This is a genomic window from Streptomyces sp. NPDC002623 (assembly GCF_053592635.1).
On sequence record NZ_JBSFWB010000003.1, the window covers coordinates 394,304 to 451,831 of the forward strand.

The 57,528-nt window shown below is 71.6% G+C and carries 46 protein-coding genes and 1 pseudogene (1 of these 47 running past the window's edge); 24 read left to right on the forward strand and 23 right to left on the reverse strand.

Annotation, left to right across the window (positions count from 1 at the left end; translation table 11 throughout):
- Positions 1-1,935, reverse strand: a 1,935-nt coding sequence (locus tag ACWD4O_RS07485; RefSeq protein WP_451278322.1) for an AfsR/SARP family transcriptional regulator, incomplete at its 3' end; no start/stop codon positions are given.
- A 206-nt stretch (positions 1,936-2,141) separates the two neighbouring features.
- On the opposite strand from ACWD4O_RS07485, the gene ACWD4O_RS07490 reads away from it, so the two are divergent.
- The gene (locus tag ACWD4O_RS07490; protein WP_451278324.1) at positions 2,142-2,939 is read left to right on the forward strand and encodes a site-2 protease family protein; all 798 of its coding nucleotides are present in this window, start codon (positions 2,142-2,144) and stop codon (positions 2,937-2,939) included.
- Here the strand turns inward: ACWD4O_RS07490 and ACWD4O_RS07495 are convergent.
- Both ACWD4O_RS07495 and npdG read right to left on the reverse strand, forming a co-directional pair.
- On the reverse strand, positions 2,929-3,129 hold the full coding sequence (locus tag ACWD4O_RS07495) for a hypothetical protein (RefSeq protein WP_351916653.1): 201 nt from the start codon (positions 3,127-3,129) through the stop codon (positions 2,929-2,931). The two genes, ACWD4O_RS07490 and ACWD4O_RS07495, sit on opposite strands and share 11 nt — an antisense overlap.
- Positions 3,130-3,192: 63 nt before the next feature.
- Positions 3,193-3,921 carry an NADPH-dependent F420 reductase gene (npdG, locus tag ACWD4O_RS07500; protein WP_451278326.1) on the reverse strand — a complete coding sequence of 243 codons (729 nt, stop codon included), beginning with the start codon at positions 3,919-3,921 and terminating at the stop codon, positions 3,193-3,195.
- A gap of 103 nt (positions 3,922-4,024) precedes the next feature.
- On the opposite strand from npdG, the gene ACWD4O_RS07505 reads away from it, so the two are divergent.
- Together ACWD4O_RS07505 and ACWD4O_RS07510 are read left to right on the forward strand one after the other, a co-directional pair.
- Positions 4,025-4,627 (forward strand): hypothetical protein, encoded by a 603-nt coding sequence (locus tag ACWD4O_RS07505; RefSeq protein ID WP_451278328.1) that lies wholly within the window; start codon positions 4,025-4,027, stop codon positions 4,625-4,627.
- A 53-nt stretch (positions 4,628-4,680) separates the two neighbouring features.
- On the forward strand, positions 4,681-6,039 hold the full coding sequence (locus ACWD4O_RS07510; protein ID WP_451278330.1) for an MFS transporter: 1,359 nt from the start codon (positions 4,681-4,683) through the stop codon (positions 6,037-6,039).
- On the opposite strand, the gene ACWD4O_RS07515 is transcribed toward ACWD4O_RS07510, so the two are convergent.
- From ACWD4O_RS07515 to ACWD4O_RS07525, 3 genes and pseudogenes are all read right to left on the reverse strand, one after another.
- A complete protein-coding gene (locus ACWD4O_RS07515) occupies positions 6,040-6,288 on the reverse strand; it encodes a hypothetical protein (RefSeq protein ID WP_451278332.1) in 249 nt (82 codons plus the stop codon).
- Positions 6,289-6,400: 112 nt separating this feature from the next.
- Positions 6,401-6,862, reverse strand: a complete 462-nt coding sequence (locus ACWD4O_RS07520) for an RNA-guided endonuclease InsQ/TnpB family protein (protein ID WP_451278334.1) — start codon at positions 6,860-6,862, stop codon at positions 6,401-6,403.
- Between the two features lie 77 nt (positions 6,863-6,939).
- Positions 6,940-7,743 (reverse strand): annotated as a pseudogene (locus tag ACWD4O_RS07525) (helix-turn-helix domain-containing protein); the annotation flags it as partial.
- An 89-nt stretch (positions 7,744-7,832) separates the two neighbouring features.
- Here ACWD4O_RS07525 and map point away from each other — a divergent pair.
- Entirely contained in the window at positions 7,833-8,690 is an 858-nt protein-coding gene (gene map / locus ACWD4O_RS07530; RefSeq protein WP_450946857.1) for a type I methionyl aminopeptidase, read from the forward strand.
- A gap of 122 nt (positions 8,691-8,812) precedes the next feature.
- Positions 8,813-9,460: a biliverdin-producing heme oxygenase gene (locus tag ACWD4O_RS07535; protein WP_451278336.1), complete on the forward strand. Its 648-nt coding sequence runs from the start codon at positions 8,813-8,815 to the stop codon at positions 9,458-9,460.
- Positions 9,461-9,530: 70 nt separating this feature from the next.
- Here ACWD4O_RS07535 and ACWD4O_RS07540 read toward each other — a convergent pair whose 3' ends face one another.
- Together ACWD4O_RS07540 and ACWD4O_RS07545 are read right to left on the reverse strand one after the other, a co-directional pair.
- A complete protein-coding gene (locus ACWD4O_RS07540; protein ID WP_451278338.1) occupies positions 9,531-9,734 on the reverse strand; it encodes a hypothetical protein in 204 nt (67 codons plus the stop codon).
- A gap of 106 nt (positions 9,735-9,840) precedes the next feature.
- Positions 9,841-10,485: a PhzF family phenazine biosynthesis protein gene (locus ACWD4O_RS07545; protein WP_451278340.1), complete on the reverse strand. Its 645-nt coding sequence runs from the start codon at positions 10,483-10,485 to the stop codon at positions 9,841-9,843.
- A gap of 71 nt (positions 10,486-10,556) precedes the next feature.
- Here ACWD4O_RS07545 and ACWD4O_RS07550 point away from each other — a divergent pair, with 71 nt between their 5' ends.
- From ACWD4O_RS07550 to ACWD4O_RS07575, 6 genes are all read left to right on the forward strand, one after another.
- On the forward strand, positions 10,557-11,663 hold the full coding sequence (locus ACWD4O_RS07550; protein WP_451278342.1) for a FecCD family ABC transporter permease: 1,107 nt from the start codon (positions 10,557-10,559) through the stop codon (positions 11,661-11,663).
- A 159-nt stretch (positions 11,664-11,822) separates the two neighbouring features.
- Complete coding sequence (locus tag ACWD4O_RS07555; RefSeq protein WP_451278344.1) at positions 11,823-12,641, forward strand: heme ABC transporter ATP-binding protein; 819 nt, start codon at positions 11,823-11,825, stop codon at positions 12,639-12,641.
- 189 nt (positions 12,642-12,830) lie between these two features.
- Entirely contained in the window at positions 12,831-13,970 is a 1,140-nt protein-coding gene (gene efeO, locus ACWD4O_RS07560) for an iron uptake system protein EfeO (RefSeq protein WP_451278346.1), read from the forward strand.
- Between the two features lie 10 nt (positions 13,971-13,980).
- Entirely contained in the window at positions 13,981-15,225 is a 1,245-nt protein-coding gene (gene efeB / locus ACWD4O_RS07565) for an iron uptake transporter deferrochelatase/peroxidase subunit (RefSeq protein ID WP_451278348.1), read from the forward strand.
- A gap of 2 nt (positions 15,226-15,227) precedes the next feature.
- Positions 15,228-16,121: an iron uptake transporter permease EfeU gene (efeU, locus tag ACWD4O_RS07570; RefSeq protein WP_451278350.1), complete on the forward strand. Its 894-nt coding sequence runs from the start codon at positions 15,228-15,230 to the stop codon at positions 16,119-16,121.
- Complete coding sequence (locus ACWD4O_RS07575; protein ID WP_451278352.1) at positions 16,060-17,082, forward strand: hypothetical protein; 1,023 nt, start codon at positions 16,060-16,062, stop codon at positions 17,080-17,082. The genes efeU and ACWD4O_RS07575 overlap by 62 nt, the downstream gene beginning before the upstream one ends.
- A gap of 25 nt (positions 17,083-17,107) precedes the next feature.
- Here the strand turns inward: ACWD4O_RS07575 and ACWD4O_RS07580 are convergent, their stop codons facing one another.
- The 3 genes from ACWD4O_RS07580 to ACWD4O_RS07590 form a co-directional block, all read right to left on the reverse strand.
- Positions 17,108-17,839, reverse strand: a complete 732-nt coding sequence (locus ACWD4O_RS07580; RefSeq protein ID WP_451278354.1) for a bifunctional DNA primase/polymerase — start codon at positions 17,837-17,839, stop codon at positions 17,108-17,110.
- A gap of 136 nt (positions 17,840-17,975) precedes the next feature.
- On the reverse strand, positions 17,976-18,608 hold the full coding sequence (locus ACWD4O_RS07585; RefSeq protein WP_451278356.1) for a TetR/AcrR family transcriptional regulator: 633 nt from the start codon (positions 18,606-18,608) through the stop codon (positions 17,976-17,978).
- A 77-nt stretch (positions 18,609-18,685) separates the two neighbouring features.
- Positions 18,686-19,687 (reverse strand): Gfo/Idh/MocA family protein, encoded by a 1,002-nt coding sequence (locus ACWD4O_RS07590; protein WP_451278358.1) that lies wholly within the window; start codon positions 19,685-19,687, stop codon positions 18,686-18,688.
- 85 nt (positions 19,688-19,772) lie between these two features.
- Between ACWD4O_RS07590 and ACWD4O_RS07595 the strand changes: the two genes are divergently transcribed.
- Genes ACWD4O_RS07595 through ACWD4O_RS07605 form a run of 3 tightly spaced genes read left to right on the forward strand, consistent with a single transcriptional unit; the run spans position 19,773 to position 23,234 of the window.
- Positions 19,773-21,065: a multidrug effflux MFS transporter gene (locus tag ACWD4O_RS07595; RefSeq protein ID WP_451278360.1), complete on the forward strand. Its 1,293-nt coding sequence runs from the start codon at positions 19,773-19,775 to the stop codon at positions 21,063-21,065.
- Positions 21,020-22,186 carry a serine hydrolase domain-containing protein gene (locus ACWD4O_RS07600; RefSeq protein WP_451278362.1) on the forward strand — a complete coding sequence of 389 codons (1,167 nt, stop codon included), beginning with the start codon at positions 21,020-21,022 and terminating at the stop codon, positions 22,184-22,186. Before ACWD4O_RS07595 ends, ACWD4O_RS07600 begins: the two co-directional genes overlap by 46 nt.
- Before the next feature lie 58 nt (positions 22,187-22,244).
- Positions 22,245-23,234, forward strand: coding sequence for a small ribosomal subunit Rsm22 family protein (locus ACWD4O_RS07605; protein WP_451278364.1), 990 nt, complete (start codon positions 22,245-22,247; stop codon positions 23,232-23,234).
- Positions 23,235-23,349: 115 nt separating this feature from the next.
- On the opposite strand, the gene ACWD4O_RS07610 is transcribed toward ACWD4O_RS07605, so the two are convergent.
- Positions 23,350-23,730, reverse strand: coding sequence for a hypothetical protein (locus ACWD4O_RS07610; RefSeq protein ID WP_451278366.1), 381 nt, complete (start codon positions 23,728-23,730; stop codon positions 23,350-23,352).
- A 1-nt stretch (position 23,731) separates the two neighbouring features.
- Positions 23,732-31,483, reverse strand: a complete 7,752-nt coding sequence (locus ACWD4O_RS07615) for a polymorphic toxin-type HINT domain-containing protein (protein ID WP_451278532.1) — start codon at positions 31,481-31,483, stop codon at positions 23,732-23,734.
- Positions 31,484-32,016: 533 nt separating this feature from the next.
- Between ACWD4O_RS07615 and ACWD4O_RS07620 the strand changes: the two genes are divergently transcribed.
- Positions 32,017-35,211, forward strand: coding sequence for a DNRLRE domain-containing protein (locus ACWD4O_RS07620; protein ID WP_451278368.1), 3,195 nt, complete (start codon positions 32,017-32,019; stop codon positions 35,209-35,211).
- Between the two features lie 82 nt (positions 35,212-35,293).
- Here the strand turns inward: ACWD4O_RS07620 and ACWD4O_RS07625 are convergent, their stop codons facing one another.
- The gene (locus ACWD4O_RS07625) at positions 35,294-36,943 is read right to left on the reverse strand and encodes an alkaline phosphatase D family protein (RefSeq protein WP_451278370.1); all 1,650 of its coding nucleotides are present in this window, start codon (positions 36,941-36,943) and stop codon (positions 35,294-35,296) included.
- 102 nt (positions 36,944-37,045) lie between these two features.
- Between ACWD4O_RS07625 and ACWD4O_RS07630 the strand changes: the two genes are divergently transcribed.
- Positions 37,046-37,816, forward strand: coding sequence for an SDR family oxidoreductase (locus tag ACWD4O_RS07630; RefSeq protein ID WP_451278372.1), 771 nt, complete (start codon positions 37,046-37,048; stop codon positions 37,814-37,816).
- 241 nt (positions 37,817-38,057) lie between these two features.
- Here the strand turns inward: ACWD4O_RS07630 and ACWD4O_RS07635 are convergent, their stop codons facing one another.
- Entirely contained in the window at positions 38,058-39,344 is a 1,287-nt protein-coding gene (locus tag ACWD4O_RS07635; protein WP_451278374.1) for a D-alanyl-D-alanine carboxypeptidase family protein, read from the reverse strand.
- Positions 39,345-39,593: 249 nt separating this feature from the next.
- Here ACWD4O_RS07635 and ACWD4O_RS07640 point away from each other — a divergent pair, with 249 nt between their 5' ends.
- Both ACWD4O_RS07640 and ACWD4O_RS07645 read left to right on the forward strand, forming a co-directional pair.
- Positions 39,594-41,081, forward strand: coding sequence for an ABC transporter permease (locus tag ACWD4O_RS07640; protein ID WP_451278376.1), 1,488 nt, complete (start codon positions 39,594-39,596; stop codon positions 41,079-41,081).
- A 45-nt stretch (positions 41,082-41,126) separates the two neighbouring features.
- Positions 41,127-41,822, forward strand: coding sequence for an ABC transporter ATP-binding protein (locus ACWD4O_RS07645; RefSeq protein WP_358807293.1), 696 nt, complete (start codon positions 41,127-41,129; stop codon positions 41,820-41,822).
- 80 nt (positions 41,823-41,902) lie between these two features.
- Here ACWD4O_RS07645 and ACWD4O_RS07650 read toward each other — a convergent pair whose 3' ends face one another.
- Positions 41,903-42,229 (reverse strand): nuclear transport factor 2 family protein, encoded by a 327-nt coding sequence (locus ACWD4O_RS07650; protein ID WP_351916696.1) that lies wholly within the window; start codon positions 42,227-42,229, stop codon positions 41,903-41,905.
- A gap of 141 nt (positions 42,230-42,370) precedes the next feature.
- On the opposite strand from ACWD4O_RS07650, the gene ACWD4O_RS07655 reads away from it, so the two are divergent.
- A complete protein-coding gene (locus ACWD4O_RS07655; protein ID WP_451278379.1) occupies positions 42,371-42,913 on the forward strand; it encodes a DoxX family membrane protein in 543 nt (180 codons plus the stop codon).
- A 218-nt stretch (positions 42,914-43,131) separates the two neighbouring features.
- Here the strand turns inward: ACWD4O_RS07655 and hisC are convergent, their stop codons facing one another.
- The 7 genes from hisC to ACWD4O_RS07690 all read right to left on the reverse strand — a co-directional run bounded on the left by hisC (position 43,132) and on the right by ACWD4O_RS07690 (position 51,222).
- Positions 43,132-44,187: a histidinol-phosphate transaminase gene (hisC, locus tag ACWD4O_RS07660; protein ID WP_451278381.1), complete on the reverse strand. Its 1,056-nt coding sequence runs from the start codon at positions 44,185-44,187 to the stop codon at positions 43,132-43,134.
- A 23-nt stretch (positions 44,188-44,210) separates the two neighbouring features.
- Entirely contained in the window at positions 44,211-45,449 is a 1,239-nt protein-coding gene (locus ACWD4O_RS07665; protein ID WP_451278383.1) for an ATP-grasp domain-containing protein, read from the reverse strand.
- The gene (locus tag ACWD4O_RS07670) at positions 45,446-46,708 is read right to left on the reverse strand and encodes an ATP-grasp domain-containing protein (protein WP_451278385.1); all 1,263 of its coding nucleotides are present in this window, start codon (positions 46,706-46,708) and stop codon (positions 45,446-45,448) included. The genes ACWD4O_RS07665 and ACWD4O_RS07670 overlap by 4 nt, the downstream gene beginning before the upstream one ends.
- On the reverse strand, positions 46,705-47,820 hold the full coding sequence (locus ACWD4O_RS07675) for a hypothetical protein (RefSeq protein ID WP_451278387.1): 1,116 nt from the start codon (positions 47,818-47,820) through the stop codon (positions 46,705-46,707). Before ACWD4O_RS07675 ends, ACWD4O_RS07670 begins: the two co-directional genes overlap by 4 nt.
- 55 nt (positions 47,821-47,875) lie before the next feature.
- Complete coding sequence (locus tag ACWD4O_RS07680; RefSeq protein ID WP_451278389.1) at positions 47,876-49,243, reverse strand: aldehyde dehydrogenase family protein; 1,368 nt, start codon at positions 49,241-49,243, stop codon at positions 47,876-47,878.
- Between the two features lies 1 nt (position 49,244).
- Positions 49,245-50,486 (reverse strand): DUF362 domain-containing protein, encoded by a 1,242-nt coding sequence (locus ACWD4O_RS07685; protein WP_451278391.1) that lies wholly within the window; start codon positions 50,484-50,486, stop codon positions 49,245-49,247.
- A 70-nt stretch (positions 50,487-50,556) separates the two neighbouring features.
- A complete protein-coding gene (locus ACWD4O_RS07690; protein ID WP_451278534.1) occupies positions 50,557-51,222 on the reverse strand; it encodes a cyclase family protein in 666 nt (221 codons plus the stop codon).
- 301 nt (positions 51,223-51,523) lie between these two features.
- Here ACWD4O_RS07690 and aroF point away from each other — a divergent pair, with 301 nt between their 5' ends.
- The 5 genes from aroF to larB form a co-directional block, all read left to right on the forward strand.
- Complete coding sequence (aroF, locus tag ACWD4O_RS07695; protein WP_451278536.1) at positions 51,524-52,573, forward strand: 3-deoxy-7-phosphoheptulonate synthase; 1,050 nt, start codon at positions 51,524-51,526, stop codon at positions 52,571-52,573.
- Positions 52,574-52,618: 45 nt separating this feature from the next.
- Positions 52,619-53,785, forward strand: coding sequence for a phenazine biosynthesis protein (locus ACWD4O_RS07700; protein WP_451278393.1), 1,167 nt, complete (start codon positions 52,619-52,621; stop codon positions 53,783-53,785).
- 2 nt (positions 53,786-53,787) lie between these two features.
- Positions 53,788-55,269, forward strand: a complete 1,482-nt coding sequence (locus ACWD4O_RS07705; protein WP_451278395.1) for an isochorismate synthase — start codon at positions 53,788-53,790, stop codon at positions 55,267-55,269.
- 731 nt (positions 55,270-56,000) lie between these two features.
- Entirely contained in the window at positions 56,001-56,924 is a 924-nt protein-coding gene (gene larE / locus ACWD4O_RS07710) for an ATP-dependent sacrificial sulfur transferase LarE (protein ID WP_451278397.1), read from the forward strand.
- Positions 56,914-57,528 carry the 5' portion of a nickel pincer cofactor biosynthesis protein LarB gene (gene larB / locus ACWD4O_RS07715; protein WP_451278399.1) on the forward strand. The gene runs 216 nt beyond the window's last position, so the window shows 615 of its 831 coding nt (coding positions 1-615); it begins with the start codon at positions 56,914-56,916; the stop codon falls past the right edge of the window. Before larE ends, larB begins: the two co-directional genes overlap by 11 nt.

The window sequence follows — 57,528 nt, forward strand, 5'->3', positions numbered from 1 at the left end:
GCCACTGCCGGTGTCCCAGCCACCGCGAGCGCCCCGGGAACTGCCGCCGTCCCGGCCAAGGCCGACGTCCCCGACACCGCCGACGTCCCCGACACTGCGAGCGTCCCCGCCACTGCCCGTGTCCCCGCCACCGCCGGCTTCCCGGTCCTGGCCGCTGTCCCCGCCATCGCGGGCGTCCCGGACGGCGGCGGGTTCGTGGGTGTCGGGGGTGTGCTGCACCGGTGGGGGGCCGCACACGGCCTCGACGGCGGCGAGGTCGCAGCCGCGGGCGAAGACCGACAGCCGGGCCAGGACGTCGCGTTCGTCCTCGTCGAGCAGGTCCCAGGACCAGTCGACGACGGCCCGCAGGGTCTGCTGGCGGGGCAGGACCGTGCGGCTGCCGTTGGTGAGGAGGCGGAAGCGGTCGTCGAGCCGGTCGGCGATCTGGCGGGGCGTCAGCATCCGCAGCCGGGCGGCGGCCAGCTCGATGGCGAGGGGCAGACCGTCCAGGCGGCTGCAGATCTCGGCGCAGGCCTCGGGGTCGTCCTCGGTGCGGAAGCCCGGGCGGGCGGCCGCGCCCCGGTCGGCGAGCAGGCGCAGCGCGACCGGCTCCGGCAGCGGATCCAGCGGGCGCAGCAACTCGCCGGGCACGCCGAGGGGCTCCCGGCTGGTGGCCAGCACCGTCACGTGCGGGCAGCGCGCCAGCAGTTCCTCGACGAGCCGGGCGGCGGCCTCGACGACGTGCTCGCAGTTGTCGAGGATGATCAGCATGCGGCGCCGGGCGCAGTGTTCGACCAGGCGTTCCACGGGGTCGTCGTTGCGGTCGGCGACCGCCCGCATCTCCTCGGCGCCGGCGCCGTACAGCACGGTCTCGCGGGCTCCGACGGCGGTGAGGACGGCCTGCGGCACGGCGTCCGGGTCGGCGACGGGCGCGAGTTCGGCCAGCCAGACGCCGTCCCGCGCGGTGTCGCTCGCGGTGTCCCGCACGGTCTCGGCGGCCTCCTGCGACAGCCGGGTCTTGCCCGCCCCGCCGGGCCCGAGCAGCGTGACGAGCCGCGCGCTCGCGAGGTCGCCGCGGATGGCCTCGATGTCGTCCTCCCGGCCGACGAAGGAGGTGAGGCGGGCCCGGAGGTTGCCGGGGGGCGGGGACTGCGAGGGCTGCGGGGGGTGCGGGGCCTGCGGCGCCCGCGGTGCGGAGGGCGTCTGCGCCGGGCCTGCCGGGTCGTCGTCCGGGCTGAGCAACTCCGCGTGCAGGGCACGCAGTTCGGGGCCGGGGTCGGTGCCGAGGCGGTCGGCCAGCAGTCGGCGTACGGCGTCGTACGCAACCAGCGCCTGCGCGGTGCGGCCCGCGTCGCGCAGGGCGCGCAGCCGCAGCGCCTGGAGGGGCTCGTCCAGGGGATGGGCGTCGCACAGGGCGGTGAGTTCGGGGAGCGCCTGCTCGGCCTGGCCCAGGGCGATCGCGGCGGTGTGCCGGGCGCGCAGCGCGTCGAGGCGGCGGGCCTCCCAGCGGGCCGCGTCGGCGGTGCGGTCGGGCAGGTCGGCGAGTGCGGGACCGTGCCACAGGGCGAGGGCGTCGTCGAGGAGGACGGCGGCCTTGGCGGGGTCGTCGTCGGCGAGGGCGCGGACGCCGTCGCCGGTCAGCCGCTCGAAGCGGTGCAGGTCGACGTCCTCGGGGGTGGCGGCCAGCCGGTAGCCGCCCTCGGCGGACTCGATCGCGCCCGCTCCGAGGGCCCGGCGCAGCCGCCCGACCAGCGCCTGGAGCGCGCCCGGCGCGTCGGCGGGCGGGTCTCCGGCCCACACCTCCTCGGTCAGCAGCCCCGCGGGGACGCTCCGCCCGGCGCGCAGCGCGAGCACGGTGAGCAGGGCGCGCAGCCGCGCCCCGCCGACGGCGACGGGGGTGCCGTCCGGACGGATCGCCTGGGTGGTGCCGAGGATGCGATAGCGCACGGGGTCCATTCTCTCCGGTCGGATCGGAAGCGGTCACGGGGTTTCGGCGGGGTGGCGCGAGCGGACGGCCCGGATCCGGCGGGATCCGGCGGCGGTCCGGCCGGGATCTGTGGCCGCGGAAGGAACCGATGTTCGTGTGATGGACGTTTTCCCGGTACGCCCGGGGCAGGTACGGTCGGGCAGTTCCACACGTGCGTACGAACTCAGGGGGCCCCATGACCACCGCCACCAGCCGCGGCGAGCGGAGTATCAGTCCCGTCTTCCTCGGGATCCTGGCCGTGACGGCGGTCACCGGCTGGGCGACGTGGACGGGGTTCGCGGAGCAGCCGGGCGTGGCGGTGTTCCTGTTCGTGACGGCGGCCTGGATCGTCTCCCTCTGTCTGCACGAGTACGCACACGCGCGTACCGCCCTGCACAGCGGTGACATCTCGATCGGGTCGAAGGGGTATCTGACGCTCAACCCGCTCAAGTACACGCACGCCCTGCTCAGCATCATTCTGCCGGTGCTGTTCGTGATCATGGGCGGGATCGGTCTGCCGGGCGGCGCCGTCTTCATCGAGCGCGACCGGATCCGGGGGCGGTGGCGGCACAGTCTGATCTCCGCGGCCGGTCCGCTGACGAACGTGCTGTTCGCGGTGGTGTGCACGGCGCCGTTCTGGCTGGACGCGCTGGACGGCGTGCCGGCCGACTTCCGGTTCGCGCTCGCGTTCCTCGCCCTGCTCCAGGTCTCGGCGGCGATCCTGAACTTCCTGCCGGTGCCGGGCCTCGACGGCTACGGGGTCATCGAGCCCTGGCTGTCGTACAACGTGAAGCGGCAGGTGGAGCCCTTCGCGCCGTTCGGGCTGCTGTTCGTGTTCGCGCTGCTGTGGGTGCCGTCGGTGAACGCCGTGTTCTTCGACGCGGTCGACGCGGTGCTGCGCGGTCTCGGGATCAACGATGTGGAGACGTACTGCGGGCAGTCGCTGTACCGCTTCTGGGAGGGCACGAACGAGTTCTGCGCGGTCAGCCCGTGACGTCGGCGGCCGCGGCCGCGGCCGCCTTGCGGAGCTTCTCCCGGCGCACGTAGTACCAGGTCATGTTGGACGACAGGCCCGCGAGCAGCACCCAGACGACTCCCAGGAAGCTGCCCTGGGCGAAGGAGACGACCGCCGCGGCCACGGCGAGCACGCAGACGACGAGGGTGTAGAGGGCGAGGCGGGGCATCGGTGGAGGTTCTCCTGTCGGGGGACACTGCTGGGCCGGCTCCGTCCAGTGTCCCCCATGCGCTCATACGTCGGTGACGCGCAGCCCCGCGTGGGCCTTGTAGCGGCGGTTGACCGAGATCAGGTTGGCGACCAGCGACTCCACCTGGTGCGCGTTGCGCAGCCGCCCGGAGAACACGCCGCGCATGCCGGGGATGCGGCCGGCCAGCGCCTGCACGATCTCGACGTCGGCCCGCGCCTCGCCCAGCACCATCACATCGGTGTCGATCTCGTCGATCTCCGGGTCCTGGAGGAGGACCGCCGAGAGGTGGTGGAAGGCGGCGGCGACCCGGGAGTCCGGGAGCAGGGCGGCGGCCTGCTCGGCGGCGCTGCCCTCCTCCGGCTTCAGCGCGTAGGCGCCCTGCTTGTCGAAGCCGAGCGGGTTGACGCAGTCGACGACGAGCTTTCCGGCCAGCTCCTCGCGCAGGGACTCCAGCGTCTTGCCATGGCCGTCCCACGGCACGGCGACGATCACGATGTCGCTGCGGCGCGCGGTCTCGGCGTTGTCGGCGCCCTCGACGCCGTAGCCGAGCTCGTCGGCCGCGGCCTGGGCGCGGTCCGCGGCGCGCGAGCCGATGATCACCTTCTGGCCGGCCTTGGCGAGCCGGTAGGCGAGGCCCTTGCCCTGCGGGCCGGTGCCGCCGAGCACGCCGACGACCAGTCCGGAGACGTCGGGGAGGTCCCAGGGGTCCTTGGCGGGGGCCTTCGCCGGGGCGCTCTCGGAGGCGTTCTGTGCACTGTCGGTAGAGGTCATGGGCCGACTTTACGCGGGCGTGCGGAGCGGCCTTTCGTCATGTCGGGTGAACGACGGGCGAACCCCGGGACGGCGGCGGCGGGTTGGTGCAGTATCCGGCCGCATGGACGCCGTACGGGTCGCGCTGCTGCGGGAAGTGCTCGCCGGGACCGAGTGGCTGGGGGCCACCCGGAGGTTCGCCGGGGTGCTGCGGGGGTCGGTCGTGTCGCACGGGGGCGGGCTGCTGCTGGTGGGCACCGCCCGCTACGAGCCCTGGCATCTCGCGGCGCATCTGGTGGACGAGGCCGCATGGTCGGGCACTCCGGAGCTGGCGCCGACGCTGGTACGGCATGACGCGCGCCCTTGCGACCCGGCGCATCTCGCGGTCGGCCTGGGCCGGATCGAGGCGGCGCGCCGGGGCGAGACGCTGCTGGTGGCGTCGCCGTCGGGGGACGCGCCGCTCCTGGACCGGGTGTCGGACGCCCGCCGCGCCGGCGTCACGATCCTGACCCTCGGCCCCGGCGAGGCAGACCCGGACCTGGCGTCCCTGGCGCACGAGACGCTCCCCGTGCCGGACGGCTCCGAGCTCGACCTCGACACCGTGCAGCACCTGGTGAGCGCGGCCGCCGGCGAGACGCTCCCGCCCCCGAGAGGGCGCCGCCGCTTCGCCGACCGCCTCTCCCACCTGGCCGAACGCCTGACGGCCCCGCCCCCGCCGCCCTGGTGACCGTCCCGAAAAACAGTTGCCGTGGGCATCGGGCCCGCCGAGCATGAGCCCTCGTGACCGACGGCAACGATGTCCCCGCCTCCTCGTCTCCCGCTCCCTCCGGTCTGCGGGCTCTGCTGCCCGATCTCGCGCCCTGGCGGGCGTCCCGGGACTTCCGGCGGCTGTGGGTCTCGGGGACCGTGTCCAACTTCGGCAGCTTTCTGACCTTCGTGGCCGTGCCCGTGCAGGTGAAGGAGCTGACCGGGTCGGCCGCGGCGGTGGGTGCGATCGGGGCCGTGGAGCTGGTCCCGCTCGTGCTGTTCGGGCTGTACGGCGGGGCACTCGCGGACGCCTGGGACAAGCGCAAGCTCATTGTGTGGACGGAGGCCGGGCAGGGTCTGCTCAGCGCGGTGCTGCTGGTCAACGCGCTGCTGCCGGGCCCCGCCCTCTGGCCGCTGTACGTCGTCGCCGCGCTCTCCTCCGCCCTGGGCTCCGTCCAGCGGCCCGCGCTCGACTCGCTGTGGCCGCGGATCGTGGCCCATGAGCACATGGCGGCGGCGACCTCGCTGAACTCGCTGCGCTGGACCGTGGGCGGGGTCGCGGGGCCCGCCCTGGCCGGCGTCGTCGTCGCGTACGCGGGCCTGGGCTGGGCCTATGCCGCCGACGTCCTCACCTTCGTCGTGTCGGTCGCCCTCGTCGTGCGCATCGCGGCCTCCCCCGCCGCCCACGAGGCGGCGAAGCCCTCCCTCAAGGCCATCGCCGAGGGCGCCCGGTACGCGTGGAGCCGCAAGGAGCTCCTGGGCACGTACGCCGTCGACCTGGCCGCGATGTTCCTGGCCATGCCGCTCGCCGTCCTGCCGTTCCTCGCCGACGAGCTGAACGCCGAGTGGTCACTGGGGCTGATGTATGCGGCGCTCCCCGCCGGGGCGCTGCTCGTGAGTCTCACCAGCGGCTGGACCTCGCGGGTGCACCGGCACGGGCGGATGGTGGTGCTGTCGGCCGCGTTGTGGGGCGCGGCGATCGGCGCCACCGCGCTCGCCGGGAACGTCTGGCTGGTGCTGCTGTGTCTGATGTTCGCGGGCGGGTTCGACATGGTCAGCGGCGTCTTCCGCGGGGTGATGTGGAACCAGACGATCCCGGACGAGCTGCGCGGGCGGCTCGCCGGGATCGAGTTGCTGTCCTACTCCGTGGGCCCGACGGTCGGCCAGCTGCGCAGCGGCGGCTTCGCGGCCTGGCTGGGGGTGCGGACGTCCGTCTGGTCGGGCGGGTTGCTGTGCGTGGGCGCGGTGGGGCTGCTGGCGCTCTGTCTGCCGGGGCTGATGACGTACGACGCCCGGACGAACGAGCACGCGGCGCGGCTGCGCGCACAACGCGCGGCCGCGGCCGCGTCAGCCGCGGCCGCCCCGCCCGCCGCGCCCGTCCTGGACGTGTGATCAGTCGTCGTTCGTGGTGTCGGCGTTCGTTGTGTCGGCCGTCGGGGCGTCGTGCCAGTTGGGGTCGTTCTCCCACTGGAGGTTGCGCTCGCGGGCGGTCTCCATCGCGTGCTCGGCCTCCGCGCGGGTCGGGTACGGGCCGAAGCGGTCCTTGCCCGGGCACTCGGGCCCCTCCTCGACCTTCTTGTGCTCCAGGCAGTAGTACCACTCGCCCGGTTTGCCGACGGTCCGCTTCTTGAACAGGGGCATGATGGCTCCTCTCTTCGTTCTCTTCTTCTTTCTCGCCATCGACATGTTCCCGTCACCGAGTCCGTATTCGGATCTCGGCTGTCCGAACGTTTCCGCCCGGCAGTCCGTCATGTCACCAAAGTGTGAGGGCTTCGGCTTGAGTACGGTCTCTCGTTTCCTTCCCGCGCGGTGCGGGGATTGCGCCACCTGCCCGCCCCGGCCCAGCCTTGCGGCCTGGCCGGGTGCTGCGGGTCTTGTGGTCGGCTCCACGAGGCTTCGACACCACGGGGATGTCCGGGTCTCCGGCCACTCCGGTACCCGTTGCTGCGGCCGCCGCGAGTGCGACGAGGTTGCGGGCCGCATTGTCGTCCCGGTCAATGACCAGGCCGCATGCGTCGCATTCGAAGGTCCGGACGTGCAGCGACAGCTTGGCTTTCACCGCGCCGCACCGGGAGCAGGTCTTTGAGGAGGGAAACCAACGGTCGGCGGCCAGAATGCGACAGCCGTTGCGCTTCGCCTTGTAGGTGAGCTGGCGCCGGATCTCCCCGAACCCGGCGTCAGCGATCTTCCGAGCAAGGCGCCGGTTCTTGAGCATTCCGGCGACGTTGAGGTCCTCAAGGCGCGGCGCACCAGCTTGAGCGCCGTGTCCAGGTGCTTCGGGTTGGGCACCTCGCGGATCCCGCCCGCGCTGTCGGCCATGACGGCGAGGGTCCTCACTCCGAGGTCGATTCCGACCGCCGCATCCGGGCGGGCGACCTTCACCAGGTCGCGCTTGACCTCGATCTGGAGGGAGACGAACCAGCGTCCGCGTTCGTGTCGGACGGCCGCGGACAGGATGCGTGCGGTCCCCGCCTGTAGGCGTGCGAGGAGCTTCGCGGTGGGTTCGTGGGTGCGAATCGCGCCGAGCCTCGGCAGTGTCACATGCCTGCCGCCGCTGTCGACGCGGATGGTGCCGGTGGTGAACCGGCAGGCAGGGCGCGCCTTCCGCTTCGATGTGAACCGCGGCATCCCCACCGCGCGACCCCGCCTCTTGCCCTGCTTCGACTTCGCGTAGTTGTCGAACGCGGCCGACGCGTTCGCGAGGCCGGTGGAGTACGCCTCCTTGGAGTTCTCCTCCCACCAGTCGGCGAACCTCGGGTGGTTGTGCTTGGCCGTGTTGAACGCCTTGCGCAGTGCGGGCAGCGACCAAGACCGCCACTCGGTCGTCTCCGCCTCGGAGATGCCGTACGACTCCTCAGCCTTGCGCTGCCACCACGACGCGGTCACCCAACCGACGGCCCAGTTGTAGGCGGCACGTACCGCACCGCAATGCGAGCGCAGGGAGGCCTCCTGGGCGGCGCTCGGGTCCAGGGCGAACCGGTACGCCTGCACCACGAAACCCGGCTGCGGCCTGAACTTCTTCACCCGGCACCTTCTCCCGCCCCGAGCCGTCTGGTGATTGACGCCTTGTCGGCGCACCCACCCAGAGTACTTCACGTTCCGAACATATTTGACTACAAGGAGCTATGGGCAACCAGCCTCGCGAAGCGAACGAGCCTCCATGGCCGCTCGTTAGACTCACAGGCATGTCTGGCCAGTCGCTGCTCGTCCCAGGGGAGCTGTCCCCCATCCGTTCCGTGCCCGGAAACATCCGTCGCCCGGAGTACGTCGGCAAGCCCGCGCCGACCCCCTACACCGGCCCGGAGGTGCAGACGCCCGAGACGATCGAGGCGATGCGCCGGGCCGGCCGGATCGCCGCGCAGGCGATGGCGGAGGCCGCCAAGCTGATCTCGCCGGGGGTCACCACCGACGAGCTGGACAAGGTCGCGCACGAGTACATGTGCGACCACGGCGCCTACCCGTCGACGCTCGGCTACCGCGGCTTCCCCAAGTCCCTGTGCACCAGCGTCAACGAGGTCATCTGCCACGGCATCCCGGACTCGACGGTCCTGCGCGACGGCGACATCGTCAACCTGGACGTGACCGCGTACATCGGCGGGGTGCACGGCGACAACAACGCCACGTACCTGGTCGGGGACGTCGACGAGGAGTCGCGGCTGCTGGTGGAGCGGACCCGGGAGTCGCTGGAGCGGGCGATCAAGGCGGTCCGGCCCGGCCGGCAGATCAACATCATCGGGCGGGTCATCGAGTCGTACGCGAAGCGGTTCGGGTACGGGGTGGTGCGGGACTTCACCGGGCACGGGATCAACTCGTCGTTCCACTCCGGGCTGATCATCCCGCACTACGACAGCCCGCACGCGACGACTCTCATCCAGCCCGGGATGACCTTCACGATCGAGCCGATGCTGACGCTCGGCACCCACGACTACGACATGTGGGACGACGGCTGGACCGTGGTGACCAAGGACCGCAGGCGGACCGCCCAGTTCGAGCACACGCTGGTGGTGACGGACACGGGGGCGGAGATCCTCACCCTGCCGTGACGGCCCGAGTCCCGTCCGGACCCGTCCCGCTGTCGGGGCGGGTCTTTTCTTGTACGCTTTTACCGACAAGGCGTCGGCAAAAGCATTGACTTAGGCAAGCCTTACCTTAGAGGATATGCCGCATGGACTCCTTCTCGACCGTCATCCGCACCGCCTCCCACGAGCAGCATGTGGAGGCCGAGACCTCGACGTTCATGAGCGACCTCCTCGGCGGCAGGCTCGGGGTCGACGCGTACGCCCGGTACACCGAACAGCTCTGGTTCGTGTACGAGGCGCTGGAGGCCGACGCCGGGCGACTGGCCTCGGACCCGGTGACCGGGCCGTTCATCCAGCCCGAGCTGTTCCGGCTCGCCGCGCTGGAGCGGGACCTCGCGCATCTGCGGGGCGCCGGCTGGCGGGCGGGACTGTCGGCCCTGCCGGCGACCGAGGCGTACGCGGCCCGGGTGCGGGAGTGCGCCGAGCGGTGGCCGGCCGGGTACCTCGCCCACCACTACACGCGCTACCTGGGCGACCTCTCCGGCGGGCAGATCATCCGCGACAAGGCGGAGCGCACCTGGGGCTTCGAGCGCAAGGGCGACGGCGTCCGCTTCTACGTCTTCGAGGAGATCGGCAACCCGGCGGCCTTCAAGCGGGGCTACCGGGAGCTGCTGGACGGCGTGCGCGCGGACGACCTGGAGAAACAGCGGATCGTGAGCGAGTGCAAGCGCGCCTTCTCGCTGAACACGGCCGTCTTCCAGGCATTGGGCGAGGAGTTCCGGCTCTCGGCGTGAGCAGCGTCGGCACGCAAACGGGCGGGGCCCCTTTTCCCGGTGAGAAATGGGGCCCCGCCCGTCTGCCGCGTCAGTGTCCGGAGCGGTGGCAGCGCGCGCCTTCCCAGAAGATGTCGCTGGAGACCGTGTCGATGAACCCGGCGTACGGGCTGCACACGGCGTCGTCCTTGTCGTAGTGGTGCCGGGGGCCCTCGTCGGCGGTGGCGGTCGCGGCGCCGGCGGCGGTCAGGGCGATACCCAGGACGGTTGCGGCCAGGACGGATCGGATGCGCATGGTGTTCCTCTCGCGGAGCTGAGCGATCACGCCCAGTGGTCCCCGCTCGCCCTCCCCCGCACACGCGAGACCACCCGTACGGCCCTCCCGCCCTCGCCCGGAGGGCTCAGCGCTCCAGGAACACCCGTCCGCCGATCTCCACCCAGCCGTACGGCTGCGGGGCCGTCAGGATCTGGGAGCCCGCGCCCTGGGTGATGTTCAGGGCACGGCCGAGCCGCTCGGTGAGCAGCAGCGCGGCGGCGCCCGTCGCCTCGTCCTCCTCTATGCCGTCGCCGCGGCCCGGGAAGCCGCGGGCCCGTATCCGGCCCGCGGACTCGTCCTCCCAGGCCCAGGCGTACAACCACTCGCCGGGCGGCGGCACGGACAGGTCGTCGACCTCGGCGGCGGTGGCGTACTGACGCAACGTGCGGGGCGGGGCCCACTCCGCGCGCGCCTCTATCCAGGTGAACTCCCCGTCCAGGCGGGTGCCCACGACGCCGGCCGGGGTGACGAGCTCGGGCACGTCGAGCAGCCAGGCGACGCCCACGCACGGGTAGCCCGCGAAGGGCAGCCGGACGGTGGGCGTGTAGATGTCGATGACCCCGCGCTCGGGGTCGTCGACGAACACCGTCTCGCTGAAGCCGAGTTTCGCCGCGAGGCCCTGTCGGTCCTCGCGGTCCGGCAGCACCGAGCCTTCGCGGACCACGCCAAGTTCGTTGCCGTAGCCGCCGTTCGGCGCACAGAAGACACGGAGCACGTCGTAATCAGTCACCGGGGAATTGAAGCACCGGTCAGGCGGAGCGCTATAGCGGGTGAAGGTAAGGCTAACCTAAGCTTTCGGCCATGACCGTCCTGGAGAAGCCCGCCGACACCGGTGGCACCGCCGGCCCTGCCGCCCCCGCTCCCCCGGCCGGCCCGAAGAAACGCGGTGCCGTGCCGCTGTTGACCGCCGGGCTGGTCCTGGCGCTCCTCGTGCTCGTACCGGTGGCCGGTGCGCTCGGCGCCTATCCCATCCCGGTCGGGGACGTGCTGTCCTCCGTGCAGCACCGGATCGGGCTCGGGGGCGGCGAGCCGGACCGGGTCGCGGAGTCGGTGCTGTGGAACGTGCGGTTCCCGCGCATCGTGCTCGCACTGCTCGTCGGCGCCTCGCTGGGGTGCGCCGGCGCGCTGATGCAGGGCGTGTTCGGCAACCCGCTCGCCGAGCCCGGCGTCATCGGGATCTCCGCGGGCGCGGCGGTCGGCGCGGTCGCCTCGATCGCGTTCGGCCTGAACTTCCTCGGCAACTGGACGGTGTCGGCGTTCGCGTTCGCCGCCGGGCTCGGCACGGTCCTGCTGGTGTACGTGATGTCGCGGTCCGGCGGCCGTACGGAGGTGGTCACGCTGATCCTCACCGGGATCGCCGTGAACGCGTTCGCGGGCGCGCTGATCGGGCTGTGTCTGTTCTTCGCCGACGCGGCGGCGATCCAGCAGATCACCTTCTGGCAGCTCGGCTCGCTGTCCCAGGCGACCTGGCCGAAGGTGCTGGCCGTGCTGCCCTGTGCGGCGATCGGGCTGGCGCTGGCGCCGCTGTACTCGCGCCGGCTCGACCTGCTGGCACTCGGCGAGCGGCCGGCCCGGCATCTGGGGGTGGAGGTGGAACGGCTGCGGATCGTGCTGATCCTGGTGGTGGCGCTGCTCACGGCGGCGGCGGTGAGCGTCTCCGGGATCATCAGCTTCGTCGGACTGGTCGTCCCCCATCTGCTGCGGATGGCCGCCGGGCCGGGGCATCGGTTCCTGGTGCCGGGGAGTGCGCTGCTGGGGGCGCTGGTGCTGTTGGCCGCGGATCTCGCGGCGCGGACGGTCGCCGTTCCGGCGGAGTTGCCGCTGGGTGTGCTCACCGCGCTTCTCGGGAGCCCGTTCTTCTTCTGGTTGCTGCGTCGGACGCGGCGGCGGCAGGGGGGATGGGCGTGAGGTTCGTCGCCGACCGTTGCCGACTGCGGGTGCGCTGTGGCTTGTCGCGCCCACGCGGCGGAGCCGCAGATCGATACAGCCCCGCGCCCCTGGAGGGCGGGGCTTCGCCCCTGCCCTCCAGCCCTCGCCCCTCCCCCTCCCTCTTCAAGGAGCCCCCGTATGAGACTCCTCCGTTCCCGGCCCACGCCTCCCCTCGCCACCGCCCCCGGCGACCTTCTCGCCGAGACTGACGAGCTGTATGTGCGTCTCGGCGGCCGGGATGTCCTGCGGGGTGTGGACATCGGCGTCCGGGCCGGTGAGGTGCTTGCGCTCGTCGGGCCCAACGGGGCCGGGAAGTCGACGTTGCTCGGGGCGCTCGCCGCCGATCTGCCGGCCTCCGAAGGGGTCGTACGGATCCAGGGGCGGGCCGCCGGTGAGTGGAGTGCGCCGGAGCTGGCCCTGCGGCGGGCCGTGCTGCCGCAGGCGGCGGTGCTGTCGTTCCCGTTCGTCGTGGAAGAGGTCGTGCGGATGGGTCGGGCGCCGCACGCCTCCTCGCCCGCCGAGGACGACCTCGTGGCGCGGGAGGCGATGGCCGTCACCGAGGTGAGCGCGTTCGCCGGGCGGCCGTTCTCCGCGTTGAGCGGCGGCGAGCGGGCCCGTGTCGCACTGGCGCGGGTGCTCGCGCAGCGCACCCCGCTGCTGCTGCTGGACGAGCCGACCGCCGCCCTGGACCTGAAGCATCAGGAGCTGGTGCTGCGGCTGTGCCGGGAGCGGGCGGGCGCGGGGGACGCCGTGGTCGTCGTGCTGCACGATCTGGGGCTTGCGGCCGCCTATGCGCACCGGGTCGCGATTCTGTGCGCCGGGCGGGTCGCCGCGGACGGTCCGCCGGGCGAGGTGTTCACCGAGGGGCTGCTGTCCGAGGTCTACGACCAGCCCGTCGAGGTGCTTGCGCACCCCCGCACCGGAGCCGTCCTCGTGACCCCGAAGCGGAATCTTTGAATCTCCTTTGACCTTTCCTTGGGGTCCGTTTTGAGACACCGTGATCGGCTCGTGCCCTTACGGCATTTATGAGAGCTGAATCACGGCACGGGCCTGTATTACACAGGTAAGCCTTGGATAAGTTAGGCGAGCCTCACCAATCCGTGTGAGCCCTGTCACGTGATTTTTCAGCCACCGCTGGGAGCCCGAATGCGAGCCGTCAGACTGTCCGTCGTCACCGCCGTTACCGCTGTGACCGCACTGACCGCCGTCACTGGCTGCACCTCGAAGAGCGACGCGAAGGACGGCGACCGGGTCATCGGCGTGACCGCCACGGACGCCAAGTGCGAGACCTCCAAGAAGGAGATCTCCGCCGGACACGTCGAACTCGCCATCGAGAACAAGGGCTCCAAGGTCACCGAGGTCTACATCCTCTTCCCGGACGACCGGGTCGTCAGCGAGCGCGAGAACATCGGCCCCGGCACCAAGCAGCGGGTCACCGCCGAGGTGAAGGCCGGCGACTACGAGATCGCCTGCAAGCCGGGCATGAAGGGCGACGGCATCCGCCAGGCCCTCAAGGTCACCGGCGGCTCCGTCGCCAAGCGCGACCCCCGCCTGGACAAGGCCGTGGCCTCCTACCGCAGTTACGCGCAGGAGCAGGCCGACGAGACGCTGCCCAAGGTCGCGACCTTCGTGGCCGCGATCAAGGCCGGGAACATCGAGGCCGCGAAGGCGGCCTACGCCCCCTCCCGCATCGGCTGGGAGCGCACCGAGCCGGTGGCGGAGTCGTTCGGCGACATCGACCCGCTGGTCGACGTCCGCGCCGACGGCCTGGAGGCCGGGCAGAAGTGGACCGGCTGGCACCGGCTGGAGAAGTCCCTCTGGCAGGACAAGAAGATCACCGCCGAGGACAAGACCCTCGCCGACCAGCTCGTCACCGATCTGACCGACTGGCAGAAGCGGGTCGGCAAGGCCGAGATCACCCCCACCTCCATGGCCAACGGCGCCAAGGAGCTCCTCGACGAGGTCGCCACCGGCAAGGTCACCGGTGAGGAGGAGCGTTACTCGCACACCGACCTCGTCGACTTCAAGGCCAACGTCGAGGGCGCGCAGGAGTCGTACGAGCTGCTCAAGACGGTCGCGAAGGAGAACGACGCGGCTCTGGTCACCGAGCTGGACAAGCAGTTCGCCGCGCTGAACGCGCTGCTGGACACCTACCGCCCCAACACGTCGTCGTACGAGTTCACCTCCTACGACAAGGTGAGCGCCGCCGACCGCAAGAAGCTGTCGGACGCGGTCAACGCGCTCGCCGAGCCGCTGTCCAAGCTCGCCGCCGCCGTCGCGAAGTAGGGGGACGACCATGACGGACACTCCCTCCCGGCGGTCGCTGATCGGCTGGGGCGGGGCCGGGCTCGCGCTCGGCGCCGCCGCGGCCGGCGGCGCGGTCGCCATGACCCGTACCGGCGACGACGTCGACCCGACGGCAGCCGACACCGGCGCCGCGGTCCAGTTCCACGGTGCCTACCAGGCGGGCATCGCCACGCCCGTGCAGGACCGGCTGCATTTCGCCGCGTTCGACGTGCAGACCGACGACCGCGCCGAGTTCGTCCAGCTGTTGAAGGACTGGACCGAGGCGGCCCGGCGGATGACGGCCGGCCAGACGGTCGGGGACGGCGCGTACGGCGGTCTCGCCGAGGCGCCGCCGGACGACACCGGCGAGGCGCTGGGGCTGAAGCCGTCGCGGCTGACGCTCACGGTCGGCTTCGGGCCGTCGCTGTTCACCAGGTTCGGGCTCACGGCTCAGCGGCCCGCGGCCCTGGTCGACCTGCCCCAGTTCGCCGGGGACGCCCTCGACGCGGCCCGCTCGGGCGGCGACCTGTGCGTCCAGGCGTGCGCGGACGACCCCCAGGTCGCCGTGCACGCGATCCGCAACCTGGCCAGGATCGGCATGGGCAAGGTCGTCGTGCGCTGGTCGCAGCTCGGCTTCGGCAAGACCTCGTCCACGACGCCCGAGGCGCAGACCCCGCGCAACCTGATGGGCTTCAAGGACGGCACCCGCAACATCGCGGGCACCGAGACCGACCGGCTGAAGAAGTTCGTGTGGGTCGGCGAGAAGGACGGGCCGCAGTGGATGACCGGCGGGTCCTACCTGGTCGCCCGGCGCATCCGCATGCACATCGAGACCTGGGACCGCACCCCGCTCCAGGAGCAGGAGGACATCTTCGGCCGGGACAAGGGCGAGGGCGCTCCCGTGGGCAAGGCCAAGGAGCGCGACGAGCCGTTCCTGAAGGCGATGAAGCCCGACGCGCACGTACGGCTCGCCCACCCGGACTCCAACCACGGGGCGACGATCCTGCGCCGCGGCTACTCCTTCACCGACGGCACCGACGGCCTGGGCCGGCTGGAGGCGGGCCTGTTCTTCCTCGCCTACATGCGGGATGTGAGCGAAGGCTTCGTCCGCATCCAGCGCAACCTGGCGACCGACGCGCTCAACGAGTACATCCAGCACGTGGGTTCGGCCGTCTTCGCCGTCCCGCCGGGCGTCCGCGACAAGGACGACTGGTGGGGCCGGACGCTGTTCTCCGGTAGCGGAAAGAAGGCGTAGCCGTGTTCTCCAACTACCTGATCGGACTGCGGGAAGGCCTGGAGGCCTCGCTCGTCGTCTGCATCCTCATCGCCTACCTGGTGAAGACCGGCCGCCGGGACGCGTTGAGGCCGGTGTGGACCGGTATCGCCGTCGCGGTGCTGCTCGCGCTGGGCTTCGGCTGCGTCCTCGAATTCGGCTCCCAGGAACTGACGTTCCAGGCGCAGGAGGCGCTCGGTGGATCGCTGTCGATCCTCGCGGTCGGGCTCGTGACCTGGATGGTCTTCTGGATGCGGCGCACCGCCCGGCACCTGAAGACCGAACTGCACGGCAAGTTGGACGCGGCCCTGGCCATGGGCACCGGCGCGCTGGTCGCCACCGCGTTCCTCGCGGTCGGCCGGGAGGGCCTGGAGACGGCCCTGTTCGTGTGGGCGTCGGTGCACGCGGCCGGCGACGGCAGCCCGCGCCCGCTGATCGGCGTGGCGCTGGGTCTGGCCACGGCGGTCCTGCTGGGCTGGCTGTTCTACCGGGGCGCGCTGCGGATCAACCTGGCCAAGTTCTTCACCTGGACCGGCGGCATGCTCGTCGTCGTGGCCGCGGGCGTGCTGGCGTACGGCGTCCACGACCTCCAGGAGGCCGACTGGGTACCGGGGTTGACGGACAAGGCGTTCGACATCAGCGACACGATCCCGCCGGACAGCTGGTACGGCACGCTGCTGAAGGGCGTGTTCAACTTCCAGCCGGATCCGACGGTCGTCCAGGTCACGGTGTGGCTGCTGTACCTGGTCCCGACGCTCGCGCTGTTCCTCGCCCCGGTAGGGTTCGCCTCCGGGAAGGGGAGGGTGAAGTCACCTGATGACCAGGGAACGCAGCCTGACGACCGGGGTTCCGCAGCGTCGAAGGCTCCGCAGGCGTGACCGGTACGCACTCATAGCGGCCTCGCTCACCGCCGTCTCGCTCACCGCGAGCGGCTGTGTGGTGGTCCACGGGGAGCTCGAGGTGCTCCCGGGGGCCACCCAGGGAGAGGCCGTGAAGGCGGTCGAACAGTTCACGGCCGCGTACAACAAGGCGGACGCGGCGTTCGACGCCTCCCTCGACGCCGAGTACACCGCCGGCGCCCTCGGGATCATCGACGGGGCGCGGCTGAAGGCGGGGCGGGTCAACAACCCGGGCGGCAACCCGGAGCACACGCCGCTGGTGCTGTCGGACGTGAAGTACACGATCGCCGAGAAGGCGGGCTGGCCGCGCTGGTTCGTCGCCGACGCGAAGGGCAACAAGGGCGGCGACTCGCGCTGGCTGCTGGTCTTCACCCGGAGCGAGCTGTCGCAGCCGTGGCAGGCGACGTATCTGACGTTCGTCGCGGCGGGCTCGATGCCGGAGTTCAAGAAGGACAAGGACGGCCTCGCCGAGGACGTGCCGGCGGACACCGCCGGACTGGCGCTGGCGCCCGCGGACCTGAGCAAGGACTACGCGGCGTATCTGCGGACCGGCCAGGGCGCGTTCGCGAACGGCGCGTACACCGACGAGATGCGCGCCACGCGGGAGAAGAACGCCACCAAGCCGGGGCTCGTCACGCAGTACATCGACGAGGAGTTGACGGACGGCGAGTATGCGCCGCTGGCGTTGCGCACGGTCGACGGGGGTGCGGTGGTGTTCTTCACCACGCACCACTACATGAAGCAGACGGCCGCGCCGGGGGCGGCGGTGCCCACGCCCAACAAGAACGTGCAGGCGTTGACCACCGGTGAGACGAAGCAGTCGCTGACCATGGAGTTCGTCGCGAACGAGGTCGCCCTCGCGCCGGCGAAGGGGTCGGGCGGCGGCAAGGTGTCGATGCTGAGCCGGCTGGAGGGGCTGACCGCGGCGAAGGGCGAGTAGCCCGTCGTCCGGCTGGAAGCTCCGGCTAGAAGCGCTGCCATCCCGAGGTTGCGTGGTCCTGCTGGGCTCCGTGCCGGGCGCAGGCGTCCGTCAGGGTCTCCAGCAGGGTCAGGGGGTCCGGGAGGGCGTGCTCGGGGCCCCGCAGCCAGCGGACCGACCGGCCGTCGTCGCCCGGGAGGCGGGCCGGGGGGACCAGGACGTAGGAGCCTCGGCAGTGCCAGCGCAGGCCGGGGTGTTCGTCCATGGTCTCGGGGTGGCAGTCCAGCTCACAGGGCCACCACTCGTCCTCGTCCTCGGGGGTGCCGCGGGTGAGGGTGAAGAAGAGCAGGCGGCCGTCGTCGCTCTCGGCCACCGGGCCGACCTCGACACCGGCCTCGACCAGCCGCTCGAGAGCCGACCGGCCCGCCTCCAGGGGCACGTCGAGGACGTCGTGCGTCATGCCGGTGGCGGTGATGAAGTTGGCCTGCGGCTGGTGCCGGGCCCAGCGTTCGATCTGGGCGCGGTCGGTGGTGGACTGCGTCTGCCAGGCGAAGGACACCGGGTGCCGGGCGGGGGTCGGACAGCCGACCCGGTCGCAGGAGCAGCGGTAGCCGGGGGCCGGGTGGGCGGCGGGTGAGAGCGGGAGTCCCGCTCCCGCGGCGGCCAGCAGCAGGGCCTCACGGCCGCTGTCGTCGGCGGCCTCCGTCGGGCCGCTCGCGCGCAGCCAGTCCGAGAGTTTGCCCCACAGGCCGGTCCGGCCGCCGAACTCCGCGCTCATCTGTCCCCTCGCCTCGCTGTGGTGCGGACAGCATGCCTCATGGTCCCACCATCCTGCGCATCGGGGGGCCGTAGCCGTGAAACGGGGCAGGTGGGGCCAGAGGGGTCTATGAGGCCCATGTGGCATGCCTGTCGGGTCAGCGCGGGGTCAGGCCGTGCAGGGCGTAGTCGACCAGGGTGTCCGTGTACTCGTAGGTGATCGGGCCCGTGTACTGGAGCCAGCGTTGGGCGAGCGGGGAGATGAAGAACTCGAGGGCGATGCGCGGGTCGAGGTCGGCGCGGACCTGGCCGGCCTCCTGGGCGGCGCGCAGCCGGTCCACGTACAGCTGGATGGACGGTTCCATGAGCTTGGCGGTGAACTCGCGGCCGACCTGTTCGTTGACGACGCCCTCGGCGGCCAGGGCGCGGGAGGGCGCCTCGAATCTGGGGTCCGTCAGCTGGTCGACGGTGGCCCGCAGCACGGCCTTGATGTCGGCGGCGAGGTCGCCGGTGTCGGGGATGACGTACGGCTCCTCGTCCGAGGCGCCGGCGTCCCGCGCCGCCTGTTCGCTGAGGTCGAGGAAGGCTTCCAGGAGGACGTCGGCCTTCGATCCCCACCACCGGTAGATGGTCTGCTTGCCCACTCCGGCGCGGGCGGCGATGCCCTCGATAGTGGTCTTCGGGTAGCCGGCCTCGGCGACGAGGGCGAGGGCCGCGGCGTAGATGGCGCGCCGCGAGCGCTCGCTGCGTCGGGTGGTGTCGGGGGCCGGCTTTCCGGACTGGGTGACCATGGGTCGACGGTACCAACGGCCGCCGAGGGGTGAGACGGGACGTCTCGCCGGTGCGGGGCCAAGGAGCGTGGGAGCGGTTACGCGTCCTCGCCCGGGTAGCGGACCCCGATCTGCTCCCGGACGGCGTCCAGCGTCCGCATGACCGCGAGGCTGCCGTCGAGGGGGATCATCGGGGACTCCGTCTCGCCGGCCCGCAGCGCGCGCATGACCTCGCGGGCCTCGTGGCGGAAGGTCGTGCGGGGTCCGTCGGCCGGGTCGGCGGTGAACTCCTCGGGGTCGCGGCCGGCGCGGTGCAGGACGAAGCGGTCGGGGTGGAAGAAGCCGGACGGGATGTCGATGCGGCCGCGCGAGCCGGTGACGGAGGCCGTGGTGCCGGTGCCGCCCGTGAGGGAGCAGTGCAGGGCGGCGAGCGCGCCGGAGTCCCAGGACAGGGCCAGCGCGGTCTGGAGGTCGACGCCCTCGGCGGACAGGACGGCTTGGGCGCCGATGCCGGACGGTTCGCCGAGCAGGAGCTGGGCGAAGGAGACCGGGTAGACGCCGAGGTCGAGGAGGGCGCCGCCGCCCTGGGCGGGGTCACGCAGCCGGTGCGAGGGCGGGAAGGGGCCTTCGAGGCCGAAGTCGGCCTGCACGGTGCGGACCTCGCCGATCGCGCCGTCGTCGACGAGGGCCTTGAGGCGGCGGACGACCGGGCTGCAGTACATCCACATGGCCTCCATCAGGAAGCGGCCGTTGTCGCGGGCCAGCGCGACGAGCTCCTCGGCCTCGCGCACGTTCAGCGTGAACGCCTTCTCGCACAGGACGTTGCGCCCGGCCTCCAGGCACAGGCCCGCGGCCTCGCGGTGGGCGGCGTGCGGGGTGGCCACGTAGACGACGTCGATGTCCTCGTCGGCCGCGAGGGCGGCCCAGTCGCCGTAGGCCCGGGATATGCCGAAGCGTTCGGCGAACGCCTTCGCGGAGGCGTCGGTGCGCGAGGCGACCGCGACGACCTCCGCGTCGGGCAGGTCGATCAGGTCGGCCGTGAACGCTCCGGCGATCCCGCCGGTCGCCAGGATCCCCCATCGCACCGTGTCCGTCGTCATACCCCGCTCCGCCCTCGCATACGTCCCAGCAGTGTGTTCGAGCTGAGAGCATAGGTGGCGGATGGGTCGGAGAGGGAGGGGCGGCATGTTGCCGAAGGGTGGGGCCGAACCCGAACCCAGGGTGTCGTCGGAGCCGGCCGTGGCCGCGCCGGCGCGCGACCGGCGGCGGGCCGGGCTTCTCGTCACGCTCGTCCTCGGCGGGCTGACCGCCACTCCCCCGCTGTCGATGGACATGTATCTGCCGGCGCTGCCGGACGTCACCCGCTCGCTGCATGCGCCCGCCGCGACCGTGCAGCTCACGCTGACCGCCTGTCTGGCCGGGATGGCGCTGGGGCAGATGGTGGTCGGCCCGATGAGCGACCGGTGGGGGCGGCGGCGTCCGCTGCTCGCCGGACTCGCCGTGTACGTCGTGGCGACCGCGCTGTGCGCGCTGGCCCCGACCATCGAAATGCTGGTCGCGTTCCGGCTGCTGCAGGGGCTCGCGGGCGCGGGCGCCATCGTGATCGCCCGGGCGATCGTGCGCGATCTGTACGACGGCGTGGCGATGGCCCGGTTCTTCTCCACCCTGATGCTGATCTCCGGGGTCGCCCCGATCGTGGCGCCGCTGATCGGCGCGCAGATCCTGCGGGCCACGGACTGGCGGGGCGTCTTCGTCCTCCTCACCGTGGTGGGGCTGCTGCTGGCCGGGGTCGTGTGGACCAGGCTCCCCGAGACGCTGCCCGCCGCGCAGCGGCACAAGGGCGGGGTCGGCGAGGCCCTGCGCTCGATGCGCAAGCTCCTGGCCGACCTGCGCTTCACCGGCTACATGCTGACGGGCGGCTTCACCTTCGCCGCGCTGTTCGCGTACATCTCCGCCTCGCCGTTCGTGGTCCAGGAGATCTACGGCGCCTCCCCGCAGACGTTCGGCCTGCTGTTCGGGGTGAACTCGATCGGGCTGGTGGTGGTCGGCCAGATCAACGGCAAGGTGCTGGTGGGGCGGGTCCGGCTGGACAAGGTGCTGGCCGTCGGGCTGACGGTGGTCGTGCTGGCCGCGACGGCCCTGCTGCTGATGACGACGGGCGTGTTCGGCGAGGTCGGGCTGGCCCCGGTGGCCGTCGCGCTGTTCGTGCTGATGTCCGCGATGGGCGTCACCATGCCCAACGCCCAGACCCTCGCCCTGATGCGGGTGCGGCACTCGGCCGGCTCCGCCTCCGCGCTTCTCGGCACGTCCTCGTTCCTCATCGGCGCGATCGCCTCCCCGCTCGTCGGGATCGCCGGCGAGCACACCGCCGTCCCGATGGCCGTCGTCCAGTTGACCGCCGTACTGGTGGCTATGGCCTGCTTCGTGGTTATGTGCCGTCCCTGGACGAATTCGGGGCCGGAGGGAGCAGAGAGCTGAGCGCACCGAGACTGCGCGTCGACACACCGGAGCGGGCCGGGCTCGACCCGGAGGAGACGCGGCTCCTCGTACGTGACGTCGTGGACCTCACCGCCGGCGACCGGCCCTGGGCGCCGGGCGCCGTCGTGGTGGCGGGGCGCGGCGCGGTGATCGCCGTGCGGGAGGCGGTGGGCTGGGCGGTGCGGTATTCGGCGTACGACCCGGCGGCCGACGCGGGCGTGGAGCTGCCGCCGGCGCAGCGGGTCCCGATGACCGTCGACACGCCTTTCGACCTGGCGTCCCTCACCAAGCTGTTCACATCGGTCGCGGCGGTGCAGCAGATCGAGCGCGGCACCCTCGGCATCGACGCGCGGGTCGGCGCCTATCTGCCCGACTTCCGGGCGGCCGCCGCCCACGACATCACGGTCCGCCAGCTCCTCACCCACACCTCCGGGCTGCGTCCCGAGCTGCCGCTGTACGACTGCGCGGACGACGCGGAGCGGATGCGGCTGCTGCGCGCGGAGGCGCCGGTCGGCGAGGCGGGCACGTATGTGTACTCCGATCTGAACATGCTGCTGCTCCAGCAGCTTCTGGAGCGGTTGACCGGGCGCACGCTCGACGTCCTCGTGCACGAGGGGATCACCCGGCCGCTGGGGATGACCTCGACCGACTTCGGGCCCTGCCCCGGCGCGGCGGCCACCGAGCACCAGCAGCGGCCGTGGGCCAGGACGGACCGGGGGATGCTGCGGGGTGTGGTGCACGACGAGAACGCCTGGGCGCTGGGCGGGGTGGCCGGTCACGCGGGCCTGTTCTCGACCGGCCGGGACCTGGCCGTGTTCTGCCGGACCCTGCTGGCGGGCGGCTCGTACGGTCCCGCCCGTATCCTCGGCCCCGACTTCGTGGAGCTGCTGCTGACCCCGCCGGGGCTGGGTTTCGCGGTGGACCAGCCGTGGTTCATGGGCGAGCTGGCGGGCGAGGGCGCGGCGGGGCACACGGGCTTCACGGGGACCTCGCTGGTGCTGGACCCGGCGACGGACACGTTCGTGGTCCTGCTGGCGAACACGGTCCACCCGGTGCGCAGGCCGCCGGACAGCTCGCCGCGGGCGCTGGCGGGGACGCGGATGTCGATGGCGGTGCGGTGAGGGCGGTGGCATCGGCCGTGGGGCGAGGGCAGTGGCCGCGACCTGAGAAAATCGGTGGGTGAACGTCTCCGTATCCGTTTCCGAGGTTCTCCGTGGCGCCCTGACGGAGCTGCTCGACGGGCTGCCGCCCAAGCAGGCCGCGCAGGCCGTCGAGCGGCTCATCGCCAGTTACCGGGGCGCCACCCCGACCGACGCGCCGATCCTGCGCGACCGCGCGGACGTGGCCGCCTATGCCGCGTACCGGATGCCGGCGACCTTCGAGGCGGTGCGGTCGGCGCTGGAGGCGTTCGCGGACACGGCGCCCCAGTGGACGCCGGGCGGGCAGGTGGACGTCGGCGGCGGCACGGGTGCGGCGACCTGGGCGGTGAACGCCGTCTGGGGCGGGGCGCGTCCGGTGACCGTGCTCGACTGGGCGGAGCCCGCCCTCGCGCTGGGCCGCGAGGTCGCCGCCGCGAACCCGGAGCTGCGCGACGCCCGCTGGCAGCGCGCCCGGATCGGCTCGTCGCTCGCGTTGGCGGCCACCGACCTGGTGACCGTCTCCTACGTCCTCAACGAGTTGTCCGCCGCCGACCGGGCCGCCCTGGTGGACGCCGCCGCGTCGGCCGCGCAGGCCGTGGTGATCGTCGAGCCGGGCACTCCGGACGGCTACGCCCGGGTGATCGAGGCCCGGGACCGGCTGATCGCCGCCGGATTCCGCATCGCCGCGCCCTGTCCGCACAGCGCGGGCTGCCCGATCGTGCCCGGCTCCGACTGGTGCCACTTCTCGGCGCGGGTCAGCCGCTCCTCCCTGCACCGGCAGGTCAAGGGCGGTTCGCTGCCCTACGAGGACGAGAAGTTCAGCTATGTCGCCGCCGCCCGCTTCCCGGTCTCCCCGACTCCCTCCCGGGTGGTCCGGCGACCGCAGATCCGCAAGGGCCAAGTGCTGCTCGACCTGTGCGAGGCCGAGGAGCGGCTGAGCCGGACGACGGTGACGAAGAAGCACGGTGACCTGTACAAGGCGGCCAGGGACGCCGACTGGGGCGACGCCTGGCCACCGGCCGGCCGATGAGGGGGCGGTGAGGGGACGGTGAGGCCCGCGCCTGCCGTCACACACCACAGCGGCCCCACCGGAAACAGATCCGGTGGGGCCGCTGGGGCACTGTGAGGCTCCCCTGCCCGCGGTGTTATGCGGAACCAGTGGCGGGGTCATCTCCGGGGGAGATATCGATCCCTATGCATCCGACTACTTTGAGCGGGTGCGGATCGAGGTAGAGCCGAAAGTAGTATCCCACTCGTTCGCGATGGCCCAACTCGGCCACAAGAAGGCCCCGCTCGCCCATTTCGGCAAGACTCGCAAGGCATTCCGTGGCCCCGACAATCGGCCTGCCACGCCGTTGCATGGTTCTCACCCTGCCGCCGAGGATGCCCAGAAGCCTCGACGCCGGAACGGGCTCGAGCCAGACGTTGAGATGCGCTCCGGAAAGCAGTGCATTCTTGGCCTGAATGCTGACCTCGGAGTCGGGCTCGAATGCGGCCAGCAGTTCACTCGCGGATACTCCGTTCATCTCATCGCCTCGTCACGCGTTGCCAGGTGCTCCCGAAGTCGAAGCTGATCTCGTGAGCCTGGATTTCACCAACAATGAGATGCTCGTCTTCGAAGAATCTTTCCCACTGGGAGCCGTGGATCTGAATGTTTCTCGACGGTCCTATGGCGGGATCGATGTCTGCCACCCTGATGCGCATCATCACGCCTTCGCCGACATAGGTTTCCAGGAGATTCTGGGCACGGTCTACGGCAACTTCGGGGTCATCCGACCACGACGTGAAGTTGGTATCCGTGTTGTCTCCACCCGTATGGTCGTCGATGCTCGAGTTTCCTCCGAGGGGAACCGCACGGCCTTCAGTAGCGGCGTCATAGCTGGTGTGCCCCCTTGCGAGACCGCGATACAGATACCCGTCCTCGTTCGCTCCACAGTTGTGGACCAGGACCGGGACGCTGCCCGCCACGACATAGTACGTGTGGGTGTCACCGACGGTCAGGTTGTGGACGGTCGCCCCGGGGCTTGTCCACCGCTCGACCGCTGCGACCTGGACGTACGTGCCGGCGCTGGTCTGCAGCCACTCGCCGGACTCCAGGTCCGCGGCGTCGATCCACCTGCCGAGTTCAGGAACCCAGAAGGGGTGGCCGTCGGTCGCGGTGACCTGGGCCGTCCTGCTGCCCTTCGTGCCGTCGGCGTCGATCGTGACCTTGACGAGGTGCTTCAGGCCCTGGCCCTTGATCTCGGCCGTGACCGTCCGGATCCGGGTCTCCCCGGTCTTCGGGTCGGTGGCGACGACCTTGTCGCCTGCCCTGACCTTCTCGATCGGCTTCGTGGTGCCGTCGGCCATGAGGACCTTGGTGCCGGGCACGAAGCTGTTGTTGATCGGGCAGGAGCCGCCACCGCCGCCCTCGGCCTTGCCGGAGCCGCCGCTGCCGCTGGTGCCACCGCTGCTCTTGGAGGAGCCGCCGGCCTTGCCGCCCGGCTTGGCGCCGCCGCCCTTGCCGCCCCCGCCGCCGTGGGACGACACCTTCGGGGCCGCCTTGGACTGGGCCTGCTTCTGGACGCGGTTGCCGGTCTTCCTGGCTGCCGCGGCCGCTCTGTCGGCGGTTCTCTTGGCCGCCTCGGCCGCCTTCTTCTTCGCTCTCTGCGCCGCCAGCTTCTTGGCTCGCTCGATCGCCGCCTTCTTGGCCCGCAGCGCGGCCGCCTCGGCGGCCTTCGCCGCCTTCAGGACCAGTTCCGCCGCCTTCTTCGCGGCGCGGAAGGACTCGATCGCCTTGATCGTGCGGTTGACGGCCTTGATGACGGACGGGATCTTGCCGAGCTTCGTCCAAGGGATCGCGTCGACCGCGATGCTGACGCAGGACCACATGTCACCGCCGAAGCAGGCCATGGCGTCGTTGATGCCGATGAAGTCCTTCAGCGTCTCCCAGGCGACCGCGAGGATCACCGAGGTGAGGGACTTGCCCATCATCGACTGCGCCTGCGCGACCTGCGCCGCCGACAGTCCCGCGCCCGCGAGGGCCGCGGCCCGCTCGGAGGCGGACAGCGAGATGGCCAGACCCGTCGGGTCGGACATCGTCACCGGGTTGTTGTGGGCGTAGGCGTAGCCGTTGGACTGCAGGACGTCGTTCAGGTCCACGACGGGGTCGACGGACAGGAAGCGCCCCACCACCGGGTCGTAGAGGCGGGCGCCCAACGGCTGGTAGCCGGAGGCGTCGTCCTCGATGGCGCCGAGGAACCCGGTGTGGGCCTGCATGTTGGCGCCGGCCGTGTCGGTGCCGCGCTGGTTGCCGAACGGGTCCTGCTTGCGGATCCGGACCGGCATGTCACCGCTGAGGGCGATCTCGGCGTAGGTGCTGCCCTGGTGGTCGCTGGTGAGGGCGACCAGGTTCTCCCCGCCGTTGCCGTAGGCGTAGCGCATGACCGCGCCACCGGGGGCGGAGTAGGTGCGCTGGGTGTTGAGCAGGACACCGCCCCGCTGGACGGTGACCTCGGCCTCGCCCACGTACAGCGTGGCCTGCTTGCCCTTGATCGTCATCAGGCGGGAGCCGTCGGGGCCGTAGATGTGACGGGTGTCGTTCTGCGGCGCCCACTGCTGCTCGGCCTTCGTGGCGTCACAGGTGGCGAGCACGATCGGGGTGGTGGTCGCCGAGTTGGCGTCCTTGACCGCCAGGCAGAAGGTGGAGGCCAGGTGGATGAGCTGGCCGGAGGCGTTCCGCTTGAGCTCCTGGCCGGCCGAGCCGTTGCACTTCTGCAGCTGGGCCGCGGACCCGACCGCGTTGGACGTCGGCTGGACGCACCAGTTGTCGTAGACGCTGAGCGCGCCCCGGTCGGAGTCGGTCTGCGTCGTGCCCGGGGTGGGGGTGAAGCGCCAGTTCTGCGCCGCGGAGGCGTTGCAGGGGTAAAGCTGGATCGCCGTCGCGGCGACCGCGAGGCCGCCCTTGGCGTCCAGGCACTTGTCGGCGAGGCCCACGTACGGGGTCCTGCCGCCGGTGCCCTGGCCGGTGATCCGGTCGACCTTGCCGTCGTAGGTCCAGGACAGCGACTGCTTGTCGCCGTTCTCGACGGAGGTGACGGACTTGGTCTCGCCGGTGAGCTCGTACAGCCGCTCCGCCTCGGCCTTGACCTGCACGCCGGCCGGCGTGGTGTAGGTCTTGGCGACCTTGGTCAGCGTGTGCGGCTGGGTGTTGTCGGCCTTGCCGTAGACGTAGTCGGTGGTGGCGTCCTTGCCGGTGTTGCCGGTGAGGTCCTTCTCGGTCAGCTTCTTGCGGTTGCCGAGCAGGTCGTACTCGTACTCCTGCCAGTAGCCGGAGTTGTCCTTGCCGGCCGCCACGTTGACCGTGCCGTCGCTGTTCTTCGGCGCGGTGCAGGCACTCTGGTCCTTGGAGGTCCAGGCCGACTTCAGCTGACCCAGCGGGTCATAGGTGAAGCACTGCCGCTCCTCGATGCCGGTGGAGCCCTCCTGGACGGCGGTGACATTGCCGGACGGGTCGTAGGTGTACGACCGGCTGGAGACGAGCCACGGATTGTTCGGGTTCTGGCCGACCCGGGAGGTGTCGACGGGCTTCTCACGGAAGACCGACTGCTGCTTCAGCTCACCGCTGGACTCGTCGACCGTGTTCTGCGTCCACACCCGGTAGGGCTGGGCGCCGAGCGTGGAGCGCAGCACCTGGCCGTAGGGGTCGTAGACCGTCTCGGAGCCGTACCAGTCCTTGCCGGAGACGGAGAGCGGCTTGCCGGCCTTGTTGTAGCGGACGACGAGCTTCTCCTCGGCGAACTTGCCGATCTTGGGGAGGGTCGACTCCTCCACCACGCCGTTGTCGCTGTACTTGTAGGAGTACTTGTACGACGTGTCCAGGCCCCAGGTGTCCTTGACGGACTGCGGCAGGGTCAGCGTGGTCGAGGTCGGCTGGTAGTCCTTGTTGTAGCCGTCGACCTTCTGGGTGTACGCCTCGGTGTCGGTGTAGCGGGTGGCGGTGTAGGGCATGCCCTTGCCGCCGGGGGCCTGGTCGTAGGTGAAGCCGGCCAGGAGCGGGCCGTCCGCGGTGTTCAGGTGCTGCTCACTGGGCCGGGACAGCTGGTCGTAGGTGTTCCAGACCTCGTTGCCGCGGGCGTTCTTGGTGTGGAGCACGCGGTCGTACTTGTCGTACCACGTCGAGGTGGTGCCCGAGTCGGGGTCGGTGGCGGTCTCCTGACGGCCGCGCTTGTCGTACGTCCACGTCCACGGGTGCGCGGTGTCGGCGGAGTTGGTCGCCTTCACCAGCTGGCCGCGGATGTCGTAGTCGTACTTCATCGACGTGAAGCCGCCGGGCGCGTCCGGGTTGAACGTGTCCACCCGCTTCGTGCGGCCGAGGGCGTCGGTGTAGACCCGGTAGGAGGAGGTGCCCTGCGGGTTGACGACCTTGGACCAGTCCAGGCCGTACTCGTACCGGGTGGCCCGCGCCAGGACCGGCTCCGACTTCGACTCGTGGGTCAGCGGGTCCTCGACCTTGAGGACCGGCATCTCCTCCAGCACGCGGCCGGAACCGTCGTAGGTGTAGCGCGTGATGTTCGGGACGACGGTGTCGCTGACCGGGCTGAACAGCTCGCCGGGCTTGGCCTCGTCCGTCGGGTAGGCGTTGTTGGTCTGCCAGATCTCACCGGAGCTGTTGTACAGCGTGTCGGTGATCAGGTAGCCGCCGCCGTCCGCCTCCTCCTGCGTCTGCCGCTCGCGGCCGAGGCCGTCGTAGAGGGTGACGGAGGTCTCGACGCGGTTGTCGTAGCCGCGCGTGTAGGTGGTGACGTACGAGGGCTTGCGGTCCTCGTCCTCGCCCTCCTTGTACTCCGGGATCGTGTAGACGGCCCGGAAGTCCGGGACGGCCGTGTCCGACGGTGTGCGGTCCGCCGCCCAGGCCTTCGACAGCCGGCCCAGCGGGTCGAACTCGGCCTGGGTGACGTGGTCGTTGGCGTCGGTCGACTTCAGGGTCGTGCCACGGCCCGGCTCCACGTCGCGCGTCTCGGAGTGTCCGAGGGCGTTGGTCTCGACGATCTGGAAGACCTGTCCGAGCGGCGGCTTGTAGGCGATGGTGCCGGAGGTCTTGTAGTCCATGTCGGTCGTGCGGGTGACACGGCCGATGTCGTCGAACTCGGTGGTGCCGCCGGTCTGCCAGCCGGTGGCGGTGTCGTTGATCGACCACGACTCCGTGGCCTCGCCGAGCGTGCCCGCGCCCAGAGCGAGGCCGTAGCCCTGCCCGTCGTAGGCGGTGCGGGTGCCGCCGCTGAGCTTGCTGAGGTCGGTGAAGTCGGCGGCGGCGCAGGTGGTCGGGGAGACCAGGACCTGCTTGGACAGACCGATGAGGTTCTTGGCGGTCTGGTGGATGTACTCCGACTTGGTGCAGGACTCGTCGCCGGACTTGCCGGTGTCGCCGAGCGACTCCACCTGGATGGGCAGACCGTAGGCCGACTCGTAGGCGGTGTTCGTCCTGACGACCCGCTCGGTGCGGGGGTCGTCGCTGTTGGTGCCGGAGGACTTGGTGTAGGCGATCTCCGTGGGCTCGGTCACCCGCCAGGCGTAGAGCGGGTCCAGACCGTCGTCACGGTTGCGGTGGCCCAGTTCGGTGGCGGCGGGGACGGTGACGCTGCGCGAGACCCAGTCGGTGTCGGCGTCGCCCGCCTCGTTGTAGTCGAGCTCCTCGGCGATACGGCCGGCGAACGCCTCCCTGTCCTTGGCGATCTCGGTGCCGGTGATGTCCTTCACCGACACGGTGTCGCCCATGCCGCGGAAGAAGCGGGTGACCGACTTGGAGCGCTTGGAGCCGATGTCGGCGTTGTCCGCGCCCGTGATCACCGTGGTCTGCTCGGCCCCGGCGAACTGCGAGTAGGTCCGCGTGGACTTCTTGGTGAACTCGCCGTCGGCGAGCTTCCAGCCCGGGCTCTTGTACTCGTAGGCCGTCTTGGTCGCGAACGCGCCGTCGACGTTGGGAAGTTCCTCGATGGAGTCCACCACGTACTTGTGGAACCAGTCGATGTCCTCGACGTCGGGGTCCGGGGACCAGAAGGTCGGGTAGCACAGCCGGGTGTTGGCCTTCAGCGCGGCCTTGTCCGTCTTGCCCGGCAGTCCCGTGCCCGTGGCGCAGTCGCCGGCGACCGGCTTGTAGGAGACGACGGTCTCGCCGCCGTACTCGTTGATGACGCGGCCGATACGCAGCCGGGAGAATCCGGGGCGCGGGTCGTTCGGGCGCATCACCCGGTTGGGCATGTCCTCCGCGTTGGACTCGAAGCGCACCGCGTTGACGGTGGCGCTCTTGCCGGCTCGGTCGTAGCCGGTGCGCTGGACGGACTCCAGCCACAGGGCGGTGTTCGGGCCGGTCTTCAGAACGGGGAAGTTCTGCGTGAGGGTGTGCTTGTCCACCGGCTGGCGGGCGGTGGTGGAGGTGAGCCGCTGCGCCTCGGTGGTGATCTCGGTCAGCCGCTTGCGGCTCCAGAACGAGGGGCCGGCGTTCCAGCACTTCCTGGTGTAGGTGGCGGTGACGGCCTTGCAGTTCAGGTCGGCCGGGGTGTCGTACCAGATGCGGTACTTGCCCGGGTCCTTGTCCTCGAAGTTGGTGTTCGCGCAGGTCAGCGTGGCGCTCTCGGGGAGGCAGCGCTCCTCGACCTTGAACTTGACGCTGCCCGGGGCGACCGCGGTGAAGAGGGTGCCTGCGCGCTGGCCGTAGTCGATGTGGTCGAGGTAGCCGTCGCGGTCGTAGACGACCGGCTTCTTGAAGTCGAAGTTGCGGGCGTAGTAGTTCTGGTCCTTCTTCCACCACAGCGACATCGCGTTGCCGTGGACGTCCTCGACGTAGTCGAGGTTCCAGCGCCAGCCCTGGGTGCAGGCCGAGCCCTTCCAGTCGCCGGCCTTGTAGCAGTCCTCACCGTCGTGGTTGCCGTACACCGGCACCGTGAGAACCGAGTCGGTGACCGGCTGACCGGCACTCCAGCCCGGCAGCTTGTACTTGCCGAAGTGGTACTTGGCGCCGTCGCGGGTGGTGACGATCCAGTACTCGCCCTTGTAGGCGCCGTTGCCGGACGCGCCGTCCTGGACCCGCTCGATCTTCGAGCCGTCGCCGTTGGCGGTGAGCCACTTGCTCTGGCTCTCGTCCCAGACCAGTTCGGTGGTCATGCCGCCCAGCGACAGGGTGGCGTTGTTCGAGCCCCAGCACAGGTCCGCGGTGCGGTGCGTCTTGTTGTTGGAGTTCTCCTTCTTGGAGTCCTCACGGCAGTTGGCGTAGGTGCGGGTGATCGAGCCGGGGTTGTAGTCCCAGCCGTCGCCGATCCAGGACGCCTGGTTGTTCGTGGCCGAGGTGCGGCCGTCCACGGACTGCGAGGAGTAGCCGAGGGAAATCTTCGGCATCAGACCGCCGGCGGTCTCGGGCACCTGCACGTCGTAGGAGTAGGTGAACGCGCCGGACGAGGAGCCGGCCGACCAGGAGCCGGAGGACAGCAGCGGGGAGGCGGTGAAGTCGCCGGAGGCGGAGGCCCCGGTGTCCATCGCACCGAGGACCTGCGGGCCGGAAGCGTCCACGACCGGCAGAACGTCGCCGCTGCTGACGGAGGCGGTGCGCACGGATGCACCGGACGCCGTCGAACCACCGTCGCCCAGCAGGTCCGAGACCGGGACGGAGCCGGTGAGGATCGTGCGGGTGGCGGCCTTCTTCGCGGCGGTGGTCCTGGTGGGCGCCTTCTTGGCGGGCACCACCTCGACCGAGCTGTTGAGCCGCTCCGGCTGTTCGTCGGTCTTGCCCGACATGGTCGTCGTACCGCTGTCGGCGGCGCAGTCGCCGCTGTCGGGGGCGTCCATGACGCAGTTGGGCAGCAGGACCAGACCGAAGCGGTCGGCGGCCTGCGGGCCGTAGAGGTCGGCGAAGCCGGTGGTGTCGACGGCGATCGCGACCTGCGCGGCCGGGTCGGCGTCGGCCGGCGGCGTGACCTTCATGATCAGGCCGGAGACGTTCGCGTCCTGCGAGGCGCCCGGCGTGGCCAGGTCGACCTTCCACTCACCGTCGATCGTGGTCGGATCGCCGCCCTCGGGCACACCCAGGGCGATCGGCAGGTCGTCGACCGGAACGGTGGTGCCCGGCACGGCGTCCGCCTTCAGCGCGGCGACACCCGTGTCCCCCGCCCACGGCGTCACGGCGTTCGGCACGTACGGGTTCACCGGGATCTCGGGCGCGGTGGTGAGGTTCTTCTCGGCCTCCTCGTCCGCCGCCAGCGAGGTGTCCTCCGGCAGATCCGGGAGCTTGACCTCCTCGCGCGTCATGCCGGGGCCGGGTATCGCCCACGCCTCCGCGCCGAGACTGGTCGCCAACAAGGCCGAGGACAACAGAAGGACGGTCGCCACACGGCTTTGCCGGCGACGCCGTCGTCGTGACTCCGTCATGGCCGGGCGTGCCCGCCTCAGCCATGACGGTGGACTTTGAGCACGCATACGCGTCGACCCCACCAAAGCGGAAAAACAACAGATGGAGACCGAACCCTCTGTCATGACCGCCACAGGATTCAAGATCGATAGATGTGGGTTCCCGCAGCCGATGTGATCCCGACCACGGGACCATGCCTGTCACATCGTCACACTCGCGAATAAGTCGACAAGGTGATGAAAAAGATCATCTATGTCCGCGCTTTGGGTGATCAAAAGCCACAGATGACACACAGTCAACTCCCGGTCACGCACACCCCATTCGATGGTCACAGATTCATAAAATCTTCATACATAGACCTTCTGTGCGGTTCGTGTGAGCGTGTGTGCGCCCATGCCCATCCGCCTGGTCCACACGGGAGTAGACCGCCGCCGTGTCCGTGCTGCCTCGTTATCTCAGCCCCTTCGTGCGCACGCGCACCAGGCTGGCTCTCACCCTCGGCCTCGTACTGGCCGCCCTGACCGCCGCGCTGCTGCCCTGGTGGCAGCCTGACGAACCCTCACCTCCCCAAGCCGGCAAGGCCGCCGAAGCACGGCAGGCCGCGACCGGCCCCCGTGACGAGGAGGCCGCCCAGGCCGAGGCCCGACGCACCCGCAAGCCGGTCCTCGTCGACACCGCCACCACCGCCACCTCCCAGACCTGGGCGCAGCCCGACGGCCAGTTGCGGACGAGGATCACCGCCACCGCTACGCGGGCCAGGACCGCCAACGGCACCTGGGCGCCCATCGACAACCGGCTGCGGCGGGTGAAGAACGCCGCCCGCGGCCTGGGCGTCCAGCCGGCCAACCCCGCCCAACCGGTCCGTTTCTCCAGCGGCGCCCCCGGCCGGACCGCCGACCGCGCCGACCGCGCCGACCGCTCCTTCGCCCGACTGCCACTGGCCGACGGCCCGCAGGCGCAGGCGCAGGAGACGGTGCTGGCCGAGGTCGACATCGCCGGGCACACCGTCGCCTACACCTGGCCCGGCACGCTGCCGGAGCCGCTGCTCGACGGCCCGCGCGCCCTGTACCCGGAGGTGCTGCCGGGCGTCGACCTGCTGCTGGTCGCGCGTGAAGAGGGCGGTTTCGCCCAGCTGCTGATCGTCAAGAACAAGGAGGCCGCGCAGAGCAAGGCGCTGGCCACCGTGACCTACGGGCTGCGCTCGTCCACAGCCGTGTTCCGTCACGACAAGAGCAGTGGCCGCGTCCTGGTGCAGGACCTCTCGGGCCAGGAGATCGGCTCCATCCCGACCCCGTTCGCCTGGGACTCCAACGGCCGTGACCCCGAGCTCGCCGAGGGCGAGGGCGCCCCGCGCACCTCGACCGCCACGCCGGCCGACGTGCTGAAGCTCTCGGGGCTGTCCGGCATCGAGCCGGGCGCGCACAGTGCCCCGATGCCGATGCAGCTGGCCGGTGACGGCACCGGCGCCGCCCGCCTCGACCTGCACGCCGCGCAGACCGGTCTGTTCACCGACGCCGACGTGAAGTACCCGGTGTTCGTCGACCCGCCGCTCATCACCGGCTGGGCGGGGTGGACCGTGGCCTACAAGCCGTACCCGAACACCGGCTTCTGGAACGGCACCAACTTCTCCTCCGGCACCTCCGACGCCCGCGTCGGCCACGAGAGCGACACCGGCGGCACCGCCCGCTCGTTCTGGCGGATGAAGTACAGCACCAGCCTCAAGGGCGCGGACATCACCTCCGCGACCTTCAAGGTCCTCAACAACCACTCCTGGTCGTGCACCACCCGCGAGTTCCAGCTCTGGTCGACCGGAGCGATCTCCTCCGGCACCACCTGGAACAAGCAGCCCAGCTGGTCCAGCGAGATCCAGCGCAAGTCCTTCGCGCACGGCTGGTCCTCGTCCTCCTGCCCCAACGAGTACGAGGCGTTCAACGTCAAGGCCGCCGCGCAGAAGGCGGCCGACGCCGGCTCGTCGAGCCTCACCCTCGGCATGCGGGCCACCAGCGAGTCCGACACCCAGACCTGGCGCAAGTTCCAGGCGACCAGCGCCACCCTCGAGGTCGCCTACAACCGGCCGCCCGCCACCCCTTCCAGCGTCTCCAGCACACCCGGCGGCACCTGCAACACCACCGCCGCCGGCGCCACCGTCGGCAAGACCAACATCGTCCTGTCGGCGAAGTCCACCGACCCCGACGGCAACCTCAAGGGCCTGCGCTTCCGGTTCTGGAAGTCCGGCGCCACCGCTCCGGCCGGCACCCTCGTCACCAGCCTGACCAGCGGCAAGGCCACCCTGACCATCGCCGCCGGCACCTTGGTCGACAAGGCCGTCTACTACTGGGACGTCCGCGCCGAGGACAGCAACTCCCCCACCGCGGTGTCCGCCTACTACCCCACCAGCGGCAACCGCTGCACCGTCACCGTCGACGGCTCCGGCCCACCGCCGCCCTCCGTCGACAGCGACACCTTCCCCGAGGCCACCCCCGACGCCCAGACCTGGGCCACGGTCAAGTTCGGCAAGACCGGCGCCGTCACCTTCACCTCCGAGGGCGCGTCGAAGTTCCGCTGGTCCATCGAGGGCAACAACCCCGTCGACCTCCCCGCCACCGCCAACACCGCGACCCTGCCCGCGTTCAGCCCGGCCCACGCCGGCCCCAACACCCTCCAGGTCTACGCCTACGACTCCCTCGGCAACCCCAGCAAGCGCACCGACTACACCTTCTTCGTGCCCCCGCGGGACACGGCCGACGGCCCGATGGACACCGGCGGCGACAACACGCCCGACCTGCTGATCATCAACGCCGAAGGCGACCTGCGCACCTGCGTCGGCGGCGAGAGCGGCGACCTCTACAACTGCCTCGCCGCCTCCTACGACGCCGCCAAGCAGCCTGACCCGCAAGGCCACTGGTACGACCCGGCCACCGGCAAGGCGGCGCTGATCGCCCACTACCAGGACACCTACCCGGGCGACGGATCCACCGACCTGTTCGCCGTCAGCCCCGACGGCCACTTCTGGCTCTACCCCGGCGACGGCTACGGCAGCTTCGACGTCACCCAGCGCCTCGAGATCCGCCTGCCCGCGAACGCGCCGGCGCCCTCGACCTGGACCCAGATCAAGGCCGTCGGCGACATCACCGGCGACAAGCTGCCCGACCTCGTCCTGCGCGCCGGGCCACAGTTCTGGACGCTCTCCGGCTACACCGGCGCCACGTTCCACACGGCCACCCTCATGAACGTCGACGCCTGGGCCCGCCGCGACATCGTCAACGTCGCCGACATCAACGGCGACGGCACCCCCGACCTGCTGTGGCGCAACCTCGACAACGGCAACATGTACGACCGCCAGGGCAAGCCCGGCACCGTCGCCGGCAGCGTCGACCTGGAATCCCTGAAACTGGGCTCCAGCTCCCTCACCGGCAAGGACGAGGCCTACGGCACCAGTTGGACGGAGGCCAGTGTGCCCACCGCCGTCGGCATCCCCGACGTCAACAAGGACGACATCCCCGACATCTGGGCCCGCTTCTCCTCCGACGGCGCCACCCGGATCTACAACCCCTCCCGCACCAACACCAACGCGGCCGTCAGGGTCGTCCTCTCGCTCAACTGGAACACGGTCAAGGCCTTCGGCTGAACCGCCCCGCACCACCGGGCCCCCGGCCACCCCTTCAAGGGGCAGCCGGGGGCCCGGCCGTTTTCGTGGGTCCGCCCGGCGGCTAGGCCGGCTCGAGGCCCTGGTTGCCGATCTCTGTGACGAAGGACGCGGCCGTGGTGAGGGGGGCGCCCTGGGTGGTGACGTAGGGGACGGTCTTGAAGTCGGCGCGGGCGGCTTCGCGGCCGAGGGCGACCGTCGCGTAGCCGCGCAGGCCGTTGTAGAACTTCAGGTGCGGGTTGGCGGCCATGAAGGCAGCCCAGTTGGCGGGCTTCGCCGAGCCGTTGCCGCCGCTGGAGATCGACGAGGTGACGATCTCCGTGCCGAGCGTCTTCGAGGTCTGGTCGGCGAAGTCCCGCTTGATGTCGAAGCCGTAGTGCACATGGACGTCCCCGGTGAGGACCATCAGGTTCTCCACGCCTGCCGCCTCCGCACCCGCCAGGATCCGGGTCCGGGAGGCCGGGTAGCCGTCCCAGGAGTCCATGGAGACCGGGGAGGGCACGGCGGTGGTGTTGTACCGCTGGGCGAAGGTGACCTGCTGCGGGACCACGTTCCACAGGGCGCGCGAGCGGCGCCAGCCGTCGATCAGCCAGCGCTCCTGGGCGGCGCCGGTGAGGGTGCGGGCCGGGTCCTCGGACTCGGGTCCGGGCAGCTGCCAGCCGTCGCCGTAGGCCTGGTCGGAGCGGTACTGGCGGGTGTCGAGGACGTCGAACTGGGCGAGCCGGCCCCAGTTCAGACGCCGGTAGAGCCGCAGGTCGGGGCCGTCGGGGAGCTGGGGGCGGCGCAGCGGCTGGTTCTCCCAGTAGGCGCGGTAGGCGGCGGCCCGGCGGACGAGGAACTCCTCGGCGGGGGCGTCGTTCTCCGACACCGCGCCCGCGTAGTTGTTCTCCGTCTCGTGGTCGTCCCAGGTGACGACGAAGGGGTGGGCGGCGTGCGCGGCCAGCAGGTCGGGGTCGGACTTGTAGAGGGCGTACTTGAGACGGTAGTCGTCGAGGGTCGTCATCTCGTGGTTGTAGACGGCCGGCACGGTCCCGGCCGGATAGGCGCGGGCGCCGCCGACGCCGCTGACGGCGTACTCGTAGAGGTAGTCGCCGAGGTGCAGGACGAGGTCGACGTCGTCCTCGGCGAGGTGCCGGTAAGCGGTGTAGTAACCCTGGTCGTAGCGCTGGCAGGAGACCAGGGCGAAGGTGAGGGCGGAGGTCTTCGCGCCGGGGCCGGGGGCGGTGCGGGTGCGGCCGGTGCGGCTGATCCAAGTACCGGCCTTGAAGCGGTAGTAGTACACGCGGTTCTCGTCGAGGCCGTCGACCTGGACGTGCACGCTGTGGCCGAACTCGGGGTGCGCGAGCGCGGTGCCGCGCCTGACGGGCCGGCGGAAGGTCTCGTCGCGGGCCAGTTCCCAGTGCACGGTGACGCGTTCGGCGGGCAGTCCGCCGTCCGCCTGGTAGGGGGCGGGCGCGAGGCGCGTCCAGAGGAGGACGGAGCCGGGCAGCGGGTCGCCGGAGGCGACGCCGAGGGTGAAGGGGTCGTCGGTGAGCCGGGCCGGGTCGAGTTCGGCGGCGGCCGCGGCGCCGGCGGCGGGCAGGTTCACCGTGAAGGCGAGCGCGGCGGCCGCGGCAGAGGTCGTGAGGAAGCGGCGGCGGCCTGGGTGACGGGCGGTGGCGCGGAGTTCGGGCGTCATTCCGGTCCTCCCCTGAGAAATGGGTGCACCAGGCATTCGAGTGGTCCGGAACGTCCTGGGAGCATCCCCCGGTTGGCGCGTACACAACAGTCGAATGACGGACCGGCGGCTTCCGTATGCTCCGTATGCTGCGGAGCCATGAATGCCAAGCAGAGTGCTGAACGGACGAGGATCGCGGTCGTCACGGGCGCCGGTTCCGGCATCGGGCGGGCGGTGGCGGTCGAACTGCTGCGCACGGGCTGGTCGGTGGCGCTGGCCGGGCGGCGCACCGAGACCCTGGAGGGGACGGCCGCGCTGGCGCCCGACGCCCCGAGTCTCGTCGTGCGGACGGACGTCTCGCACCCGGCGGAGGTGACGGCCCTCTTCGACGCCGTGCGCGAGCAATTCGGGCGACTGGACCTGCTGTTCAACAACGCGGGCACGTTCGGGCCGGGCGGCGTGCCGTTCGAGGAACTCCCCTACGACGCCTGGCGGCACGTGGTGGACACCAACCTCAACGGGGCGTTCCTGTGCGCGCAGGGGGCGTACCGGCAGATGAAGGAGCAGGATCCGCGCGGCGGACGCATCATCAACAACGGCTCCATCTCCGCGCACACGCCCCGGCCGCTCTCGGCGCCGTACACGGCGACCAAGCACGCCCTCACCGGACTGACGAAGTCCCTGTCGCTGGACGGGCGGGCGTACGACATCGCCGTCGGGCAGATCGACATCGGCAACGCGGCGACCGACATGACGGCGCGGATGCAGACCGGCGCGTTGCAGGCCGACGGCGAGATCGCACCGGAGCCGGTGATGGACGTCGCCGATGTGGCGCGCACGGTGCGGCACATGGCGGAGCTGCCGCTGGAAGCGAACATCCAGTTCGCGACGGTGCTGGCGACGGCGATGCCGTACGTGGGGCGCGGCTGACGCCGACGGGTTCACAACCTGCACAACCGGAGTTTCGTCGTCCGCACCATTGCCGCCGGTAGCGGACTTATGCTCAACTCTTCTACACGAGAACTTCACACTTGAGGCACGACAGTTCCGCAAGGAACGGCCACAGGCCACACCGAGGGGGGAGGGGCAGCCGTCCCGCGACACGGGTGGGGGTGGACCTCGCAAGGGACCGCGAGGAAAGCACCGGCGTCGCGGGACGGCTGCCGCACCATCAGTCCCGAGCGCTCTCCGGGGCCGGCGCCTCAGGTGCTTCAGATGCTTCAGACACGTCAGGCATTCCAGGCGCGTCAGGTGCTTCAGGCATTTCGAGCGCGTCAGGTATTCCAGGCGCGTCAGGCGCAGGTGCTTCACGAGTGCGACGTCTGCGGAGCGTGTACGCGCCGCCCGCGAGCAGTGCGACCACCCCCGCGGCCCCGCCGAGCATCCCCCAGCCGCCCCCGCCGTCACTCGCCGCCGCACCCTGCGCTCCGGCCGGCGGGGCCTCCCCCGAGGGCGTCACCTTCGTCCCGCCCTCGCTCAGCGCCTCGACCAGCGTGCCCACCGGACGCGCCGAACTCCCTTGCGCGAAGCCCCAGTCGAGCAGCGCGGCCGTCTCCTCGTAGACGGCGTTGTGGCCGCTCTTCGGATGCAGCACGACCACGACGAGGGTGCGGCCGGCGCGGGTCGCGGCGCCCGTGAAGGTGTTGCCCGCGTTGCTGGTGTAGCCGTTCTTCACGCCGATCATGCCCGGGTACGGCGTCACCCCGTAGGTGCCCGACAGCAGCCGGTCAGTGTTCTCGATCGCGAAGGTCTTCGTGCCCCCGGCCGGGAAACGGGCGGTCTTCGTGCCGCAGTAGGCGCGGAAGTCGGCGTTCTTCAGACCGTGCCGGGCGAACAGGGCGAGGTCGTAGGCCGAGGACGACTGGCCCTCGTGGTCGTAGCCGTCGGGGCTGACTACGCGGGTGTCCAGCGCCTGGAGGTCGACCGCCCTGGCCTGCATCTGGGCGACCGTCTTCGTCACCCCGCCGTTCATCCGGGCGAGCACCTGCACGGCGTCGTTGCCCGAGCGCAGGAACACGCCCTGCCACAACTGCTCGACGGTGTAGGTGACGCCCGCCTTGACGCCGACGAGAGAGGAGCCGGACGGGATGCCGGCCAGGTCGGCATCGGTCACGGTGTAGCGCTCGGTGCGCTCGAAGCTGCCCAGCAGGGTGTCCGCGAACAGCATCTTCAGCGTGGAGGCGGGCGCGACGCGCAGATGCGCACGGTAGGAGGCGAGCACCTCCCCGCTGTCCTGATCGGCGAGCAGCCAGGCCCGGGCGGTGAGCTGCTTCGGCAGCGCGGCGCCCCCGTTCACCTGGACGCCGTCGGCGACGAGCCGCGCGCCGCCGACCGCCACGTCGGACGCGGCGGCGACCGGGGCCGCGGCGAGGGAGGCGGCGGTCACGGGTGCGGTGGCCGCGAGGGCCAGCAGGGAGCGCCGGGTGGGGCGCGCGGCGGGGCGCGAGAATGCGTGCACTGCGGGACCGTACAAGGGAATTCGGCGAAACAGGAAATCGCTGCCGAATGTACTGCCGAAACCAGCCACTCAACCCCTGCCACCTGGGAAAACACCCTCCGCAGCCTAGGAATCAGCTGTCTCAGGGAATTTTGATCCGGGGCTCCGCATTCTCAGTCCTTACACATCCTTTACTCAGGGCGACTCAAAGGTTCCTCCCTAGTTTGTGGCAGCGCCCACAGCGGGCGCCAAGAACCTTCGAGGAACGGGATGTTTGGCATCTATCTCAAGCGCGAACTGGGCCGGCGCAAGAAGGCGGCCCTGGTCATCGCACTGGGTCTGGCGCTCGGAATCGCTCTGGTCATCACCGTGAACTCGGTGTCGGCCGGTATGACACAGGCTCAGGACAAGGTTCTGCAGTCGCTGTACGGCCTCGGCACCGACATGACCGTCACCAAGGCCCGCACGGCGCCCACGGACAACGCCTCCGCCGGCGGCGGCGGCAGATTCGAGTTCGACGCGAAGGGCGAGGACGACGAGGACGCGGAGCAGAGCTCCGACCGGGTGATGACCCAGGGAGGTCAGGCCCTGGCGTCCACGCTGGTGACGAAGGTCGCCGGTCAGAAGGGCGTGTCGGCCGCGGTCGGCGCCCTCACCCTGAACGTCACCAAGGTCGACGGCTCCTTCACCCAGGGCAAGGCGGAGAGCACCACCGGCAACAGCGGCAACAGCGGTCAGGGCGGCGGCCCGGGCGGCGGCAACAGCGGCTCCACCGCGGCGCCCCAGGTGCAGGGCGGCGGCGCCTCGTTCGACGTCAACTCGTACTCGGTGGCCGGCGTCGACGTCACCAACCAGGACCTCGGCCCGCTCGCGACCTCGAAGATCACCTCGGGGGTGACCTTCACCTCGGCGCAGACCGACGCCAAGGTCGCGGTCGTCAGCGCGTCGTACGCCAAGGAGAACTCGTACAAGGTCGGCTCGACGCTGAAGATCTCCAGCACCAGCTACAAGATCATCGGCATCGCCACGCCCGACAGCAGCGAGTCCACCACGGACGTCTACCTGCCGCTGAAGCAGGCGCAGACCCTCGCCGACGCGGCGAACCAGGTCACCACGATCTACGTCAAGGCGACCGACTCCAAGCAGATCGACACCGTCAAGGCGACGATCACGAAGAACATCTCCGGTACGACGGTCACCACCTCCGCCGACCTGGCCGAGACGGTCTCCGGCTCCCTCTCCACCGCCTCCAACCTGGCGACCAGCGTCGGCAAGTGGCTGTCCATCGCGGTGCTCGTCGCCGCGTTCCTGGTCGCCGCGCTGCTCACCTCCTCGGCCGTGTCCCGCCGGGTGCGTGAGTTCGGCACCCTGAAGGCGCTCGGCTGGCCGAGCCGCCGGGTCACCCGGCAGGTCGTCGGCGAGTCCATGGTCAACGGTCTGCTCGGCGGCGCCCTCGGCATCGGCATCGGCCTGGCGGCCGCGTACGCGGTCACCGCGATCAGCCCGAAGCTGACGGCGGAGCTCGGCAGCACCGGCGGCGGTGGCGGCGGCATGGGCGGCGGCCCCGGCGGTGGCGGCGGTCCGGGCGGACAGTCCTCGTCGAACACGATGGAGATCGCCCTGTCGGCCCCCGTCTCCCTCACCACGATCGCGCTCGCGGTGGGCCTCGCGGTCGCCGGCGGTCTGATCGCCGGTGCGATGGGCGGCTGGCGCGCCTCGCGGATGCGCCCGGCGGACGCCCTGCGCAGCGTCTCCTGACCGGCCCTCACCCACCTCACGCCTGACGAAAAACCCGGAGCATCCATGTACAACCTCACCGGCGTCACCAAGCGCTATACGCGGGGCAAGGAGACGGTCGAGGCGCTGCGCGGCGTCGACCTCACGATCGCGGACGGCGACCAGCTCGTCATCCAGGGCCCCACCGGCGGCGGCAAGTCGACGCTGCTGCAGATGATCGGCGGCCTCGACCGGCCCACCGAGGGCAGCGTCGAGCTGGACGGCGTCGACCTCGCGCGCATCAGCGAGGCCAAGCTGACCCGGCTGCGCGCCGAAAAGATCGGCATCATCTTCCAGTCGTTCAACCTCATCCCGACGCTGACCGCGCAGGAGAACGTCGAGACGGCGCTCGTCCCGCTCGGCGTGAAGGCGGCGGAGCGGCGCGAGCGGGCGGCGGAGGCACTGCGCTCGGTCGGTCTCGGCGAGCGTCTGAAGCATGCGCCGTCCGAGCTGTCCGGCGGTCAGCAGCAGCGCGTCGCGATCGCCCGCGCGCTGGTCAAGAAGCCGAAGGTGCTGCTCGCCGACGAGCCCACCGGAAACCTCGACGAGAGCATGCGCGACGAGATCATGGCCCTGCTGGAAGGGCTGTGGCACGAGTACGGGCTGACGTTCATCATGGTCACCCACGACTCGTCGATCGCCCGCCGCTCCCCGCGTCTGGCCACCATCAAGGCGGGTCAGATCACGCTGACGGAACAGGCGGTCGCCCGCTCCTCCTGGTGAGCCGAGGCCGTCCGTGAAGGGGCCGTCCGTGAAGGGGCCGTGCACCGCCTGCCCGGCGGTGCACGGCCCTTTCGCCGTCGCTAGGCCTGGCCGGTCTCGAAGCGGGAGATGCGGCCGTCGTCCGCGACCGTGAAGCTCCACCTGGTGCGCATCTCGCCCCAGGTGTCGTTGCTGTAGCGGGCGACCAGGGCGCGCCCGCCCCGGGACTCGTTGTCGACGTCCATGTGGCCGTGGGAGGAGAAGATCTCCCGGTCGATCCACTCGTCGAGGTCGCGGTCGGAGCCGTCGTCCGCCATGGTCGCGCCGGGCGCGAGAAGCGCCAGGAAGGCCTCGCGGTCATGGGCGTTGACGGCGGTGACGAAGGCGCGGACGGCCGGATCGCTGAGTTTGGCGGTCTGAATCGTCATGCCAGCCAGACTCACACCGCCGCCCGGGCCCCGCCACCCGAACGGCGTCCAGGACGGGCCGGGCGGGTGTGCGCAGTGCGACGGTGGAGACCCGTGGGGGTGTGTTGCCGCGTGTTCGCCGTCTCTGCTCAGGGAGTCACCGTGACCTGTTACGACCGACGTGATCTCGGACTGCTGCTGCTCCGGCTGGGCACCGGCGGGGTGCTGGCCGCGCACGGCACACAGAAGCTGTTCGGCTGGTTCGGCGGGCACGGCCTGGAGGGCACCGGCCAGTTCATGGAGTCGATCGGCTACGCGCCGGGCAAGGCCAGCGCGACGGCGGCGGGGCTGGCGGAGGCCGGCGGCGGCACGCTGCTGGCGCTGGGCCTGGCGACTCCGGCGGCGGGCGCGGCGGCGGCCGGCGCGATGGCCGGCGCGTCCTCGGTGCACGCCCCCAACGGGTTCTTCGCGGCCAACGGCGGCTACGAGCACGCGGCCTCCCTGGGCCTGGCCGCCGCGGGCCTCGCCATCGCCGGACCCGGCCGGCTCTCCCTCGACCACGCCCTCGGCCACACGGTCGACCGGGGCTGGATGGTCCCGGCGGCGCTCGGCGTGACGGCGGCGGTCACGGCGGTGGTCGTGGGGATGCGCGCCCAGCGGCTGCGCAGACGGGAGGAGGGGGAGCAGGAGGTGCTGTTCGACTAGACGCTCCGCTGGGGTGCCGCGAGGTGCCGTCGTTCCGCTGCAGCGCCGTCGTGGCTAGGCGCGCAGTTCCCCGCGCCCCCTCAGGGCGCTGCCGGACCGCCCGCTGGAGGCGCCGCGATCCGTCATCGTTCCGCTGCAGCGCCGTCGCGCCTGGTCGCGCAGTTCCCCGCGCCCCCGAAGGTCGCTGCCGGACCGCCCGATGACTTCGCCCGATCCGCTCAGATCGGTGAGAAGTCGGCCGCGGCCGCCAGGAACGCGTCGTTCTCCGCTGCCGAGCCGATCGACAGACGTACTCCGTCGCCCGCGTAGGGCCGGACCGCCACGCCCGCCGCGGCGAGGTGCTCGGCGAGGGGGACGGAGCGGTCGCCGAGGGGCAGCCAGAGGAAGTTGGCCTCGCTGACCGGGACCGTCCAGCCCCGGGCCGTCAGCACCGCGCGTACGCGGTCGCGTTCCTTCACCGCGTCCTCTACCCGGGCCATCAGCTCGTCCTTCGCGCGCAGGGCGGCCACGGCCGCGGCCTGGGCGACGCCGTTCACGCTGAAGGGCAGGTACGTTTTGCGGACGGCCGCGATCACCTCGGGGTGCCCGGCCGCGAACCCGACGCGCAGGCCGGCCAGACCGTACGCCTTGGAGAGGGTGCGCAGGACGACGAGATGGGGCCGTCCGGCGAGCAGGGTCAGCCCGTCGGGGGTGTCCGTGTCGCGCACGTACTCACGGTAGGCCTCGTCGAGCACGACCAGGCAGTCGGCGGGGACGCGGTCGAGGAAGGCTTCCAGGGCGGCCCGTCCGACGACGGTGCCGGTCGGGTTGTTCGGGTTGCAGACGAAGACCAGCCGGGTGCGGTCGGTGAGGGCGTCGGCCATCGCTTCGAGATCGTGGACGCCGTCCCTGAGCGGGACCTCGACGGCCGTCGCGCCCGTGAAGCCCGTCAGCAGCGGGTACGCCTCGAAGGACCGCCGGGCGTACAGCACTTCGACGCCGGGCTCCGCGACGGCCGCCAGCAGCATCTGGGTGACGGCGACCGAGCCGCAGCCGACGGCGACGGCGTCCTCGGACAGGCCGAAGGCGCCGGATATCCCGGCGATGAGCTCGGCGCAGCTGTTGTCCGGGTAGCGGTTCACGGTCAGGGCCGCCTCGGCGATCGCCCGGACCACGGCGGGCAGCGGCTCGTCGGCGGACTCGTTGGCGGCGAGCCGGTAGGAGCGGCCGTCGGGCGAGCGTACGGGGCTGCTCGGCCGGTATCCGGCGATCGCGTCGAGCACGGAACGGAACACCGATACTCCTTCCGGTGAGGGGGTCAGGGGGTGATCTCGATGCGGATGTCGTCGGTGGCGAGGCGCTCGCACAGCCGGACGGCCGTGTCGGTGTCGGCGGCCCGGACCGCGACGAAGCCGAGCCGGTCCCAGTTGTCGCGCAGCGGGCGGACGGTGTCCCCCGGGCGTACGGAGACCCGCGCGGTGAGGACCTCGGGGCGGGCCGCGACCTCGTCGACGCCCTTCACCTCCGTGACGGTGCCGGGGTCGCGCACCACGAAGCGGACGCAGGAGGCCGCCACCGGCTGCGGGTCGTCGGGAAGCTCGTCGACCATGCGCACCGGCCAGCCGACGCCCAGGGCGGCGAGGTCGATGCCGTAGGCGGCCCGGACCAGCTCGCCGATGTAGTCGCCGCCGACCCGGTTGTGGGACTCGATCACCACCGGGCCGCGGCTGCCGAGCCGGACCTCGGTGTGGCTGGGGCCGTCGGTGAGGCCCACGGCGGTGAGGAACTCGGTCGCCGCGTCGACGATCTCGGACCGGTCGCCGGGCGGGATGCGGGCCGGCAGGGCGTGGCCGAGTTCGGCGAAGTGCGTCTCGTCCACGAGTTTCTCGGTGACGGCGACGACGACATGGCGGCCGGCGAAGCTGAACGCCTCGACGCTGAACTCGGGCCCGTCGGCGTAGGCCTCCATCAGGAACTCGGTGACCGTGAACAGCGTCGTGACGCGGTCGGTGCGGGTGCCCCGCAGCGCTTCGAGGCGCTCCCAGACGGCGGGCAGTTCCCCGGGGCCGTCCACCCGGACGAGGCCGAAGCCGGCGGTCGTGTCGGTCGGCTTGACGATGAAGGGGTAGCCGACACGGTCGCCGAAGGCGTGGAGCGAGGCGCGGTCGGCGACCCGCTCGCTGGCGACGGTGAGCCGGCTGCCCTGGGCGGCGAGGTGCCTGCGCATCGTCCACTTGTCCCGTAGCCGCCTGCTGACCTCGTAGGAGGTGCCGTCGAAGCCGAACAGGTCGTTGAGCCGGGCGGCGGTGTCCAGACCGCCCTCGGTGAGAGAGACCACGGTGTCGAAGGCCCAGACCTCGCGGGCGGCCTCGGCCAGCGGGCGGACCGTGTCCCACTCGGTGTAGTCGAGCACGAGGAGGGCGTCCACGAGCCCGGTCTGGAAGGAGTTGATCTTCTCCGGGTGCTGGAACAGGACGATGCGCAGGCCGAGTGCGGCAGCCCGCTCGATGTGGGTGTCCGTGCCGCCGATGAGCAGCATGGTGCGGTCCGCGGTCAACGGACGTCTCCTTCCGGGAGGCGGATGTCGTAGAAGCCCTGGCCGTCCAGATAGCGCGTCGTCAGCGCGTCGCGGGCCACGGTGCTGGCGGTCTCGTGGAGCAGGTAGACCCGCAGCGGGAACGTCCAGTCGTCGACGGAGCGGGAGATCGCGGCGCCGGGGCGCACCCGGTACAGGACGTCGTGGAAGCTTTCCAGCGAGCGGAGTTCGGGCATCCTCGGGTAGTCGGCGAGGGTGCCGGCGGCGGGCGAGACCATGTTGACGATGCGGGCGTGCCGGATCACCTCGTAGTCCGTGGCGCAGCGCGCCAGGAACCGTTCGGGGTCGACGCAGGCGTCGACCGTCCAGTCGAGTTGGCTCTCGCCGAGGGCCGCCGCGGTGGGCACATGCACGTCGGCGCCGCAGACCCGGGCGCCCGTCTCGACCAGCCGGGGGCCGTGCGGGGTCAGTTTCAGCTCGGTGTGGGCGGGGCCGTTGCGGATGCCGAGCGCGTCGAGGACCCGGCGGGTGTGCTCGACCAGCAGGTCCTGTTCGGGGCCGCGCGACGGCAGCAGTTCGGCGCCGGCGGGCAGGTCCTGGACGCCGTTGGCGCCGAGGTGGTGCATCTTCCAGAGGTCGCAGACGTGGTGGCGTCCGTCCCGGCTGACGGTGTTCACGATGTACTCGCTGCCGACGAGGTACTCCTGGGCGAGCACGTCGTGGTTGCGCTGGCCGAGGGCGCTGTCGGTGCCGATCAGGGCGTGGTAGGCGGCCCGGACCTGGTCGGCGTCGTTGCAGAAGTGGACGCCGTCGCTGCCCGCGCTGCTGACCGGCTTGAGGACGGCGCGGCCGCCGCCGGTCCGGGTGTACCAGTCGAGGAGGGTGTCGAGGTCGCGGGCGAGGATCTGGTCGACGGCCGGCACGCCTGCCGCCCGGACGGTCTCGATCATCAGGTACTTGTCCCGGCGGGCCCGGCTCAGCAGGGTGCCGTTGGCGGGCAGGCCGAGCTTCTCGCCGATCGCGTCGGCGAGCAGGACCGCGCGTTCCACGCCCGCCAGGAGTGCGACGGGGGCGTGCTCGGCGACGGCGGCGACCGTGTCGGAGACGTCCCCCCGGTGCACGATGTGCGCGGAGAAGTCCGCCGGCCGGTAACTCGCCGCGTACGCCTCGGGGATCTCGGGCGTGCTCTGCACATGGACGCAAGGGACGCCCCGGGCCCGGAACAGCGGTGCCAGACAGCGTGCGCTCGCGTACGCGTCGACGATGACGACCGTGCTCAAGACGGCTTCACCCGCTCCGTGGGCAGCTGCGCGGTGAGGGTGACCGGGTCGCCGAACCGCATGAGGTCCCGGTAGGTCTCCGCCCGGGTGTGCCGCATGGTGCGCAGCGTGGCGATCGCGCTCTCCGCGGACTCGTGTTCCTGGACGATCGAGGAGTCGTCGCCGACGAGCGCGGCGGTGACGATGACATGCCGTTCGATGTCGAGCAGGTCGGCGTCCAGCAGGGCGTCCCGGGCGCGCGCCAACTCGGGGTCCACGGCGGCGAGTTCGGCGAAGGGTTCGGGGCAGACCCGGACGAGGGCGCGCATCGCCTTGCGGTAGGCGCGGTGCTCGGGCTGGGTGCGGCCGGTGAGGGCGACGGGCACGGCGGGCGGCGCCATGGTGGGCCGGACCTCGGCGTCGTAGCAGGGCGCCGACATGTCGCCGGAGTGCATCATGGCCGCGGTGAACCCGCGCACGTACACGACGGCTTCGCGCAGCGCGGCGGTCGCGGCGGGGCGGTCGGCGCCGGAGAGGGCGGTGATCGCACGGGAGACCGCGTCGGCCGCCGCGAGGTTGAGGACGAAGTAGAAGTGGTGGGTGACGATCCACCGGGTCAGCTCGTCCTTGCCCGGCACGTACGGCATCGCCCGCGCGCCCTGTTGCGGGGCGGGCGCGCCGTCGTCCGGGGCCAGGCCCTCCAGGACGTGGCGCATGGCGCGGACCTCGGCGGCCCGGTCGTTGAGGTCGAGCCGGGCTTCGCGCAGGTCGACGAGGGTCCGCGCGATGATCGTCGTCACCTCGGAGACGAGTCGGGCGTCGTCGATCGCCGCCGTCCTGACGCCGAAGTAGTCGTGGTTGGGGACGATCGGCGGCAGGGACGCGACGGCCTCCAGCGGCGGGACGGCGGCCTCGACGGCGAGCCGACTCACCTGGTCGACCGCTTCGTCCAGCGCGGAGCCGAGGGCCTCGCCCGCGCCCTTGGGGTGGAGCAGTGCGCCGTGCAGGCGGGTCAGCGCGGCGGTCGCCTCCTTCAGGGCGCTCTCCACGGCGGCGGCGGGACGGGTGCGGGCCCGCACGAGGTTGTTCTCGGGCAGCACCACGATCGGGATGTCGGGGCATGCGGCAGACACGTGACTCACCTCGAAAGATGTCATGGGCGGTGGGTGGAACCGGCGTCAGGGGACGTCAGGGTGCGGCGAATCCGCGGGCTTCCTTGAGGAACTGGCCGAGGTAGCCGTCGTGCGGCAGGTGGGGGTCCGTCCACCAGTCGCGGACGCGGCCGTGCAGGACGGTGCGGATGCCGGGCGTGTCCAGGGCCTCGCGGACGAGTTCGGCGTCGTCGGTGAGGAGGGTCAGCGCGAGCGAGTCGGAGAGCGGGGCCACTCCGTCGGACGGCCGCCAGGGCGCCACCCAGACGCAGGGGAAGGGCAGTTCGGTGCGCAGGCCGGGGTGGTCCCAGGCGTCCACGCACAGCACGGCGGGCCGCAGGGCGGCCGCGTGCTCGTCGAGGACGGCCAGCGGCTCGTCCGCGTGATGGCGGGCGGTGAGGTCCCTGGCGCCCTGTGCGGCGCGGTCGAGGGTGTCGCGCAGCGCCCGTGCCTCCTTCAGGGGGCGGACCGGCAGGACCGCCGCGTCCTCGGTGACGGGGTGTGCGGGCAGCCGGGCCAGCCGTTCGGCCAGCGCCTCGGCGAGCGCCCGGTGGTCGCCGGAGGTGAGGACCGCGGTGGTGTTGGTGCAGCGCACACCGCCGTCCGCGGCGATCTCCGTCACCAGGTGGTCCAGGGTCTCGTCGTCCACGGGGCCGTCCAGGAGGATCTTGCTGCGGCCGGGGCCGCGGACCAGGACGCGGTCGTTGCCGCGGTGGCGGGCCACGGTGGACTCGCTGCCGTAGACGAGGGCCAGGTCGGTCGCGCCGACCAGGGCGTCGGCGGAGTCGTGCGCCCCGGGCAGCAGGCTGATCCAGTCGGGGTGCAGTCCGGCCGCGAGCAGCGCCTCGACCAGCCGCAGCGGGGTGAACGGGTCGCGGGCGCCGGGCCGGACGGCGACCCGGTAGCCCAGGGCGAGGGCCTGCAGCCATGCGCCGTGGGTGCCGGGGTGGTTGCTCGGCGCGATCACGCCGAGCACCCGGCCGCGGCGGGCCCAGCGGGCGGTGCGGCCGGTGCCGATCGGGGCCTGCCGGCCGACGACCTCGCCGAGCAGCGCGGAGTCGCCCCGCACCCGGGCGAGGGTGCGGCGGGCCACGCGGACGGGGACGCCGGAGGCCAGGGCCTGCGCCCGGCAGTATTCCTCGGGGCTCTGTCCGGCGAGGGTGGCCTCGGCGAACAGCCGCCCCGCCGCGGCGAGGACCGTCAGCCGCTCCTCGCGGGTGGTGCGGGGCGCCTCGCGCATGGCCCGGGCGGTGAGCCTGGTGACCAGGGCGGGGGCCTCGTGGACGGTGGCGAGCGGGGCGCCGTCCACGCCGTGCAGCACGCGGGTGTCCCGCGAGGTGCGCCGTTCGCCGCCCCGCAGCACGGGTATCGAGGGCAGGGAGGTCGTGCAGGAGGACGACGGCATGTCAGACCAGCTCCTCGGGTGCGGGCCAGGACGCCCGTCCGGTGTGGTCCGCGTCCCGGGAGGGGACGCGGAACTGGGTGCGTTCCTGCTCCGTGACGGGACGGCCCATCGCGTAGCGCAGTCCGGCGGTCTGGATCGCCCGCGGCGGGCAGCCCTCCAGGAACACGCCGGCCTCTCGGTGCTCGTACAGGGCGTTGCCGACCAGGACGACCGTGCCGCGCAGCTCGGGCAGCCGCGCCACGGGTCCGGAGACGATCGTCAACTCGCCCGGGTGGGCGAGCAGTTCGTCGCGCAGCAGGTTCATGGCGGCGGCCAGCCAGCGGCGGCAGTCGTCGCAGGCGGTGTCGGCGTGCACATGGATGCCCTCGCGCGGGGGCGTCAGGTCGACGGGGGCGCGCCGCAGCGTGAACGCGACGTCCTCGACCGCGGCGCCCCTGACCTCGACGTCGGCGAGGTCGGCCGGGCCCATGCCGCGCCGGTGGGCGTCGCGGAGGTAGGCCAGTTCCCAGGGCTCGACGCCGGCGACGGCGGCCATCGTGACGTCGAGGGCGACGGCGTTGCGCGAGGCCGCGACCAGACCGACCTCGCGGACCTCGCCCGCCATCGGGTAGTTGCCCTCGATGACGGTGATGGCATCGCAGACCACCAGATGCTGCGGGCGCAGCAGGTTGAGGTCGACGAGGGCCTCCTCGACCCCGGCCATGTGCACGATGCGCGTGGTGAAGCCCGGGAGCAGGCCGACCAGGTTCTTCATGGCGTTGGTGAGGACCACGCTGGAGTGGGTGCGCAGTTGGGGGGCGCCGATGAACCAGTCGCAGTCCACGACGAGGTCGGGGACGGCGATCGGCACCCGCAGCGAGGTGGCGCCCGGTATCTGCACGATGCGCAGCGGCCGGTCGTCGAAGCTGACGATCTGCGCGTACCGGTGGAGGGGATGGCCGTCGAGGATCTCCTTGAGCACATGGGTGCGTTCCGCGACGAAGACCTCGGCGCCGCGCGCGGACGCCCGGCGGGCCAGCGCGAGCAGCAGCTCCGGGCTGGTGCGGAAGCCCGGTTTGCGCTGGAACATATTGGGTTTGACGACGACGCGGTCGCCCTTGCCGACGTCCCGCAACGGGTCGCCGAGCAGGTCCAGCACCTCTTCGACCGCGCTGTCGACCGCCGCGGCGGCAGCGGCCGGACCGACTGTGCCGAGGGCGACGGGCGTGGGGCCGGTCTCCCTGGCGACTGGCTGGGCTCTCATGGCAACTCCTCTACCGGGACCCCTGTCTGACGGTGCGTCCGATAGGGGTCCCGGGCCGTCGGACGGAAGATCAGACCGGCCAGCCCTCGAAGACGACGGCGCGGACGGGGGCGGCCTCGACGCCGGCGATCTTGATCGGCAGGGCCATCAGCTGGACGACCGGACTGGAGATCCGGTCCAGGTTCTGGATGTTCTCCAGCAGCGGGATGCCGGCGCCCAGCAGCCGCAGATGGACCTGGCCGCTGCGGTCGTCGGGGCGTTCGGTGATGCAGTCCATGCCGACGAGACGGGCGCCGTTGTCCACCATCCACTCGGCGGCGGAGAGCGTGAGGTAGGGCGGCTTGTCCCAGTAGTCCTCGCGGCCCAGATAGCGGTTGGGGTGGTCGGTGCGCACCAGCAGCCGGTCGCCGGGCCGCCAGACGTCGCGCAGCGCCTTCTCGAGGTCCTCGCCCGTCACCGGGTCGAGGTCGCGCTTGTCGGAGAGGTCGGCCACGCAGGCGCGGCCCACGAACGTCTCCAGCGGGACCTCGTCGATCTTCTCGCGGTCCGCGTAGAAGTGGTAGCCCGACTCCACATGCGAACCGTTGTGCGGGAATATCTGAAGATCCGAGAAGGTCCGGCCCACGCCGGCCGGGTCGGTTTCCGGAGACATGGCCTTCCGGATTCCGAAGTCCGGATACCAGGGGGCGTCATAGGAGGGCATGCCCTCGTGCCAACCCTGGCTGATATCAATCATCTTCACGATCTACTCCATTGCTCGACCGGCGGGATGCTCACCGCTGGGCTGAGGCGGCTCGGTCATCAGAGCATCGGCGGTCGGTGCGCGGCAATGAAAGTCGATGATCTTGTCATTATCCTGCCACCCACGTGCTTCCCTCCCCCGATCATGGCTAGCCTTCCGGCGAAGGTCGCTTCAGTGGACGAGTCCGCACCAGCACATCTGCGGGCCATGGACCGGAAACCGCTCGCATTCGAGTCCGGACCGGTGGAATTTCCCGCACGACAGCCCACTTGGAAGGTGCTACATGATCGTGGCAATGCGTCCGCGGGCCACCCGCGAACAGCTGGAATCCGTCATCGACATTATCCGGGACCATGGCCCGAACCCGGTTACCACCACGACGGCGGATACCACGATCCTCATCACCGAGGAAAGCGGCACGCCGGAACTCGCGGCGGCCGTCGAGAATTCACCCGGCGTCGACCGGGTGGTCATCGTCCCCGGTGCGCAGCGCCTCACCAGCCGGGTGTTCCGCGCGGAGGACACCCGGGTGAAGGTCGGGCCGGCCGGCGAGGCCGTGTTCGGCGGGCCGGAGTTCGTGGTGATCGCCGGCCCCTGCGCGGTCGAGGGCGAGAAGCAGATGGACGCCGTGGCGGACGCGGTGGTGGCGGCCGGCGCGGTCGTGCTGCGCGGCGGCGCGTTCAAGCCCCGGACCTCGCCCTACAGCTTCCAGGGACTGGGCGTCGCCGGCCTCGCGCTGCTCGCCGAACAGCGTCGGCGCACCGGACTGCCGGTGGTCACGGAGGTCGTCACCCCGGGCGATGTCGAGGTGGTCGCCGAGGAGAGCGACATGCTCCAGATCGGCACGCGGAACATGCAGAACTTCGATCTGCTGCGCGCGGCCGGGGAATCGGGGCGGCCGGTGCTGCTCAAGCGGGGAATGTCCGCCACGGTCGAGGAATGGCTGCTCGCGGCCGAATACATCATGCACATGGGAAACAACGACATCGTGCTCTGCGAGCGGGGAATTCGCAGTTACGACCGGAGCACTCGGTTCACCCTGGACCTGGGTGCGGTGGCCGTGGCGAAAAGGCTCACGCATTTGCCGGTCATAGTCGACCCGAGCCACAGCACCGGACATCCGCACCTCGTCGGACCGATGTCCCTGGCCGCGGCTTCATGCGGCGCCGACGGTCTGATCATCGATGTGCACACCGACGCCGAAAACGCGAAATGCGACGGCGCACAGGCGCTCGACGAGGAGCAGTTCACCACCCTCATGCGCCGGTTGAAGCCCGTCGTGGAGGCCGTGGAACGGACGCTTTCGACACCGCGTTCGCATTCCCATTCCCTGGCCGAGGTCTGAACCGAGCACCCGCCCAAGGCCGAACCGCCTCTTTCTGGAGAGAACATGGCGCACCACGCAGTCGATCACCCGTTCACCACCGGCCTCACCTCCGGCCTCGTCTCCGAAGCGGAATTCGTTCCCGCGGCAATGCGCTGGCATTTCTCCCCGGCCACCGGCTCCCCTTACTGGCTGAAGCGGGCCGCGGAGCTGGACTTCGATCCGCTGACCGACGTGCGCACCTGGGCGGACCTCGCCCGCTTCCCGGACGTCAGCGAGGAATGGCGGGACATACCCGTGGACGCCCTCGTCCCGGTCGGCGCGAGCCAGGACGCCTGGGACTTCCAGGTGTTCGACAGCGGCGGCACCACCGGGCGGCCCAAGCGCATCGTGGAGTCGACGTCACGGCGCGGCGGCGTGCGCTGGGTGAGCGAGGTCCTCGCCGAGCACGGGGTGCCCGGCGAGGGCGAGGGGCAGTGGCTGCACCTCGGCCCTACCGGCCCGCACATCGTGGGCCGCTCGGTGGGACTGCTGGCCCAACTGCGCCGCACCTTCTGCCACTTCATCGACTTCGACCCGCGCTGGGTCAAGGCCTGCGTCAAGCAGGGGCGCGGGGAGGAGGCGGGCCGCTATGTGAAGCACATCCTGGCGCAGGCACGGGACGTCCTGGCCACCCAGCCCGTGTCGGTGCTGTTCGCGACCCCGCCGGTGCTGGAGGCCCTGGCCGCCGACGAACGGCTGCTGGACCTCGTCCGGCTCAAGGTGCGCGGGATCGTCTGGGCGGGCACCAGCGTCAGCCCCGAGACCCTGCGCGTCCTCGAGGAGGAGGTGTTCCCGCAGGCCGCCCTCGTCGGGCTGTACGGGAACACGATGATGGGCATCGCCCCCCAACGCCCGAAGAGCGGCGGCGGCGGTGACGGTGGCGGTGACGGTGGCGGTGGCGGTGGCGGTGGCGGCGAACGGGAGGCCCACTCCTGCGTGTTCGTGCCGTACCACCCCTTCAGCCGGGTGCAGGTCGTCGACCCCGAGGACACCGTGACGCCGGTCGGGTACGGCGAGCGCGGCCAGGCCAGGGTCAGCCTGGTCTCCCGGGACCTGCTGCTGCCGTGGACGCTGGAGCGCGACTCCGTGATCCGCGTCGAGCCGACGTCGGCGTACCCGCAGGACGGACTGGCCGATGTGCGCCCGCTCGTCGCCCAGGGCGGCCCGGCCGCGGTGGAAGGGGTGTACTGAGCATGCCGTCGACCTCCGCGCCCACGGCCGCCGTCGAGCGGCTCGGCCGCACCGACCTCGGCAGCCTGGTCGCCACCTGCGCACGGGCGCTCGCCGAGGCCCGCCGGCTGCACCGTCCGGTCCTGGCCAGCTGGGCCAGGCCGCTGGAGCTCGCCGACCCCGTCGCGGTCTGGAGCCGGGCCCGGCGCAGCACACAGCGCTCGTTCCTGTGGCAGTCGCCGTGGGACGACGGCTCGGTCCTCGCGCTCGGGTCCGCCCGCGATCTGCGCGGGCGCGGCGAGCGCCGTATCGCCTCGGTCCGGGCGGGCTGGCAGAGCCTCGTCCGCGATCTGGTCACCGGCGGCGTCACCGTGCCCGGACTCCCGTCCGGCGCCGGTCCGCTGGCGATCGGCGGCTTCTCCTTCCGGCCCGAGAGCCCCTACGAGATGGGACGGCTCCCCGACGCGCTGATGTGGGTGCCCGCGCTGCAGATCCGCAGCGCGGTCCCCGCCCCCGGCGCCGAGGACCGGCCCGTCGCGGCCGAACTGCGCCTGAACGCCGTGCTGTTGCACGACAGCGACCCCGAGCAGGTGGCGGGCGGCCTGCTGCACCTCGCCAACCTGTGCCTGGCGCCGGAGACCGACGCCCGCGCCCCGCACGAGACCTCGCTACGCACCTGCGACACCACGGAACTGCCATCCTCCGCCGACTGGAAGCGGCTCGTGAGCCGGGCCACCGACCGGATGCACGCGGGCGAGTTCGAGAAGGTCGTGCTCGCCCGTGAGGTACGGGTCGCCGCCTCCGCGCCCTTCGACGTGCCGGCCGCGGTGGACCGGCTGCGCGGCGCCAACCCCGGCACGACGCTCTTCGCGGTCGACCACGAGGAGTACACCTTCCTCGGCGCCACCCCGGAGTACCTCGTCCGGGTCGCCGACCGCACGGTGCACGCGCTGGGCCTGGCCGGCACCGTGCCCCGCGGCACGACCGCGGAGCAGGACGCGGCCCTGGAACGCGAGTTGGTCGACAGCGCCAAGATCCGGCACGAGCACGACGTCGTCGTCCGGATGCTCCGCGCCGCGCTGGGCGCCTCCTGCGCCGACGTCACGGCCGAGACCCCGCCCCGCGTGGTCCGGCTGGCCAACGTCCAGCATCTGTCCACGAAGGTCCGCGGCGAGCTGGCCCGGGACTCGACGGCGGGCATCCTCGACTTCGTCGAGCGGCTCCATCCGACGCCGGCCCTCGGCGGCCATCCCCGCGAGGAGGCGCTGCGCTGGCTCGCCGACCACGAGGGGCTCGACCGCAGCTGGTACGCGGGCGTGGTCGGCTGGGCCGACGCCGCCGGCCAGGGCCAGTTCGCGGTGGCCATCCGCTCCGCCCTGCTCGACGGCACCTCCGCCTCGCTGTACGCGGGCTGCGGCCTGGTGGCCGACTCCGACCCCGAGGCCGAGTACGCGGAGACCTGCGCGAAGTTGCGCCCCATGATGTCCGCCCTCGGAATCGAGTGACCCCCATGCCACCGACCCCCACGACATCAACGCCGTCCGCAGCTCCGGCCCTGCCGCGGCCGGCCCCGGCCCCGCCGCGGGAGAGCCTCACCCCGCACGAGCCCCTGGCCCCGGGCGAGCCCCTCGCCCCGCACGAGACCCTGGCCCCGGGCGAGCCCCTCACCCCGCAGGAGCCGCTCGCACCGGCCGAGCCGCCCACCGCGCGACCCGACACACCGAACCGCCGCCCGACCACACCGAGCCCGATCACGACGGCAGCCACGGCCACTCCGACCCCGCCACACGGGGGGCCTGCCCCAGGCAACGGGCCTGCCCCCGGCGAGAGGCCTGACCCGGGTGGGAGGTCTGACCCGGGCGAGAGGCCTGACCCGGGCGGGAGGCCTGACCCGGGCAAGGGGCCCGCCCCTCGACCCGACACACCGAACCGCCGCCCGACCACACCGAGCCCGATCACGGCGGCAGCCACGGCCACTCCGACCCCGCCGCACGGGGGGCCTGCCCCAGGCAACGGGCCTGCTCCCGGCGAGAGGCCCGCCCCTCGACCCGACGCACCCAACCGCCGACGCACCGCACCGAGCCCGAGCCCGACGGCAGCCTCGGCCACGCCGGCCCCGCCACACGAGAGGCCTGCCCCGGGCGAGAGGCCTGCCCCCGGCAACGGGCCTGCCCCCGGCGGGAGGCCTGACCCGGGTGGGAGGTCTGACCCGGGCAAGGGGCCTGACCCCGGCGAGGTGCTCGTCGCTCGGCTGGGCGTGTTGCGGCGGCGGCTGGGCGAGCTGGGGTCGGTCGTGGTGGCGTTCTCCGGTGGGGTGGACTCCTCGCTGTTGCTGGCGGCAGCCGTCCGCGCGCTCGGTCCCGGGCGGGTGCTCGCCGCCACGGGCGACTCCGCGAGCCTGTCGCGGCGGGAGCGGAGCGCCGTCCGGGACATCACACGGCAGCTCGGCGCGGAGCACGTCTTCGTGACCACCCACGAGCTGGAGAGCGCCGGATATCGCGAGAACTCCCGGGCCCGCTGCTGGTTCTGCAAGGACGAACTGGTCCGGCGGCTGCTGGAGCTGGCCGCCGCGCGCGGTCTCGCCCATGTCGCCACCGGCACCAACGCCGACGACCTGGCCGACCGGTTCCGGCCCGGCATCCAGGCGGCGGCCGGCCACGGCGCCGTCACCCCGCTGGCCGACGCAGGTCTGACCAAGGATCAGGTCCGGGCGGCCGGTCGGGAGTGGTCCCTGCCGACCTGGGACAAACCCGCCTCGCCCTGTCTGTCCAGCCGGGTCGCCTACGGCCTGACCATCACCCGGGAACGCCTGGCCCGGGTCGACGCCGCCGAGCAGGCACTGCGCGAGAGTCTGCGCCGCGCCGGAGTCGACAGCTACGACCTGCGGGTCCGCGACCTCGGCGACAACGCGCTGATCCAGGTCGACCGGTCGGCCGTCCCCGAGGTCACGGCCTGCCGGGAGGCCCTGGACGCGGTACGGCGGACCGGGTTCGCCTCCGTCGAGGTGGACCCGCGCGGATTCCGCTCGGGCTCCCTGAACGAGACCGACGACGACAACAAGCACGAGGACGACAAGCGCGACGGCAACGACCACGACGACAGCGATGACAACGGCAGCGATGACGACGAAACCGGGGAGCGGCCCAGCCATGGATCGTGACGAAGTCCGAGCCCTGTTGCAGCGTGTGTCCGCGGGCGCGGAGACCGCCGAGGAGGCCCTGCGCACCCTCGTGCGGGGCCCGCTCGCGGGCGGCGCCGCCGGGAGCGGCGTCAAGGATCTCGGGTTCGCCCGTCTGGACACGCACCGCGCCCTGCGCACGGGCGACCCGGAAGTGGTCTACGGCGCGGGGAAGACGGCCGGGCAGACGGTCGCCCTGCTGACGGAGCTGGCCCGGCAGCCGGGCGGCCGTTCCGTCCTGGCGACCCGGCTGCCCGACGCGTCGCTGGACGCGGTCGCCGCCGCGTTCCCGGCCGCGCGCGTCGACCGGGAGGCCCGGTGCGCCGCCGTGGGCGGGGAGCCACCGGAGCGCCGGGGCCGGGTGCTGGTGGTCTCGGCGGGCACGTCGGACGAGCCGGTGGCCCGGGAAGCGGCCTTCGTGGCAGCCGAGTTCGGCTGCGCGACGGGCATCGTGCGGGACGTCGGCGTGGCCGGCCTGCACCGGCTCCTCGCGGTGCGGGACGAACTGGACGCCGCGGACTGTCTGATCGTCGTCGCCGGCATGGACGGCGCGCTGCCGAGCGTGGTGGCCGGGCTGGTCGGCAGC

Coding starts and splice junctions, on each gene's coding strand:
- ACWD4O_RS07490 (WP_451278324.1), top strand. CDS start 2,142: ATGACCACCGCCACCAGCCGCGGCGAGCGGAGTATCAGTCCCGTCTTC.
- ACWD4O_RS07495 (WP_351916653.1), bottom strand. CDS start 3,129: ATGCCCCGCCTCGCCCTCTACACCCTCGTCGTCTGCGTGCTCGCCGTG.
- npdG (WP_451278326.1), bottom strand. CDS start 3,921: ATGACCTCTACCGACAGTGCACAGAACGCCTCCGAGAGCGCCCCGGCG.
- ACWD4O_RS07505 (WP_451278328.1), top strand. CDS start 4,025: ATGGACGCCGTACGGGTCGCGCTGCTGCGGGAAGTGCTCGCCGGGACC.
- ACWD4O_RS07515 (WP_451278332.1), bottom strand. CDS start 6,288: ATGCCCCTGTTCAAGAAGCGGACCGTCGGCAAACCGGGCGAGTGGTAC.
- ACWD4O_RS07520 (WP_451278334.1), bottom strand. CDS start 6,862: ATGCTCAAGAACCGGCGCCTTGCTCGGAAGATCGCTGACGCCGGGTTC.
- map (WP_450946857.1), top strand. CDS start 7,833: ATGTCTGGCCAGTCGCTGCTCGTCCCAGGGGAGCTGTCCCCCATCCGT.
- ACWD4O_RS07535 (WP_451278336.1), top strand. CDS start 8,813: ATGGACTCCTTCTCGACCGTCATCCGCACCGCCTCCCACGAGCAGCAT.
- ACWD4O_RS07540 (WP_451278338.1), bottom strand. CDS start 9,734: ATGCGCATCCGATCCGTCCTGGCCGCAACCGTCCTGGGTATCGCCCTG.
- ACWD4O_RS07550 (WP_451278342.1), top strand. CDS start 10,557: ATGACCGTCCTGGAGAAGCCCGCCGACACCGGTGGCACCGCCGGCCCT.
- ACWD4O_RS07555 (WP_451278344.1), top strand. CDS start 11,823: ATGAGACTCCTCCGTTCCCGGCCCACGCCTCCCCTCGCCACCGCCCCC.
- efeO (WP_451278346.1), top strand. CDS start 12,831: ATGCGAGCCGTCAGACTGTCCGTCGTCACCGCCGTTACCGCTGTGACC.
- efeB (WP_451278348.1), top strand. CDS start 13,981: ATGACGGACACTCCCTCCCGGCGGTCGCTGATCGGCTGGGGCGGGGCC.
- ACWD4O_RS07575 (WP_451278352.1), top strand. CDS start 16,060: ATGACCAGGGAACGCAGCCTGACGACCGGGGTTCCGCAGCGTCGAAGG.
- ACWD4O_RS07580 (WP_451278354.1), bottom strand. CDS start 17,839: ATGAGCGCGGAGTTCGGCGGCCGGACCGGCCTGTGGGGCAAACTCTCG.
- ACWD4O_RS07585 (WP_451278356.1), bottom strand. CDS start 18,608: ATGGTCACCCAGTCCGGAAAGCCGGCCCCCGACACCACCCGACGCAGC.
- ACWD4O_RS07590 (WP_451278358.1), bottom strand. CDS start 19,687: ATGACGACGGACACGGTGCGATGGGGGATCCTGGCGACCGGCGGGATC.
- ACWD4O_RS07595 (WP_451278360.1), top strand. CDS start 19,773: ATGTTGCCGAAGGGTGGGGCCGAACCCGAACCCAGGGTGTCGTCGGAG.
- ACWD4O_RS07610 (WP_451278366.1), bottom strand. CDS start 23,730: ATGAACGGAGTATCCGCGAGTGAACTGCTGGCCGCATTCGAGCCCGAC.
- ACWD4O_RS07615 (WP_451278532.1), bottom strand. CDS start 31,483: ATGACGCGCGAGGAGGTCAAGCTCCCGGATCTGCCGGAGGACACCTCG.
- ACWD4O_RS07625 (WP_451278370.1), bottom strand. CDS start 36,943: ATGCCTGGTGCACCCATTTCTCAGGGGAGGACCGGAATGACGCCCGAA.
- ACWD4O_RS07630 (WP_451278372.1), top strand. CDS start 37,046: ATGAATGCCAAGCAGAGTGCTGAACGGACGAGGATCGCGGTCGTCACG.
- ACWD4O_RS07640 (WP_451278376.1), top strand. CDS start 39,594: ATGTTTGGCATCTATCTCAAGCGCGAACTGGGCCGGCGCAAGAAGGCG.
- ACWD4O_RS07645 (WP_358807293.1), top strand. CDS start 41,127: ATGTACAACCTCACCGGCGTCACCAAGCGCTATACGCGGGGCAAGGAG.
- ACWD4O_RS07650 (WP_351916696.1), bottom strand. CDS start 42,229: ATGACGATTCAGACCGCCAAACTCAGCGATCCGGCCGTCCGCGCCTTC.
- ACWD4O_RS07680 (WP_451278389.1), bottom strand. CDS start 49,243: ATGCCGTCGTCCTCCTGCACGACCTCCCTGCCCTCGATACCCGTGCTG.
- ACWD4O_RS07685 (WP_451278391.1), bottom strand. CDS start 50,486: ATGAGAGCCCAGCCAGTCGCCAGGGAGACCGGCCCCACGCCCGTCGCC.
- ACWD4O_RS07690 (WP_451278534.1), bottom strand. CDS start 51,222: ATGATTGATATCAGCCAGGGTTGGCACGAGGGCATGCCCTCCTATGAC.
- aroF (WP_451278536.1), top strand. CDS start 51,524: ATGCGTCCGCGGGCCACCCGCGAACAGCTGGAATCCGTCATCGACATT.
- ACWD4O_RS07700 (WP_451278393.1), top strand. CDS start 52,619: ATGGCGCACCACGCAGTCGATCACCCGTTCACCACCGGCCTCACCTCC.
- ACWD4O_RS07705 (WP_451278395.1), top strand. CDS start 53,788: ATGCCGTCGACCTCCGCGCCCACGGCCGCCGTCGAGCGGCTCGGCCGC.